Genomic DNA, 40,448 nt, shown 5'->3' on the forward strand with positions numbered 1-40,448 from the left:
GCCCCCACGGCGACCGGGCGGGCCGCGCGAGGCGGCCCGCCCGGTGAGACGGATTCAGCTCGGCTGACCGACGCGGTCGACGATGTCGCGGGCGAGCACGGCCGACGATCCCGCCGAACCGCCCACGCCGAGGAAGGCGTAGCTCTCGGGGTGGAAGACCAGCACGATCTCCCCCGAGCCCCTCGTCGACGGCCAGGCGATCCCGATGCCCGCTCGGCCCGCGCCGTCCTTGGCCTGCTCCACCGCCCGCAGGCCCGGCGTCGTCGCCGCGGCCTCGTAGAGCGCAGCGAGGGTACGGGGCCGCAGGTAGCTGTCGGTCAGGTAGTAGAGCACGTCCTTGCCGGCGGCATTGGCGTCACCCGGCTCGCCGCTGCGGTTCCCGGCCAGGAAGGTCCGCATGGCGGCAGCATCGGTGGGCAGGTCGGCGCGGTAGGCCGGTGCCGGAGTGCACCGTTCAGTCCGGCCCGGAACGATCTCGCCGCCCTTGAGCACCGCCGCCCGTCCGTTCCGGCAGCCGGGGACGATCCATTCCGTGCGGCCGGCGGCGGAGGTCTCGACGATCAGACCGTCCCGGGTGCCGTCCACCGACATCCAGCTCTCCCGCATCCCCCGACCCTCCTGGCTGCGGGAGTAGACGAACTGGCCGGGCCGGGGAGTCACGTCCGGCACGCGCAGCGCGGCGGCTGCCGCGTTCCGCAGGACCTGGCCCGCGTCCGCCCGGGCGGCCGGCACGTCACCGCCGAGCCGATCCGGAGCCAGCACGAGCACCGAGGTGATCGCCGCCGCGACACCCGCCGCCGCCATCCCGCCGAGCACGAGTCGCCAGCTCTTGCGGGTCGTGGGACGGATCGTGGTCGGGGCGGGGGAAGGAGGGGTCATCGCGGCCAGGAGCCGGCCGCGGGCCGAGGCCAGCTGTTCGGTGGTAGCCGGCGGGGTCTCCTGGCCGATCTGCCGGAGCAGTCGCAGGTCATCCATTGCTCAATGCCTCCTCGATCGTGAGGGTGGAATCGCCGCCCAGCGCATCGCGGAGCAGCTTGCGGGCGCGGTTGAGTCGTGACCGCACCGTGCCGACCGGGATCGCCAGCGCGGCGGCCGTCTCGTCGTAGGTCAACTCCTCCCAGGCGATCAGGAGCAGCACGTCGCGATCGCCGGTGGAGAGTTCGGCCAGGGCGCCGAACAACGTTCGGCGCAGCGACTGCGCGGTGACGACGGTGGCGACCCGATCGGCATGCGACGCCTCGCTCATCGCGGGGACGTACGCCTGCCGTAGCCGGTACTCGCGTTCCTCCTCGCGCCGGTGCTGGCTCACCGTGTTGGTGGCGATGCCGTACAGCCACGGCCGGGCGTCCGGATGGGCGGTGTCGAACCGCTCCCGACGGCGGAACGCCGCCAGGAACGTCTCGGCGGCCAGGTCGTCCGCCATCCCGGCGCCGACCCGTCTCGCCAGATAGCGATGGATGCACGGCGCGTGCCGGTCGAAGATCACCGCGAAGCTCTCGGGGTCCCGGACGGACCGCTCGATGACTGCCGCATCCGTCAGCGTGCCGACGTCGGCAGCCCTCACCCGTCTCAAACGATTCATGCACAACCCTTCCGCCCAGCGGGAACCATCACCTGTTGTCCGCAGGCCGCGGAAAAAGGGTTCACGGGCCGGCACGGTGCCCAGTGTCTCCGGCGGGCCAGGGCGGCCGCGCTCGACGCCTGACCGCTGCTGCACACAACGGAAAGGCCACCTCCCGAGGCTGGGAGGTGGCCTTGCGAACGTGTGCGGCGATGCGGGATCTGGTCCCGGCGGCTCGCCGCCCGAGCCTCAGAGCGCCACGATCGCCGCCGTCTCCGCCGGCAGCTCGATGCCGTCGCGCATCACCGTGACGCCGGTCCCGGTGGCCAGCAGCACGCTGCGCACCACCCCCGGCAGGTTGATCCGCTGCGGCTTGCCGGCGAGGTTCGCCACCACCAGGTGCTCCCCGCGGCGCATCAGCAGGAACTGGTCGCCGTGGCGTACCTCGACCCGGTCCAGCCGGGGGTCGGACAGGTCGGGCCGGCTCTTGCGCAGCGCGATGAGCCGGCGGTGGAACTCGTACATCTCGCGGTGCTCGGGCTTGTCCAGCTCGGCCCAGTCGAGCCGGGAGCGCAGGAAGGTCTGCGGGTCCTGCGGGTCGGGCACGTCACCCGGCGGCCAGCCGTGCGCGGCGAACTCGCGCCGTCGCCCGGTGGCGACGGCGGTGGCCAGCTCGGGCTCGGGGTGGCTGGTGAAGAACTGCCAGGGGGTGCTGGCCGCCCACTCCTCCCCCATGAACAGCATCGGGGTGAACGGTGCGGTCATCAGCAGCACCGCCCCGACGCGCAGCAGCGCCGGGGAGAGGCTGGCCGAGATCCGGTCGCCGGTGGCCCGGTTGCCGATCTGGTCGTGGTTCTGCAGGTACGCCACGAAGCGGTGCCCCGGGGTCCGCTGCCGGTCCACCGGCCGCCCGTGGCTGCGGCTGCGGAAGCTGGACCAGGTGCCGGCGTGGAAGAACGCGCCGGTCAGCACCTCGGTCAGGCACTCCAGCGAGCCGAAGTCGCCGTAGTAGCCCTGCCGTTCCCCGGTGAGCAGGGTGTGCAGGGCGTGGTGGGCGTCGTCGTTCCACTGGGCGTGCAGGCCGAAGCCACCGGCCTCGCGCGGCGTGATCAGCTTCGGGTCGTTGAGGTCGGACTCGGCGATCAGCGACAACGGCCGGCCCAGGTGCGTCGAGAGCGTCTCCACCTCGGCGGCGACCTGCTCCAGGAAGTGGGTGGCCCGGGAGTCGGGCATGGCGTGCACGGCGTCCAGCCGCAGCCCGTCGACGTGGTAGTCGCGCAGCCACATCAGCACGCTGTCGACGATGTAGCGGCGTACCCCGTCGGAGTGCGGGCCGTCGAGGTTGACGGTCCGGCCCCAGGTGTTGCTCTGCTCGGTGAGGTACGGCGCGAACATCGGCGCGTAGGCCCCGGAGGGCCCGAAATGGTTGTAGACGACGTCGAGGATCACCCCCAGGCCCTTGGCGTGGGCGGCGTCGACCAGCCGTTTCAGCCCGTCAGGGCCGCCGTAGGGCTGGTGCGGGGCGTACCAGCAGACGCCGTCGTAGCCCCAGTTGTACTCGCCGTTGAAGGCGTTCACCGGCAGCAGCTCGATCATGTCGACGCCGAGGCCGACCAGGTGGTCCAGCCGGCCGATCGCCGCGTCGAAGGTGCCCTCGGGGGTGAACGTGCCGACGTGCAGCTCGTACAGCACGCTGCCGGGCAGCTGCCGGCCGGTCCAGCCCTGGTCGGTCCAGCGGTAGGCGGCGTGGTCGTAGAGCCGGCTGGGCCCGTGCACCCCGGCGGGCTGCCAGGCGGAGCGGGGGTCGGGCAGGGCCCGCTCGTCGTCGTCGAGCAGGAACGCGTAGTCGGTGCCCGGCCCGGCGTCGGGGACCTCGACGCGCCACCAGCCGTCCGGGCCGGCGCGCATGTCGTGGTCGGCCACGCCGGGCAGGCGCAGCCGGACCCGGGCGGCCTCGGGCGCCCACACCGTGAACTCGGTCATGCGGCAGCCTCCACGGAGTCGGTGGGAGCCAGCAGGGCGACGGGATAGGTGCTCAGCAGATCATCCAGGAGCAGCTCAGACCCACTGTAGACCCGGCCGGTGAACACGTCGGCAACACTGTTGCCGGAAATCGAGAGGGTGGTCCCCCGCCAGCCGCCGGAGCGGGCCAGCGTCAGCGGGAGGCGGGTGGCGACGGCGATCGCCCCGCCCCGGTCGAAGGAGATCGCGTGCGCACCGGCCCGGCCGTGGGCCGGCACCGGCCGGTAGGTCGTGAACAGCTCCGGGTGCTCGCGGCGCAGCCGCAGCGTCCGGGAGACCACCAGCAGCTTCGCCGCGCCGTCGGCGTCGACCGCCGGTCGCCAGCCGCCGTCGAGCCGGGCCAGCAGGTCGCGGCGTACGGCGAAGTCGACCGGGCGGCGGTTGTCCGGGTCGACCAGGCTGTTCTCCCACAGCTCGGTGCCCTGGTAGGTGTCCGGCACGCCGGGCATGGCGAGCTGCACCAGCTTCTGCCCGAGCGAGTTGGACCAGCCGGCCGGGGTGATCTCCGCGGCGAAGGCGGTGAGTTCGGCGTGCAGCGCCGGGTCGTCGTACATCCGGTCGACCAGGGCGTGCAGGTCGCGCTCGAAGGTGAGGTCCGGGTCGGCCCAGCTGGTGGAGACCGACGCCTCCCGGGCGGCCTTCTCCACGTACGCGTGCAGCCGCTCGCGCTCGACGGGCCAGGCGCCGACGGCGGTCTGCCAGAGCAGGTGGGCGAAGGCCGGGTCGGCCAGCGGCGCGCGGGCCATCCAGTCCTCGACCCGCTCGGCCCAGTGCTCGGGCAGCTCGGACAGGACGGCGAGGCGGGCCCGGACGTCCTCGCCGCGCTTGGTGTCGTGGGTGGAGAGCGTGGTCATGCTCGCCGGCCAGCGCACCTGCCGGGCGGCGGCGAAGCGGTGGAACTCCGCCGGCGACACGCCGAAGTGGGCGGGTGACCCGCCGACCTCGTTGAGCGCGATGAACCGGCTCCACCGGTAGTAGGCGGTGTCCTCCACCCCCTTGGCCATCACGGCGCCGGAGAGCTGCGGGAACCGCTTCGCCAGCTCGTGCTCCGGGTTGCGCAGGTGGGCGGTGACCGCGTCCAGGGTGGCGGCCAGGTCGGGGCGACGGCGACCGGCCTCGGCGCGGGCGGCGGCGAGGTGCCGGGCCCCCTCGGGCGGGTAGCCCCGGTAGACCGGGAAGCAGGCGGCCAGCTCGGCGAGGGACTCCCGGGTGGCCTGCCGGTCCAGTTCCGGGGCGAGGGCGGCCAGCCGGGTCAGCTCGGCGGCGAGCAGCCGGGTGGCGGCGGCCAGCTTGGTCGCGTGGGTCAGGTCCTGCCAGGAGGTGTGGTGGCCGGTCAGCCGGGCGTCCAGGGCGGTGAAGTCGGCCTCGGCGGACGGGTCGACGAAGAGCCCGCAGACCGCCGGGAGGGCGTCGTAGCCGGTGGTGCCCTCGACGGGCCAGTCGGGCAGCTCCTCGCCGTACTCGAGGATCTTCTCCACCACCAGCCAGGCGTCGGGGGCGGCGGCGCGCAGCCGGGCCAGGTAGCCGGCCGGGTCGCGCAGCCCGTCGGGGTGGTCGACCCGGATGCCGTCCAGCTCGCCGGCCGCCGCCCACCGCAGGATCTCCGCGTGGGTGGCGTCGAAGACCGCCGGGTCCTCCACCCGCAGCCCGGCCAGGTCCGAGACGGCGAAGAACCGGCGGTACGTCAGCTCGCTGTCCCCGCGCCGCCAGGAGACCAGCTCGTAGTGCTGCCGGTCGTGCACCTCGCGCGGCCCGCCCTCGCCGGTGCCGTCGGCGATCGGGAAGCGGTGCTCGTGGTAGCGCAGCTCCCCGTCGACGATCTTGAGGTCGTCGAGGGCGTCGGGGGTGTCGGCGAGCACCGGCAGCAGCAGCCGGCCCCGGTCCCAGTCGATGTCGAACCAGTCCGCGTACGCCGAGGATCGGCCCCGGCGCAGCACGTCCCACCAGGCGGGGTTGGCCGCCGGCTGGGCCACCCCGGCGTGGTTGGGCACGATGTCCACGACCAGGCCGAGCCCGGCCGCGCGCAGCGCCCGGACCAGCCGCTGCCGGCCGGCCTCGCCGCCGAGTTCCGGGTTGACCGCCCGGTGGTCGACCACGTCGTAGCCGTGCGCGGAGCCGGGGGTGGCGGCGAGCAGCGGCGCGCTGTAGAGGTGGGTGACGCCGAGGTCGGCGAGGTAGCCGGCCAGGCCGGCCGTGGCGTCCAGGTCGAAGCCGGGCCGCACCTGGACGCGGTAGGTCGACCCGACCCGCGTCGTCGGTGCCGCCGTCGGGTCGGGCCGAGGGGTGTCGGGCATGGTCAGACCGTCCTCTCCAGGACCACCAGGGAGCGGTCCGGTACGCAGATCGCGCCGCCCGCCTCGACCGTCGTGGTCTTCTCCGGTTCCGGTTCCGCGGTGCTGATCACCAACTCCCAGCGCTGCCCGAACTCCTCGCCGGGCAGCGTGAAGTCCAGCGGGGCGTCGTGGGCGTTGAAGCAGAGCAGGAAGGAGCTGTCCTGGTGGCGTTGGCCGTACTGGCCGCGCTCGGGGATGCCGTCGCCGTTGACGAAGAGCGCGACCGAGCGGCCGAAGTCGTTGCCCCAGTCCTCGCCGGTCATCTCCCGGCCGTCCGGGGTGTACCAGGCCAGGTCGGGCAGGCCGGAGCCGGCGGCCCGGCCGCCGACCGGCAGGCCGGTGAAGAACCGGCGGCGGCGGAACACCTGATGCCGGGCCCGGAAGTCGGTGAGCCGCTGCACGAAGGCCAGCAGCTCGTCGTCGGCCCGCTCCCAGTCGATCCAGGCCAGTTCGCTGTCCTGGCAGTAGGCGTTGTTGTTGCCGCGCTGGGTGCGGCCCAGCTCGTCGCCGTGGCCGATCATCGGCACGCCCTGGGAGAGGACCAGGGTGGCGAGGAAGTTGCGCCGCTGCCGGGCGCGCAGGGCCAGCACGGCCGGGTCGTCGGTCTCGCCCTCCACGCCGCAGTTCCACGACCGGTTGTGGCTCTCGCCGTCGCGGTTGGACTCGCCGTTGGCCTCGTTGTGCTTGTCGTTGTAGGAGACCAGGTCGTTGAGGGTGAACCCGTCGTGGCAGGTGACGAAGTTGATGCTGTGGAAGGGGCGCCGCCCGTCGTCCTGGTAGAGATCGGCGGAGCCGGAGATGCGGGAGGCGAACTCGGCCAGCGTGGCCGGCTCGCCGCGCCAGAAGTCCCGCACGGTGTCGCGGTACTTGCCGTTCCACTCGGTCCACTGCGGCGGGAAGTTGCCGACCTGGTAGCCGCCGGGGCCGACGTCCCACGGCTCGGCGATCAGCTTGACCTGGCTGACCACCGGGTCCTGCTGGACCACCTCGAAGAAGGTGGAGAGGCGGTCGACCTCGTAGAACTCGCGGGCCAGGGTGGCGGCCAGGTCGAAGCGGAAGCCGTCGACGTGCATCTCGGTGACCCAGTAGCGCAGCGAGTCCATGATCAGCTGGAGCGAGTGCGGGCTGCGTACGTTGAGGCTGTTGCCGGTGCCGGTGTAGTCGACGAAGTACCGGCGGTCCTCCTCGCTGAGGCGGTAGTAGCTGGCGTTGTCGACGCCCTTGAAGCTCAGCGTCGGGCCCAGGTGGTTGCCCTCGGCGGTGTGGTTGTAGACCACGTCGAGGATCACCTCGATGCCGGCGGCGTGCAGCGCCTTGACCATGCCCCGGAACTCCTGCACCTGCTGCCCGAGCCGGCCGAGCGCCGAGTAGCCGTGGTGCGGGGCGAAGAAGCCGATGGTGTTGTAGCCCCAGTAGTTGCGCAGCCCCAGGTCGGTCAGGCGGTGGTCGTGCACGAACTCGTGCACCGGCATCAGCTCGACGGCGGTGATCCCGAGCCGCTTGAAGTAGTCGATCATGACGGGCGAGGCGATGGCCGCGTACGTGCCGCGCAGCTCGTCCGGGATCCCGGGGTGGCGCATGGTCAGCCCGCGCACGTGCGCCTCGTAGATCACCGAGTGGTGGTACGGGGTGCGCGGCGGCCGGTCGTTGCCCCAGTCGAAGTACGGGTTCACCACCACCGACTTGGGCATGAACGGCGCCGAGTCGGTGGTGGACATCCGGTCCGGGTCGCCCAGCTCGTAGTCGTAGACCGCCGGGTCCCAGGTGACCTCGCCGTCCACGGCCTTGGCGTACGGGTCGAGCAGCAGCTTGTGCGGGTTGCAGCGCGCCCCATTCGCCGGGTCGTACGGCCCGTGCACCCGGTAGCCGTACCGCTGCCCCGGCTCGACGCCGGGCAGGTACGCGTGCCAGACGTAGGCGTCCACCTCGCGCAGCTCGACCCGCCGCTCGGCACCGGTGTCCCACTCGTCGAAGAGGCAGAGTTCGATCTTCTCGGCGACCTCGGAGAAGATCGCGAAGTTGGTGCCCATTCCGTCGTAGGTGGCCCCGAGGGGATAGCGCTCGCCCGGCCAGACCTGCATGTCGCTCCTTCGGCACATGATCGTGAGCGCACCGTGCGGGCGGGCCGCCGGTGCGCACGCCGCTAATGCCCCACATCCCCGCCGGCCAATCCACCCGATCGGCGGGTATCCGATATCCACCCACCTGATGCCGAGACAGACCTTTGGGTGTCCTCCGTCACGATAGGCCTCTTCGAGATGCGCCGGACCGCGTCATGGCCTTTCCTTGATGCGGACGCGCCCGCGCGGGTGCCTCCGCTCGGCCCTCGGCCACCCCACCACCTCCTTTCCGCCGCCACCGTTGCCGGCGCGACCCTCCATGCATGGACGGAGATTGATGTGACCACCCCGCGGGTCGGCGAGCAGCTCGTGACCGCACCGGACCGGACCTGCCGGCCCACCCCCACCTCGCGCCCGCAGGTCCCGCAGCAGGGCACCGGCACCGGGGTGGCCCCCCGTACCCGCCGCATCCTGATGCTCTCCTGGGAGTACCCGCCCGTGCTGGTCGGGGGCCTGGGCCGGCACGTGCACGCGCTGTCGGTGGCGCTGGCCGCCGCCGGGCACGAGGTCACCGTCGTCACCCGGCACGCCGAGGGCGCACCCCTGGAGGAGTACGCCGACGGCGTGCGCGTGCTGCGCGCCGCCGAGGACCCGGTCACCTTCCCCCTGGCCACCGGCTCCCTGCTGGCCTGGACCATGGCCTTCAACCACACCCTGACCCGCGCCGCCCTGCGCGCCGCCGAGTCCGGCGCCTACGACGTCATCCACGCCCACGACTGGCTCGTCGCGCACACCGCGATCACCCTCGCCGAGCACCTCGACCTGCCCCTGGTCACCACCATCCACGCCACCGAGGCCGGGCGGCACCAGGGCTGGCTGCCGGAGGAGATGAACCGCACCATCCACGGCGTCGAGCACTGGCTGGCCGGCGAGTCCGGCCGGGTGATCGTCTGCTCCGGGTACATGCGCGACGAGGTGGGCGCGCTGTTCGGGGTGCCCGCCGGCCGGGTGGACGTGGTGCCCAACGGCGTCGAGCCGCACCGCTGGCAGGTGCCGGTGGCCGCCGTGGCCTCGGCCCGGGCCCGGTTCGCCGCGGACGGCCCGCTGGTCACCTTCGCCGGTCGGCTGGTCTACGAGAAGGGCGTGCAGCACCTGCTCGCCGGGCTGCCCCGGCTGCGCGAGCGGCACCCCGGGCTGCGGGCCGTGATCGTCGGCGACGGCCCGTACAAGGCCGCGCTGGAGGCCGAGGTGCACCGGCTCGGGCTGGGCGCGACCGTCAGCATGCCGGGCTTCCTCGGCGGCACCGACCTGCCGGCCGTGATGGCCGCCTCGGACTGCTTCGCCGTGCCGAGCATCTACGAGCCGTTCGGCATGGTGGCCCTGGAGGGCGCCGCGGCCGGCGCGCCGCTCGCCGTCGCCCGGACCGGCGGCCTGGCCGAGATCGTGGAGCCGGGCGTCACCGGGATGACCTTCGCCCCGCAGGACCCGGACGGGCTCACCGAGGCCGTCGACGCCCTGCTGTCCGACCGCGAGCGGGCCCGCCTGCTCGCCCGCCGGGCCCGCGCCATGGTCCAGGAGCAGTACGGCTGGACGGCCATCGCCCACCGCACCGCGACGGCGTACGCCACCGCGATCGCCGGCGACGCCGCGTTCACCACCGAGCGCGCCGAGCTGCGGATGACGCTGGGCCGGGCGTCCGCGCCGATCCCGCAGGGAAACCTGCTGGCCGCCGCCGGCCTGCGCTGACCCGTACCCGGGAAGGGCCGTCGACCCCGCCCGGGGCCGGCGGCCCTCGTCGTGCCCCCGGCCACGATCGCCGAGCACGGCGAAGGCCGCCGACCCGCAGGGGTCGGCGGCCTTCGGTGGTGCGGGTGGGTCAGCGCTCGGCGATCGCGGTGAAGTCCCGCTCGGGAGCACCGGTGTAGATCTGCCGCGGACGGCCGATCTTGGTCTCCGGGTCGTTGAGCATCTCGCGCCACTGGGCGATCCAGCCGGGGAGCCGGCCCAGCGCGAAGAGCACCGTGAACATCTTCGTCGGGAAGCCCATGGCCTTGTAGATCAGGCCGGTGTAGAAGTCCACGTTCGGGTAGAGCCTGCGGGAGACGAAGAAGTCGTCGGCGAGGGCGATCTCCTCCAGCTCCATCGCGATGTCCAGCATCGGGTCCGGCTTGGCCATCCGGCCCAGCACGTCCTGGGCGGCCTTCTTCACGATGGCGGCGCGCGGGTCGTAGTTCTTGTAGACCCGGTGACCGAAGCCCATCAGCTTCACGCCGTCCTGCTTGTCCTTCACCTTGCGGACGAAGGAGCGGACGTCACCGCCGTCGGCCTTGATCTTCTCCAGCATCTCCAGCACGGCCTGGTTGGCGCCGCCGTGCAGCGGACCGAACAGGGCGTTCACGCCGGCCGAGACCGAGGCGAAGAGGTTGGCGTTGCTGGAGCCGACCAGCCGCACCGTGGAGGTCGAGCAGTTCTGCTCGTGGTCGGCGTGCAGCACGAAGAGCATGTCCAGCACCTTCGACATCACCGGGTCGACCTCGTACGGCTCCGCCGGCACGCCGAAGGTCATCCGCAGGAAGTTGTCGACGTAGCCCAGCGAGTTGTCCGGGTACAGCAGCGGCTGCCCGATGGACTTCTTGTAGGCGTACGAGGCGATGGTGGGGACCTTCGCCATCAGCCGGATCGTGGACATCTCGACGTGCTCGGCGTCGAACGGGTCCAGGCTGTCCTGGTAGAAGGTCGAGATGGCGCTGACGGCCGAGGAGAGCACCGCCATCGGGTGCGCGTCGCGCGGGAAGCCGTCGAAGAACCGACGCATCTCCTCGTGCAGCAGCGAGTGCCGACGGATCCGGTCGCTGAACTCGGTGAGCTGCTGCTGGGTGGGCAGCTCGCCGTAGATCAGCAAGTAGGAGACCTCCAGGAAGGAGGACTTCTCGGCCAGCTGCTCGATCGGGTAGCCGCGGTACCGCAGGATGCCGGCGTCGCCGTCGATGTAGGTGATCGCGGACGAGCAGGACGCGGTGTTGACGAACCCGGGATCGTAGGTGGTCATCCCGGTTTCCTTCAGCAGCTTGCTCACCCCGATGCCCGCGGGGCCTTCGACCGCGTCGTGCACCGGCATCGAAAGCTGCCCACCGGGGTGATCGAGCTTGACTTCCGTCATGTGGTTCCTCGCTTTAGCCGGCGAATCTTCGTTGAATTGCCTTCGCTTTTACCGTAATCACGCTCCCCGGGATACCGCCCGCCGTGGTTCGGTGGTGAGGTATGCGTCACCCGATTCCCGGCCCGTCGGCTGGGAAACCCTGGTGAGCGGGGGCGGCCCCGACGATGACGGACATCGGGGACGAAGGGTTCTACGACAGGTTCAGCCGGCGCAGGGCGCCGTCGGAGCCGACCCGGTAGAGGTCGAGCCGGTTGGCCCCGGCGCGGAACAGGTGGTCGTCCGGAAGGAGAGCGGCGAAGCGCCGGCCCCCCTGGTCCGGAGGCACCACCGGGACGACCGCACCGACGCGGCCGTTGACCGCCACCGCCAGCAGGGTGCCGTCGGGCACCGCCCGGGGCACGGTCCCCCAGACCAGCGCCGGCAGCTCCCCGGCGGCCGGGTCGACGCGCTCGAACGCCGCCCGGTTCGCCACGGTGGCCGTCCCGCCGACCGGCCGGTCGCCGACCTCGGTGCCGACCAGCGGGTGCGGCGCAGGGTCCGGCGGACGGCCGGGCACCCCGCCACGCAGCGTCAGCGGCTGCCCCGGCCGGTCGTAGAAGCGCTTCTCCGCGCCCGCCCGCGGGGCCTGCCGGGCGGAGCGCCCGTCGACCTGCCAGGGAATCCTGACGTGCACCGCGTCGGCGATGGTGGGCAGCAGGTCGACGTGCTCCCAGTTGCGGTCGTCGACCCGGCCGGCGCGCTGCCCGGGGGCACGGACGAACATCGGCACCCAGGCCACCTCGCCGGCCGCGTTGTCGATCGCGTCCAGGCCCCGGCCCTGCCAGTCCCGGGTGAAGCTCACCCCGTGGTCGGCGGTGAGCAGGATCAGCGCCTTGTCCCACAGGCCGGTGGCGCGCAGGGTACGCAGGGTCTCGCCGACCAGCCGGTCGGTGTAGCGCAGCTGGGCCAGGTGCCGGGCGCGGGCCAGCTCGACCCAACCGGCACCGTCGTTGGGCAGGTCGTCCGGGGCGGCGTAGCGCGCCCCCGAGGGCAGAAAGGCCCAGGGCGCGTGCGGCATCAGCAGGTGCAGGAAGTGCAGGGTCGGCCGGGCCGACGGGCGCAGGCCGGCCAGGAAGCTGGTGAACCGGGCCGGCTGGTTGTCGTCCAGGTTGTCGAAGCGGAACCTCGGGTCGGCCGGGACCGGCTCGGCGGCGTCGAGGCCGGCCTCGGCGCGGGTCCGCTCCCGGTACGACTCCTCCGGGTCGATCCGGCTGTCCACCGGCGCGGCGACCTGCCGCAGCAGCTTGCCGCTCTCCCGGACCAGCACGCCGAGCCCCTGCTCGGGGGTGGCCGGCTGGTCGCAGCGGCTGGGCGGGCAGAGCCGGGTGATGCTCTCCTGGGCCCGGACGTCGTACAGGCCGCCGAGGGCGGTGAAGAGGTTGTCCGGGTACTGCGAGTAGTGCGGGGCGAAGGGCTGGGCCGGGTAGCGGCCGGTGAGCATCGCCGGCAGCGCGTACGGCGTCCAGCCGCTGACCCCGGTGGCGTTGCGGTACCAGGTGGACCCGGCGGCCAGCTCGGCGAAGTGCGGGTAGGCGGTGCCGTCGATCTTCCCGTCCGGGCCGAGCAGCGAGACCAGCGGCAGCTCGTCGAGGACGATCATGACCACCGGTGGATGCTCCCCCGGCCCGACGACGCCCGCCGCACCGCCGTGCCCGCGGGGCAGCACCACCGCAGAGGCGGGCGAGGCGAAGAGGAAGAGCGCGACGAAGACGGGCGGCCCGATCGCGGCGACCCGCAGCACCCGGCCCGGCCCGCGCCAGCGCGCGTGCGCCGCCGCCCCGGCGGCGCCGAGCAGCACGGCGACGAGCACCAGCGGTACGCCCCGCAGCGGGGTGCCGTGCCGGCCCACCTGCACCGCCAAGGCGGCCAGCAGCAGCCCGACGGTCCCGGTGTGCGCCGCCCGCCGCACCCGCGGACCGGCCAGCCCGGTGGCCAGCCCGAGCAGCGCGACGGCGAGCGTGGGCAGCACCGCGATCAGGGCCACCAGCAGCAGCACCTCGCGCGGGGCGGCGCGGTGGAACAGGAAGAAGTCGGGGCTGCGTCCGAGCACGTCGAGCAGCGGCTGGGTGACCACCAGGCCGAGCAGGGCGGTCACCTCGAGCAGCCGGCCCAGCTCGGCGCGCCGCCCGTCGCCGGCCGGTGGGGACGTCGGTGGCCCGCCGGGATCGCGCCGTCCGATCGGCGGCGCGAGGACCGGATCAGCCACCCACGACCGCCTGGTAGAGGGTGCGGGTGCCGCAGGGCAGTTCCTGCTGCCGCTCGATGCGGCAGCGCGCGGCCAGCAGCCGCGCGAACTCGTCGCGCCGGTAGTCGGGGAAGAGCCCGTCCGGCTTGTTGGCGAGCAGCCGGCGGGCCATCGGGTCCTCGGGGTGGACGAACTCCGCCACCAGCCGGCCGCCCGGCCGGGCGTACGCGACGAGCTGGTCGAGCAGATCGCCCAGCGGCACGTTGCGGCCGAGGGCCAGGTGGTGCACGACGGCCAGGGCGAGCACCACGTCGGCGCGGGCGCGCCGGGCGAAAGCGGCCCGCTCCACGCCGCGCCAGCCGCCCCCGGGCGAAGGGTCGGCCAGGTCCATCACCAGGGGCAGGATCCGGCGTTCACCCTCGGCCCGCAGGGCCCGGTAGAGGGCGTCCACCACGGCCGGGTCCTGCTCCACCGCGACCACCTGCGCGGCGTGCCGGGCGGCGATCCGGGCGTACCGGCCGTCGTTGGCGCCGAGGTCGAGCACGAGCCGCGGGGTACCGGCGGTCCGCACCGCGGCCTCGACGAAGCGCTCCTTCTCCTCCCGGTCGCGCGGGGTGTAGCTGCAGGTGCGCTGGTAGTCCACCCAGTGGCTGCCCTCGTCGCGGCGGTCCAGCCGACGGATCAGCCGGTCGATTCCGCGTACGGTCGCCAGCGCCAGGTCCCGGGAGTAGCCGGCCGCCCGCAGCTGCGCCCGGACCTCGGTGGTGCTGGCGCGGGCGTTGCGGCCCTGCATCGCCCCGTGCAGGTGTACGTGGGTCGGCACGCCGGGCAGCAGCCGGCGGGTGCCGCGGAACAGCCGGCGCATCGCATCCGGCTCGATGCCGTCGACCCGGGCCCGCAGCCAGGGCTGGAAGTCTAGGCCGAGGTGGGCCTGGAGCAGCAGCGGGTAGAGCAGGGTCTGGCAGAACTGCCGGTAGCCGGCCCACGGCTCCCCCTCGGCGAGCGGCGCGAAGGAGCCCACGTCGATGAAGACCGGGGCGGCGCCGCGCCACTGGAGGTTGTAGGCCGATCCGTCCTTGGTGGTGAACCCGGCCGACAGCGCCCGGCGCAGGATCTCCAGGTGCAGCAGCGCCGCGTCGCGCAGCATCGCGAACGACCACTCGTACGGGTGGGAGACGAACGGGATCCGCTCGTGGCGCAGCACCGCCGTCCAGCCGGGCAGCCGGGCCGGGTCGACCTGCTCCGTGCCGCAGACCTTGCCCTCGGCGAGCAGTTCGGCGAAGAAGGCGCTGCCGGACAGGGCCCGCCAGTCGCGGGCCCCCTCGGGGCCGAGGCCACGCAGCACCTCGTCGCCGGCGTGGAAGACCCGGTTGGCCGGGTCGCGGAAGGAGCCGGGCTCGACCCGGATCCCGGTGTCGGGGGCCGCCATCGGGGTCCGATCCCGCTCAGCCGCGGTCGGTGGGCTGCCGGCGGAACCGGTCGACCAACCGGCGCCAGTAGAGCTTCGCGGCGACGGCCGCTCCCGCGACCCCGCCGACCACCGCCTGCACGATCAGGCTGCCGGACCCCGCGTCCAGGTAGGCCAGGTGAATCACCGACCGCTCCCTTCCCTCGCCGTCGTGTGGGCCGGCACTGCAGGCACGCCGAGATGCGGCTTTTATGCCGTTAAGGCCGGACTTGTTCCCTGGTCACGGTACGCCGCCGGAGGCGGCCGTGCGGGCCACACCGGGCACTGCGACCTGTCCGTTCCGTTCAAGACCACGACGCCGCTGCGGGCCTAGCGTGTCGCCATGGCACTTCACCTGGATCTGGTCGGCATGGCCGTCGCCGACATGGCCCGCAGTCTCGACTTCTACCGGCGGCTGGGACTGGCGATCCCGCCCGAGGCCGACGCCGAGGACCACGTGGAGGTCACCCTCCCCGGGGGCCTGCGGCTGGCCTGGGACGCGGTGACGATGGTCCGCACCTTCCACCCGGGATGGACGCCGCCGACCGGCAGCCCCCGGGTCAACCTCGCCTTCCGCTGCGCCGGCCCGGCCGAGGTGGACCGCTACTGGGCGGAGCTGACCGGCGCCGGCTTCCACGGCGAACTGCCGCCCTGGGACGCCTTCTGGGGCCAGCGGTACGCCGTGCTGCACGACCCGGACGGCAACGGCGTCGACTTGTACGCCCCGCTGGCCGGTTGACTCGCCGCCGGGTCAGCTCCGCAGCAGGGTCGCCGGGGGCACGCCGGCCAGCTCGCGTACGTCGCGGGTGAGGTGCGCCTGGTCGGCGTACCCGCTGCGGACGGCCACCTCGGCCAGCCCGGCGCCGGTGCGGGCGAGCGCCAGGGCCCGGCGCATCCGCAGGATGCGGGCGAGGGTCTTCGGGCCGTACCCGAAGAGGGCCCGGCTGCGGCGGTGCAGGGCGCGCGGGCCGAGGCCGACCTCGGCGGCGGTCGCGGTGACGGTGGCGCCCGCCGCGAGCCGGGCGGCGACCCGTGCGCCGAGCGGGTCGGGACCGCCGGCGGTGGCCAGCCGTTCGGCGGCGACCGCCTCCAGCGCGGCGGCGGTCGGCCGGTCCCCGAGCCGCTCGGCGATCCCGGTGGCCGCGCGACCCCAGAGCGCGTCCAGCGGCACCCGCCGGTCCCGCAGCTCGTCGGCGGGAACACCGAAGACGGCCGGGCCGGTGCCGGGCGGCAGCCGCACTCCCAGCCACCGCTCCCCCGGTGTGCCGACGCTCAGGTGCGCGGTGCGGTCCGGCCCCGCCACCAGCAGGCCCGATCGGCTGGACCAGAGCAGGTCGAGGCAGCCGTCCGGCAGCACCCGGGCGGCCGTGCCCTCGCTGACGGCGGACCACAGCACAGCGCCGGGCAGGCCGGCCGGACGTTCGCGGTACATCACCCCCCACCCTGCCAGGTCGGGCTAGCCTGCGCGGATGCGGTGGACGGTGCTGGACGCGGCGCTGGACTCCTCCGGCCGGAGCCGGGGCGAGGAGCGCGGCCCACGCGCGCTGCGGGCCGCCGGCCTGCTGGCCGCGCTGGACGCCGACGACGGCGGGGTCCTCGACGCCCGGATCGACGACGCCGCGCGGGACCCGGCTACCGGGCTGATCGGCGCGGAGCAGGTCCGCCGGGCCGCCCGGGCGATCGCCTCCGGGGTGGCGGCGGTCCGCGCCGCCGGACGCCGGCCGCTGGTCCTCGGCGGCGACTGCACCCTCCTGCTCGGCGTGTTCCTGGCCCTGCCGCCCGGCAGCGGCCTGTGGTTCCTGGACGGTCACCCGGACTTCTCCGACGGATTCGGCTCGGCGACCGGAGAGGGCGCGGACATGGAGCTGTCCCTGCTCACCGGCCACGGCCCGGACCTCTTCGACCGGGTGGCGCCGCTGGTGGCGCCGGAGCTGGTCCGGCTGGTCGGCCACCGCCCGCCCGGTGACGAGGAGGCCCGCCGGGAGGCCGAGCGGGTGGACCCGCGGATCCCGCAGGTCCCGGCGGTGGAGCTGCGGCGGCGGGGCGCCGGCCGGGTCGGCCGTGAGCTGGCCGCGGAGGGCACCGGACCGGCCTGGCTGCACCTGGACGTCGACGTGCTCGACCCGGCGGTGCTGCCGGCGGTGACCTATCCCGAACCGGGCGGCCTCGACTGGGCCGAGCTGCTCACGCTGATCGGGCCGCTGGCCCGGTCCGGACGCCTGCTCGGGGCGAGCGTCGCCGACCTCGACGCCGACGCGGACCCCGACGGGCGGTACGCGCGCCGCCTCGTCGAGGTCCTCGCCGCCGCCCTCACCCACTGACCTCCGGCCGGCGATGGTGCATGGCCAGGCGGAGCAGCAGGAAGCGCAGGGCGGTCGCGGCCAGGTTGGCGGCGACCAGCACCGCCAGCTCCACCGGGCGGGAGGGGGCGGTGATCGCGTGCAGGGCCGCCAGGGACCCGCTGGTCAGGGCCAGGCCGAGGCCGAAGGCCAGCAGCCCCTGCAGGTGGTGCCGGCCGGCGTGCCGGCGCCCGGTGATGCCGAAGGTGAGCCGCCGGTTCGCCGCGGTGTTGGCCACCGCCGTCACCAGCAGCGCCAGCAGGTTGGCCCACTGCGCGCCGAGCATCCCCCGGGTCGCCACGAACAGCAGCAGGTACGCCAGCGTGCTGGCCACCCCGACGGCGGCGAACCGGGCCAGCTGCCGGGGCAGGCCGACCGGCACCCGGGCCGGCGGGGCGCTCAACGGCGCCCGGCCGAGCTGCGCACGCAGCTGCCGCACCGGCAACGCCCCGGTCAGCAACGCCCGGCCCAGCCGGCCGATGCCGCGCAGGTCGGCCAGGGCGGTGGCGACGATGTCCACCCGGCTGTCCGGGTCGTCCACCCAGTCCACCGGCACCTCGTGGATGCGCAGCCCGGCCCGCTGGGCCAGCACCAGCAGTTCGGTGTCGAAGAACCAGCCGGTGTCCTGCACCAGCGGCAGCAGCTCCCGCGCCACGTCGGCGCGGATCGCCTTGAAGCCGCACTGCGCGTCCGAGAACCGGGCCGCGAGGGTCCCCCGCAGCAGCAGGTTGTACGCCCGGGAGATCACCTCCCGCTTGGCGCCCCGCACCACCCGGGAGGTGCGCGCCAGCCGGGTGCCGATGGCCAGGTCGGAGTGGCCGGAGATGAGCGGCGCGACCAGCGGCAGCAGCGCCGCCAGGTCGGTGGAGAGGTCCACGTCCAGGTAGGCCAGCACCGGGGCGTCCGACGCCGACCAGCTGTCCCGCAGCGCCCGGCCGCGGCCCTTGGCCGCCAGGTGCCGCACCTCGACGCCGGGCAGCTCCGCGGCGAGCGCCTCGGCGACCTCGAGGGTCGCGTCGACGCTGGCGTTGTCCGCCACGGTGATCCGGAACGGGTACGGGAAGTGCGCGCTCAGGTGCGCGTGCAGCCGCCGCACGCAGGGGCCCAGGTCGGCCTCCTCGTTGTGCACGGGGACCACCACGTTCAGCACCGCGGCCGGCACCGCGACCCGGGTATCGACGGCCGGCCGGTGGCCGGTGGCGTGCGTCATCCTCGTCCCCGCTTCCCGCTGGTCAGGTCGTAGACGGCGACCCCGTCCACGGTCTTCGACGCGAAGGTCCCGGCGACCCAGGCGGTGATCTCCTGCGAGGCCGAGCTGCCGCCGTTGGCCCGGAACCCGCCGCCCCCGACGAACCAGTGGATCCGGCCGTCGGCGACGTACGCCTGGAACTGCGCCAGCGTCGGGGACGGGTCGCTGCCGTTGAAGCCGCCGACCGCCATCACCGGCTTCCCGGTGGCGAGCTGGTAGCCGGAGGCGTTGTTCGAGCCGACGGTGGCCGCCACCCAGGTGTAGTTGTCGGCGTCGCTCTCCAGCAGCGCCCGCAGTTCGGCGCTCGGCTCGCGGGCGTCGAGCAGCCCGCCCATCGCGCCGCCCCGGCCGGTGCCACCCGCGCTCTGCCCCGGCAAAGCGCCCCGAAAGCCGGGGAACGGTCCGTTCTGCCCGCCGGGGAGCTGACCACCACCGGGTAGCTGGCCGCCCGGGAAGCCCGGCACCTGGCCGTTCTGTCCGCCGGGGAGGCCGGGCAGGCCGGGGAACTCGGCGCCGCCCGGCATCCGGCCGCCCGGGAAGCCACCCCGTCCGGGACCGAACCCGCCCGGCACCGCCGGGCCGGCGCTCGGGATCGCGCCGGTGTGCGGGGTGGCCGCCGTGTGCAGGGCGTACGCGGCCGGTCCGGCGAGCGCGGTGACCGCGCCGAGGGCGAGCGTCACCGGTACGACCCGCCGGGGCAGCCGGTCCGCCAGCATCATCAGCGCCGCCGCGGCGAGGCCGCCGACCAGCACCACGGTACGGAGCCAGGGATACCAGTCCGGGCTGCGACCCAGCAGCCGCCACGACCACCAGGCGGTCACGCCGAGGGTCGCCGCCAGCGCCGCGGTGGCCAGCAGCCTCCGGTGGCCCGCCCACCGACCGGACGCCGCCACGGCACCCGTGTCGTGCGCCGCGATCGACTCGGGCCCGGCGCTGCGCTGCCGCCAGAGTTCTACGACGCCGATGCCGACCAGGGCGCCGACCGCCGGGGCCAGGGCGACGGTGTAGTACGCGTGGAAGATTCCGGACATGAAGCTGAAGATCAACCCGGTCACCAGCAGCCACCCGCCCCACAGCAGCAGACCGGCCCGACGCCGGTCGGTGCGGGCCGCCCGGCCGGCCAGCACCAGCCCGGCCACCAGCAGGATCAGCGCGGCCGGCAGCAGCCAGGAGATCTGGCCGCCGACCTCGGTGTCGAACATCCGCAGCCAGCCGGTCCGGCCGGAGAACGGGCCACCGCCCCGGCCGCCGACGCTGCCCTCCTCGTTGCCGGTGAGCCGTCCCAGGCCGTTGTAGCCCAGGGTCAGCTCCAGGATGCTGTTGCCCTGCGAGCCGCCGACGTAGGGGCGGGACCGGGCCGGGACCAGCTCAACGACGGCCACCCACCACCCGGCGGCGACGGCCAGGGCCAGCCCGGCCAGCAGCAGCTGCCGGATCCGCCGCCCCAGCCCGGTCGGCGCGGCCACCAGGTAGACCCCGGCGAAGACCGGGACCACCAGGAACGCCTGGAGCATCTTGGTCAGGAAGCCGAAGCCGACCAGCGCGCCGGCCAGGACGATCCACCGAGTGCCGGCCGTCTCCACCGCCCGCACCGTGGCGTACGCGCCGAGCACCAGCAGCAGGACCAGCAGCGCGTCGGGGTTGTTGAACCGGAACATCAGGGTGGCCACCGGAGTGAGCGCGAGGACCGCGCCCGCGACCAGGCCGGCCGCCGGGCCGTACCAGCGCCGGACGGTGGCGTACAGCGCGCCGACCGTGGCGACGCCGAGCAGCGCCTGCGGCACCAGGATCGACCAGCTGCTCAGCCCGAAGAGCCGTACCGAGAGCGCCATCAGCCAGAGCGACGCCGGGGTCTTGTCCACCGTGATCGAGTTGGCCGCGTCGGAGGAGCCGTAGAAGAACGCCTTCCAGCTCTCCGAGCCGGCCTGCACGGCCGCCGAGTAGAAGGAGTTCGCCCAGCCGGAGGCGCCCAGGCCCCACAGGTAGAGCACCCCGGTGGCGAGCAGCAGCACGGCCAGGGCCGGTCGCGCCCAGCTCGGGTCCCGGCCCGGCGGCGGCGCTTCCGCCGCCACGGGTAGGAGGTCCGGCGCGGGTGCCGCCGGCGCGGTCAGCAGGCTCTCGGTTCTGTCCATGCGGCCAGCCTGGCGACGCCGGTTGGACCGCCCCCGTGACCGGGCTATGCGTCGGCTGTGGAACCGGGCAGCAGGACCCGGAAGACGGTACGGCCCGGCCGGCTCTGCACCTCGACGGTGCCGTGGTGCGCCTCCACCACCGCCGCCACGATCGCCAGGCCGAGGCCGGTGCTGCCGTGCTCGCGGGAGCGGGAGCTGTCGCCCCGGGCGAAGCGTTCGAAGACCTCGCCCTGCAACTCGGGCGCAATGCCCGGCCCGTCGTCGGCGACGCTGATCTCCACGCCCTGCGGGGCGCGGGCCAGCCGGGTGGTCACCGTGGTGCCGGGCGGGGTGTGCACCCGGGCGTTGGCCAGCAGGTTCGCCACCACCTGGTGCAGCCGGACGGCGTCGCCCGGCACGTCGAGCACCTCGTCGGGCAGGTCGAGCTGCCAGCGGTGCTCCGGACCGGCGACGTGCGCGTCGCTGACCGCGTCGACGACCAGCGCGCTCAGGTCGACCGGCTCGGCCACCAGCGGCCGGCCGGAGTCCAGCCGGGCCAGCAGCAGCAGGTCGTCGACGAGGCCGGTCATCCGGGTGCTGGCCGATTCCACCCGGCGCAGCGCGTGCGCGACGTCCGGCGGCACCCGGTCCCGGCCGCGCCGGGCCACCTCGGCGTAGCCGCGGATCGCGGCCAGCGGCGTACGCAGCTCGTGGCTGGCGTCGGCGACGAACTGGCGTACCCGGGTCTCGCTGGCCTGCCGCGCGGCCAGCGCGGCGGCGACGTGCCCCAGCATCCGGTTCAGCGCCGCCCCCACCTGCCCGACCTCGGTACGCGGGTCGGTGTCCCCCTCGGGCACCCGCACCGACAACGCCACCTCGCCACGGTCCAGCGGCAGCTCGGCGACCCGGGCGGCGGTGGCGGCGACCCGGTTCAGCGGGCGCAGCGTGGCCCGCACGATCAGCGCGCCCAGGGCCCCGGCGACCAGCAGTCCGGCGGCGGCGACGCCCGCCTGGGCGGCGATCATCCACCAGACGGTCTCCTGCACCCTGGCCAGCGGGATCGCGAAGACCAGTGCGTCGCCGTCGGGCACCTGCCGGGCCGCCGCCCGGTATTCGCCCCGGTCGCCGAGGTCGACGGTGCGTGGCTGCCCGTCGCGGGCGAGCCGGACCAGCGGAGCCACCTCGGCGGCGGTGAGGACCTCGGTGGGGCCGGAGGTGGTGCGGATGCGGGCCGAGGTGTCCCCGGTCGCCGCGACCCGCACGCCGATCGAGCCGGGCGGGAAGCCGGGCGGCGGTTCCGGCTGGGGCTGCCAGCCACGCGGGTCCGACCGCGGCCAGGCGCTGGGCTCCCGAGCCCAGGGCAGGCGTCCGTCGGGGCGGCGGCCGTCCATCGCGAGCTGGTTGTCCACCTGGACCACGAGGAAGTGCCGCAGCGCGACCGTGGTCAGCCCGCCGATGGCGAGGCTGACCAGGGCGAGCAGCGCCACCACGGCGGCGACCAGCCGGGTCCGCAGGGACCGCCCGGCCAGCCACCGGCGCAGCGGGCCGCCCCGGTCACTGCGCCGGCTTGAGGACATAGCCCGCGCCGCGCAGCGTGTGGATCATCGGGGCCCGACCGGCGTCGATCTTCTTCCGCAGGTACGAGATGTAGAGCTCCACGACGTTGGCCTGCCCGCCGAAGTCGTAGTTCCAGACCCGGTCCAGGATCTGCGCCTTGCTCAGCACCCGGCGCGGGTTACGCATCAGGTAGCGCAGCAGCTCGAACTCGGTGGCGGTGAGGGTGATCAGGGTGTCGCCACGGCGGACCTCGTGGCTGTCCTCGTCGAGGCTGAGGTCGCCGACGGTGAGCACCGCGTCCTCGCGGGCGGCCACGGCGAACCCGGAGCGGCGCAGCAGGGCGCGCAGCCGGGCGATCACCTCCTCCAGGCTGAACGGCTTGGTGACGTAGTCGTCGCCGCCGACGGTCAGCCCGGCGATCCGTTCCTCGACGGCGTCCCGGGCGGTCAGGAAGAGCACCGGTACGGTCGGGGTCTGCTCGCGCAGCCGACGCAGCACCTGGAAGCCGTCCAGGTCGGGCAGCATCACGTCGAGGACCACGGCGTCCGGCTGGAACTGCCGGGCGGCGCTGAGCGCGGACATCCCGTTGCCGGCGCTGCGCACCTGCCAGCCCTCGTAGCGCAGGGCCATCGACAGCAGGTCGGTCAGGGTCGGCTCGTCGTCGACCACCAGGACCCGGACCGGCTCGCCGTCGGGGCGACGGAGTTCGATCCGCTGCTGCGCTGCCTGCCCGTCCATCACCATGCCCTCATCGTCGGCGGCCTGCCTGGCGCTGCCCTGTGCGCATCCTGTGCGCCGGCTGTGCCCGCCACGGCGGGTGACCTCGACGGTACCGCCGGTGAGCGGCTACTCGCTCGCCCCGATCGGATAGGTGCGCACGAAGCGCATCGTCCACACCCCGCTGCCGTCAGGCCGGTCCCGCGCGTAGAGGTGGTCCGGGCCGCCGCCGCCCGGCGCCGGGCCGGCGTCCGGGTGCCGCATGATCCAACGCTCCGGCGGCTCGCCCCCGGTCTCGGCGGGCACCTCCCGGACCACGTCGTGGGCCGGCCCGCCGACGAAACGCACGGTCACCGCACCCATCCGTCTCCCCCTCCGTCGTGCCGCCCGCACCGCTGCGCCGGACGCCCCTGGCTGGCAAGCTACCGCACCGGCGGGCGGCCCCGAGCCCGCTCCGGGCCGACCGCCCCCGGGTTTGCCCTGCTGGGAGCGCGGGTACCGGCTCGGGAACGGCGCACCCGGACCGGGACACGCCGCACGACAGGGAACAGGAGCGGGTCGATGAGGACGCTGGCCGGGCGGTACCAGCTCGCACAGCGCATCGGCCTGGGCGGCATGTCCGAGGTGTGGCGGGCGCACGATCTGGTGCTGGACCGCCCGGTCGCGGTGAAGCTGATGTCTCCCGGGCAGCAGGGCGAGCAGACCTCGGTCGAGCGGATCCGGGCCGAGGCGCGCAACGCCGCCCGGCTGGTCCATCCCAATGTGGCCAGCGTGCACGACTTCGGCACCTCGACCACGCTGCCCGGGCGTGAGGCGCCGTACATCGTGATGGAGCTGGCCGAGGGCGAGACGCTGGCGACCCATCTGCGCGCCGGGCCGCTGGACTGGCGGATCGCGGTGCGGGTCTGCGCGGAGGTGGCGGCCGCGCTGGCCGCCGCGCACGCACACGGGATCGTGCACCGCGACGTGAAACCGGCGAACGTCATGCTCACCCCGTCCGGGGTGAAGGTCCTCGACTTCGGCATCGCCACCCCGGCCGGCCAGCCCGACGAGAACCCGGACGGCATGGTGATGGGTACCCCGGCGTACCTGGCCCCGGAGCAGCTCGACCGGCAGCCGGCCACCCCGGCGGCCGACATGTACGCCCTCGGCGTGCTCCTCTACTACTGCCTCACCGGGCGCCTGCCGTACGCCGCCGGGACCACCGCCACCCAGTTGGTGGGCGCCCGCCGGCGGGTGGCGGCGGAGCCGCTGCCCCCGGTCGCGGGGCTGCCGCCGGAGGTGGCCGAGCTGTGCCGCCAGTGCCTCGACGACGACCCGACCCGCCGGCCGACCAGCCTGATGGCCGCGCTGCTGCTGGCCGAGGCGGTGGACGCCCGGGTGTACGTGCCGATGCTGGCGTCGGTGCCCCGGCCCCGCTCCGCGCCGGTCTCCGAGTGGACCGAGCGCGCCGCGACCGAGGCGACCGAGGCGGTCTTCCTCGACGACCGGTCCCGCGCCCGTTCCGGCTGACCGGCGTTTCACCCGTACGAGGCCGGGAACGCGCCGGTGACTGACGGGAGGAACGCGATGCCGGATCCGAGTTCCTGGCCGAACGAGGCCACGGCGACCGCCTCGGGCGGTCATGTACGCACCAACGACGGTGACTGGTCGACGCCCCTGGCGTCCCCGCTCGCGCCGCACTGCACGGGCCTGACGCCGGAGCAGCTGCTGGCCGCCGCGTTCGCGTCCTGCCTGCACCACGCGGCGGTGGAGGCGGCGGGCGAGATCACCGACGAGGCGCACACCGTGCAGGTGACCGCGGAGGCGAAGCTGGGCCGCGACGACGACGGCCGCTACCGGGCCGACGTGCACGCCTCCATCTCGTCGGCGGGGCTGAGCCGCGAGCAGCTGGCCGACCTGGTCGAGTACGCCGACCGGATCTGGCCCTTCTCCAGCAGCGACGCCAGCCGGCACCGGTTGACCGTCGCCCCGGCCGACGGGCGTCGCTGACTCACCAGCGGAAGGCGGCGGTCACCGCCCGGTGGTCGGAGTCGGGTGTGCGCAGCACGTCGGCGGCGGTGGGGGTGAGGCCGCGGTAGAGCACGTGGTCGGGCCGGGTGACCGGCACCGCCGAGGGCCAGGTGAAGCCGAACCCCCGCCCCGCGTCGGCCTGGACGTCGCCGAGCAGGCGGGTCAGCGGGGCGAAGACCCGGTCGGTGGTGGCGGTGTTCAGGTCCCCGAGCACCAGCAGCCGGTCGGCGCGGTCGGACCGGATCACCCGGGCGAGGGTGCGCACGGTCTCGTCCCGGGTGGCGGTGTCTCCGGCCCGGGCCGAGCCGAGGTGCACCACGTAGACCGTCAGGTCCCCGCCGGGGGTGGCGACGACCGCCCGCAGTCCGCGGGTCCAGCCGAGCCCGGTGTCCACCCCGGTGGAGTCCCGGATGGGGTACCGGCTCCACAGCGCGACGGTGGAGATCGAGGCATGGTGCGGGTAGCGCGGGCGCAGGGCGGCGGCGAGCCGGTCGGCGTCGTCGACCTCCTGGAGCCCGATCAGCTCGACGCCGGCCTCGGCGAGCGGGGCCACCGTGGCGGCCGGGTCGGGATTGCCCGCGCGCAGGTTCTGGCTGGCCACCCGGAGGCCGGCCGGACCACCGCCGGCCGCCGGTGGCCACCACGCTCCGGCGTAGAGCAGCGCCCAGACGGCCGCGGGCAGGCCGACGGCCACCAGCGCCCGTCGGGAGCGGCGCAGCAGCGCGGCCAGGGCCAGCACCGGCACCCCGAGGCCCAGCAGCGGGGTGGCGCTGTCGAGCAGGCTGCCGAGGCCGTGCACGTTCGGCACCGCGCGGTGGCCGGCCAGGACGACCGCCAGCAGCACGGAGAGCAGCACCAGGACGAGTCCACGTCGGTCGCGGGGACGGTGCGCGGCACCGCCGACGGGGTCGTCGATCATGCTGTTGGTCACCGTCCGCATCGTACCGAGCCGGCGCGCCGGGCACCCGAACATCGCGGGCACCGGCGGCGACCTGGGCGTCCGCCGCGCGGTGGGCGGGCGGGTCGCCCGTAGGGGCGGTGACCGTTGGCCCGAACGGAGGAGGGCCGCCGACGGCCCGCAGGCGATCGCGACCCGCCGGATTTCTCCGGCTGTTTCCGACATGCGGGATAAAGAGGACTGACGAGGTCGGCACCATTGGTGGCCCGGCGACGGAAATGCCCGGGCGGATCATGGCAAATTGTGGCGCATGCCACCAATGACCTCGGTGGCAAGCGGCCGCCGACTATCTAGCCTCGGCGGGTGCCTCCCCACACCCCCGCTCCGCAGCAGACGCCCGAGACCCCGCCGGTCGCCCGTTCGGCCCATGCCACATCGGACGAACGGAGGGTCGGCCGGCATCGCGCTCCGGAGCCGCCCCGGCGCGGTGCGCGGGCCGCGCTGGCCTCGACCCCCGCTCGGGTGGCCCTCGCCGGGACCGTGACCTGCTGCCTCGGGCTGCTGGCGTTCGCCGGGACGCACGACACCGGCCGGCGCGGGGCGCCGGTCAGCGAGGTGCTGGCCGACCGGGCCGAGGCCGCCGACCGCGCCTCCCGCTCGCTGGACCGCGCCGGCTCGCCCGTCGCCGTCCCCGTCACGCAGATCCCCACGGCCGGCCCGGCTCCGTCGGCCACCCGGCAGCCCCGGCCGAAGCCGAAGAAGCCGGCCAGGCCGGCGCGCCCGCGGCCGGTCGCCGGACTCACCCAGGCACAGATGGACAACGCGAAGGTGATCGTCGACGTCGGAGTCGGGATGAAGGTGCCCCGACGCGGCCTGATCGTCGCCATCGCCACCGCGATGCAGGAGAGCAACCTGTACAACCTGGCCAGCGACGTGCTGCCCGAGTCGTACGACCATCCCCACCAGGGCAGCGGCTCCGACCACGACTCGGTGGGGCTGTTCCAGCAGCGCCCGAGCAGCGGCTGGGGCACCGTGGCCCAGCTGATGCGCCCCGCCTACGCGGCCCGGGCGTTCTACGCCGCGCTGCTCGAGGTACCCGGCTGGCAGGAGCTCAGCGTGACCGCCGCGGCCCAGGCCGTGCAGATCTCGGCGTTCCCCGACGCGTACGCCCCGCACGAGCAGCGGGCCACCACGGTGGTGGCGGCGCTGACCTGAGCCGCCGCGCTCAGGCCACCCGGGTGCCCGGCTCGGGCCGCTGCACCGACACCCCGGTCGCGCCGTCCCGCGTCGCCGGCACCCCACCCGTGGACGCGGCGGCGGTGGGCGTGTCGGCAGGCACCGCCTCCCCGGCCGCCCCGGCCAGGATCTGGTCCACCCGGGCCTCGCGGCGCCGCCGCTCCTGCAGCACCGCCTCGAAGTCGCGGCGGGCCTGCATCGCCTCGGCGTACACCCGCTCGCGGAGCTGCCGGGCCTCCTCGCGCGCGGCGTCCAGCTCGCTGCGCGCCTGGGCCAGGATCTCGGCGGCCTCCCGTTCGACCGCCGAGGCGGCGCGCCGGGCGGCCGCCGCCTCGTCGTCGGTGGGCGTTCCCTGGCGGTCCACCAGACCGCGCAGCAGGGTCGCCTCCTGCCGGATCTGGTCCCACTCCCGTCCCGCGCCGGCCGCGACCTCCGCCCGCGCCGCGAGCCGGGTCAACCGGACTCCCAGCTCATCCAGGCAGGAATCGACCTGCCGCTGGTCGTAGCCGGTCTCAACGACGGAGAACCTCATACTGTCGCCCCCCAGGCAGCTGGTACGTCTTTCCCCGGTTCGATCCTCGCGGGTGCCGGTCGGCGGCGAGGATGTTCGGGAAAAATGTTCAGCAACTGAGCGCGACCCGGAGGCCGGGGCAGCCGGACGGTCAGGAGCGCTTGGGGAGCACGACCACCCGGCCGAAGAACTCGTCGATGCGGCGGACCACGTCGTTGAAGTCGTCCAGGTCGATCGGCTTGGTCACATACGCGTTGGCCTGGAGGGTGTAGCTGCCGACGATGTCGGTGTCCGCGTTCGAGGTGGTGAGCACCACGATCGGGATGGTCCGCAGGTCCTCGTCCTGCTTGACCTCGCCGAGCACCTGCCGGCCGTCCATCCGGGGCATGTTCAGGTCGAGCAGGATCACATCCGGACGGCGGGCCTCGGTGTGCCGCCCCTCCTGGCGGAGGAACTCCATCGCCTCCTGGCCGTCGCTGACCACGTCGATGACCTTCTCGATCTCGGAGTCCTCCAGGGCCTCCTCGATCATCAGCACGTCACCCGGGTCGTCGTCCACGACGAGGATACGGACGGGGTTCGCGGCACCTTGGCCCATGGGGTGTACCTGTCTCATGTCGGGCGATGGGGACCGCACGGTCACCCGCTGGCGGGGAATCTAGCCGATCAGAGGGCGTCCTGTGACGCCGGGTCCGCCATGTCCGGTTGGTACTTCAGGACCTCCGCCAGGCCGGTGACCTGGAGCACCCGGTCGACCCGGCCGGTGGCTCCGGTCAGCCGCAGCCACCCTCCGTGCGCGGCGGCCCGGTTGTCGCCCCGGACGAACGCCGCGATGCCGGTGGAGTCGCAGAAGGTCAGGTCGGTCAGGTCCAGCAGCAGGTGCCGGGCCCCGTCGGCGGCCAACCGGTCGAGCGTGTCGTTGAGCTCACCGGCGGTGCTCATGTCCAGCTCACCGACGAGCCGCAGGCACACCCCGCCACCATCGCGCGGGCTCTGCGTGACGGTGAACATCAACGTCATCCCTCTCGCTCGCACCGCAGGCCGACCCTTGCAGTGGAGCAAGTATACGCAGGGTGCCGGAACGCGGCGGAACGGCCGCGGTCAGGGCCGGGCGGCGCCACGCCCCGGGAGGCCGGCCTCGCCGAGCGCCAGGAACCGGGCCGCGCGGGGGAAGTCACGCAGCTGCTCGTGGTAGTGGCCGAGGGTCAGCCCGACCGCGGCGGCCGGCACCCCGCGGCTGGTCAGGATCTCCACCAGCCACCCGACGAAGTCGGTGAAGAGCGAGCTGTCGTCGACGTACAGCGCCGCCGCCAGGAAGTCGACGATGTACCCGAGGTCGCTGACGGTGGAGTCGAGCTGCGCCGGCGTGTAGTGCCCGACCGACGGCACCCGCTCGCGCAGGTCGGCCAGGGCCGAGTCGATCAGCTCGCCGCGCCGCTTCACCAGGCTGGCGTACTCGTCGTCGGCCAGGTGCGGCAGGTGTGCCGGGGGGACCCGGCGCAGCGCCCGCTCGTCGGCGACCAGGTCGGCGGCGCTCGGCGCGTCCGGCGCCCAGGCCACCCCCAGGGTGCGCGCCCACCGGCCGTCCTCGCCGAAGCCGCGACCGCCCACCACCACCGGTACGTCCGACCGGCGGCACGCCTCGATCATGCGGTGCGCGTGCGGCAGCCGCATCGGCAGCGCGCAGGCCAGGGCGACCGCGTGCGCGTCGTACCGGTGCAGGTACGACACCAGGTGCGCGGCCGGCACGCTCGCCCCGAGGAAGGTCACCTGCCAGCCCCGCAGCCGCAGCACCTCCGCGACCAGCCGGGGCGGCAGGGCGTGCCACTCGCCGTCCATGCAGGCCACCACCACCCGTCCCCGGGTGGGGCGCGGGTCGGCGTACGCCGCGACGGCGGCCACCACCCGCTCGCTGATGTGCGTCGCGGCGTGCTCCTGGGCGACGCTCCACTCGTTGCGCGCCCACCGCTCCCCCACCTCGGACTGCGCGGGCGCGACGAGGTCGAGCAGAACCCGCTCCGCCGGCACGCCGTCCTCGAGCAGCCGGACAGCGACGTCCGTGGCGGCGTACTCGTCCGCCTCCTCCAGCGCCTGGAGGAACTCGTGGTACGCCTGCGCCGGGTCGGCCTCGGTGGTGGTCGGGGCGGTCACGATCGGTTCTCCCTCTCCTCGCCGGGCGGCTCCACCGCGGGTACGGCGTGCAGGTGCCGCGGCGGACGCCCGCCGGGGCCGGTGGCGCGCAGTGCCAGCACCGCGATGTCGTCGTGGTCGCCCTGGGCCAGCCAGTCGCAGGTCACCTGTTCGACCCGCTCCGCGAGCGCCGGCGCGGGCACCCGGTGGCAGTCGGTCACCGCCGTCACCAGCCGCTCCTGGCCGAACTGCTCGTCGCCGCGCCGGCCACCGCGCGCCTCGGTCACCCCGTCGCTGTAGAGCAGGCAGGTTTCGCCCGGGTCGAGTCGCACGGTCACCTCGCCGATGCGCGGGTCCGGCACGACCCCGATCAGCATGCCGCTCAGCGGCACCGTCTCGACGTCGCCGGAGGCGCGCAGCACCAGTGGCGGCAGGTGACCGCCACCGGCCATGGTCAGGGTCAGGCCGCCGTCGCGCTGCGGGCGGACCACGCCGAGCACCATGGTGGCGAAGCGTCCCTGGCCGTGCGCCTGGGTGGTCTCCAGCAGCGCGTCGTTGAGCAGTTTCAGCAGCCGGCCGGGGTGCGACTCGACCCGGTGCAGCGCCTGCAGGCACTGGCGGAGCTGGCCGGTGAAGACGGCCGCCTCCACGCCCTTGCCGGAGACGTCGCCGAGGAAGAAGACGGAGCCGCCGTCGGGCAGCCGGTGCGAGCCGTAGAAGTCACCGCCGATGCGCAGGCTCGCCTGCGCCGGCCGGTACGCCGTGCCCCACTGCACGCCCGCGACGGTCACCGGCTCGACCGGCAGGAGGCTGGCCTGGAGCGTGTCGGCGACCTCGGCCTGGTCGCGGTAGAGCACGGCCGTGGTCAACGCGGCCCCGGCCCGGGCGGCGAAGGCCCGCAGCAGTTCCAGGTCGTCCTCGTCGTACCAGCGGGTGGCGCGGCGGGCGACCAGCAGCACACCGGCGGGAGCGTCCCGGCCGGGCAGCGGCACCACCCGGGCGGCCACCTCGCGGGCCTCCAGACCCGGCAGCCAGCCGGCTTCCACCGCCTGCTCGACCAGCCAGTCGACGGCGTGCGGCTCGGCGCCGCAGAGCCCCTCGGCGATCGCGGCCGGCAGGGCGGTGGCGGACAACATGCCGCTGTCCACGGCCGCCGCCTCGTCCTCGGAACGCGTCGCGCGCCACCAGCGGGCCCGACCGGCTCGGGGCGCGAGCACCAGGACGGCGACCTCGGCCAGCGTGGGCACGGCGAGCCGCACCACCGCGGCGGCGGCCCGGTCGGGGTGCAGCGGGTTGCCGAGCTTCTCGCCGACGACCGCCAGGAACGCCGAGCGGGCCCGCTCGGCGAGCAGCGCGTCGGCGCGGCTGACGCTGTCGGTCACGTCCTCGACGTAGTGGCAGCTGCGGGCGCCGGAGAGCGGCACCTGGCGGACCCGCAGCCGGCGTCCACGGTGACCGAACTCGCCCGCGTCGCCGGTGGCGAGCGCGGCCACACCGGTGGCGGCCAGCGTCAGGCCGGGCACCACCTCGGGGAGCAGGCGCTCCGCGACGGGACTGAGGTGCCGCACCACGCCGTCGGCGTCGCAGACGATCAGGCCCTCACGGAAGTGCTCGACCACCTCCGACCAATCGGGCTCGAGGCGGCCACGGTCGGGCGACAGCGGCGCCAGCGCGGACCCGGGCCGGTCGGCAGCGTCGGACGAACGGGCCGCAGGCCGGGCGGCACTCGGCGTGGAGATCCGTCCGTCGCCCGGGTCCGAGCCCCTGACGTCGGCAGCAGTCACCAGCTGAGCCCCACTCCTCATGTCGACACCCGCGGTCAGCGAAAAGGTGTGTATGTTCCAATCTCTCTCTCCGCCCCACCCTACGCCGGTGTGCGGGTACCGCCACCCCACGGCCGGGTCCGACCCCTATTCACACCAGCGGGCGGAGCCCGACCGGTGTTGTTACGATCCCGGAAAGTCCTGCCTGACCGGCAGCCCTGCGGAAAGGCGTGATCGCGTGGCCCACGACGGGAAGCCCCAGGCCACCCCGCTGAGCATGGCCGTCGACCGGTCCGACCCGGCGGCGCCCGTGATCTCGGTCGGCGGCGACCTCGCGTTCACCACCTCCGGGCCGCTGCGCGCCGAGATCGACCAGCTCCTCGCCGAGCGCCCCGCGCTCCTCGTGCTGGACTTCGCCGGCCTGCTCTTCATCGACAGCACCGGGCTGTCCGTGATCGTCCACGCCTGGCGCGAGGGGCAGCAGGGTGGCACCGCCATCCGGCTGCGCTCCACGCCCCGCTTCCTGGACACCATCCTCGACATGACCGGCGTGACCGGCCTGCTGGCCCGGCCGCTGCCCGCCGCCCGGACCGAGCTCCCACCGGCGGACCTGTCCGGCCGGGCCGCCCCCGCCTGAGCCCCCGGCCGTCTTCCGCTCGCGGGTGGCTGGGAACATGGAGACATGGCATCCCAGCTGTTGACCATCGAGGTGACCCGGCTCGACGCCGGGTGCGCCCGGCTGCGGCTGACCGGTGACCTGGACTTCGACAGCGCGCCGGAGCTGGTCGCCGCGGCCGCGCAGGCCCGCGCCGAGGGTCACCGTGAGCTCGTGATCGACCTCACCGGCGTCGGTCTGTGCGATTCCTCCGGGCTCAGCGCGTTCGTGGTGATCGGTCGCGGCGACGCCGGGCCGCTCCGGCTGACCGGTGTCAACCCGCAACTGCAGCAGCTGCTGGACCGCACCGGGCTCGCCGAGCTGCTGGCGGTGGAGCACCCGCCGGCCGGTGCCGACGAGGTGCGCGAGGCCGGCTGAGGGAGCCGCCCCGGGCGGGGTGGCCCCCGACCCTGGGACCAGGGGTCGGGGGCCGGGAGGAGTGTCTAGGTGGCGACGGCCGGTTGCAGCCGTGGCCCGTCTTCGCGCAGCTCGGCCGGCGACGGCGGCTCGGCGTCCTCCGGCGGACCGGAATCGGGCGTCTGAAACAGGTACCGGACGAAGTCCCCACCGGCCTCGTTGACGTCCGATCCGGGCCACTGGCCGGCGCAGTCCACGCCCACCACCTCACGGCCGGAACCGTCGGTCTCCTCGAGCAGCGCCCACAGGCTCACCGGGTAGCAGCGGGTCGCGTCAGGGCCGACCTGCCACCGGGAGTACCAGCCGGGCCGGGCGGGGACGATCTCGACGATCCTCTTCATGACGACCTTCCCTTCCGCGTTCCTCGGAAGACCTCCGGTCCGCTCCGATCGTGGGGCCCGGGCGGGTGAGCGCCCCTCACCCCCGGCGAGTGAACCCGCCGACCGGGTTCGGACCGTTACCTTCCGCCGGGCGGCGGGAACGCGACGGCGGATGAGGTGAACCCCGACAGGAGCGAGGTGCGAGCATGCGCAAGCAGATGGAGGGCGACAACAAGCGCCGTCGGGCCCTGGCACGGCAGGCCCGCGATCAGGGCCGGCTGCCGAGCGAGACCGGCAGCAGCCTGAGCGCGTCGAAGCAGCTCACCAGCCTGGACCGGGGTCGACGGGCCGGTCCTATGCCGGCCGGTGTGCACAAGCCGGACACCACCCGGGGCGGCCCGGCGCCGCCGGTGCCGACGGTGCCGGCGGTGGCGACCCGGCCGCTGCCCGATTCGGACCAGGGCACGCCGCGCGCGGAACGGATGGCCTACCGCGAGCTGGTCGACGACGTGGGCCGGCGGGCCGGGGTCGACTTCTCCACCGCGAAGGTCGCCGCCGAGGCCACGGTGCTGGCGCTGGCGTGGGCGCTGGACGAGGCCGAGCGGGAACGGCTGCTCGCGGCGGTGCCGGTGAAGTTGCACGACGTGGTGCCGGTGGACGGCATCGAGCGGCACCAGGACCTGCCGGGCTTCCTGGCCGAGGTGGGCCGGATCAGCCGCCTCACCCCGGAGCAGGCCCGTTACCAGGCACAGGCGACCCTGGCCGCGCTGGCCGACCACGACGGTGACCTGATCGAGTCGCTGGACGTGCCGGACGGGCTGCGTGCCCTGCTCACGCCGCCGGCGCCGGGCGGTGGTCTGGTCGGCCCGCGCAGCGCCACCGCCCCGCTGACCGAGGCGGAGCTGCGCGCGGCCCTGGACGACCTGCCCTACTGGTCCAGTGACCGCCGATCGCTGGTGCGGACCATCGAGCTGCCCGCCGACAACCTGGACCGGGTGCTCGACCGGCTCGACCTGCTCCGGGTGGAGACCGGCCGCGGACCGCAGATCGGCCGCCCCGACCCGGACAACGCGGTGCTGACCGTCCGGAGCCGCTCGGTCGACGCGGTCACCGCCGCCGACGTCGACCTGGCGCACCGGGTCGACGACGCGATCGAGGAGGTCGGCGCGGGCATTGCCGGCGGCTGACCCGCCCCGGGGCCGGGTCGGAGGGCGATGCGCCCTCCGACCCGGTCGGTCGGCCGGGCCGGGTCCCGATCAGCTGGCCCCACCCGTTCACCCGGGCCAGGTCACGGCTAGCGTGCCGGCATGGACAGCGAGGCGGACGACCGGCTGGAGCTGGTCGTCGACCCGGCCCGCCGGACCGGGCGCACGCTGCTCGCCGGGGGCGTCGCCCAGTCGTACGTCGACGTGGCCGACCCCCGGCACCTGCACTTCGAGTACGTCCGCCGGATGGCGGCCCTGGTCGACCTGGCCGCGCCGCCGGCCCTGCCGCTGGCCGTGCTGCACCTGGGCGGTGGTGCGCTGACCCTGCCCCGGTACGTGGCGGCCACCCGCCCGGGCTCGGCACAGCGGGTCGTCGAGCGTGACCCCGCCGTGGTGCGGCTGGTCACCGGGGAGCTGCCGCCGGTACCGGAGGTGGTGCTGGAGGTGGCCGACGCGCGCGACGCGGTCACCGGGTCGGCGGCCGACGGGTACGACCTGGTGCTGGCCGACATCTACCGGGCGGCGCGGATGCCGGGGCACGTCGCCGGTGTCGAGTTCGTGGCAGAGGTCGCCCGGACGTTGCGTCCGGACGGCATCTACCTGGTCAACGTCACGGACCTGCCACCGCTGGTCTTCACCCGGGTGCAGGTGGCGACGCTGCGCGCGGTCTTCGCCGACGTCTGCCTGGTGGCCGACCGGCGGATGCTGCGCGGACGCCGGTACGGCAACGTGGTGCTGGCCGCCGCGCACCGCCCCGGCCGCCTCCCGGTGCGCCGGCTCGCCGCCCGGGTGGCGGCCGACCCGGTGCCCGGCGGGGTGCTGCACGGGCCGGACCTCGACGCGTTCGCCGGCGGGGCCCGCCCGGCCACCGACGCCGGCCTCGGCATCGCCTGACGTCCCGGCCGGGCTCCGGTCGGTGGGCGAGGCCGACCGGCGGGGACGCCGCTTGGGGTCACCGGCGCACCGGCACCTCCGGCGACGAACTCTCCAGCGGTACGGCGTTCGCCGGCACCAGTCCGAGCTGGGCCGCCGACCGGGGCAGCGCGGCGTCGAGCAGCCAGTCCGCCCCCACCCGGGTCCGGTTGCCGGGCATCGCCAGCAGGTGGTAGCCGCGGGTCACCGCCTTGGCCGGCAGCCCCGCCAGCGGCACCTTCAGCGGGTTCGCGGCGGCGTCCTTGCCGCCCAGGTCGACCACCCAGCCCAGGTCGTAATGCCGGTACGGCTTGCGCTTGCCGTGCCCGTACGAGGCGGCGATGTTCTGCGCGGCGAGCTTGCCCTGCCGCTGGGCGTGCTGCGCGGTCATCGTGCAGATCTCCCCGGGGCGGGTCAGGTCCGGCACGGCGGCGGCGTCGCCGCAGGCGTACACCTCGGGGAAGCCGGGGACGTTGAGGTACTCGTCGGTCACGAGCCGGCCCTTCTCGGTGCGCAGTCCCAGCTCGGCGACGAACGGGTCGGGGCGTACGCCGACGCACCAGACCAGCGTGCAGGTCGGCACGTACTCGCCGTCGGTGAGCTGCACCCCGTCGGCGGTGGCCTCGGCGACCGAGGTGCCCAGTCGCACGTCGACGTCGCGGCGGCGCAGCACCTTGTCGGCGGTCTCGGACATCCGCCGGTCGAGTTCGGGCAGCACCCGGGACGCCACGTCGAGCAGCAGCCAGCGGGGCCGGACGTTGAGCCGGGGGCGCTGGCGGCGCAACGCGTCGGTGAAGAGCTGCCCGTGGGCGGCCACCTCGGTGCCGGTGTAGCCGGCGCCGACCACGACGAAGGTCGACCGGGCCCGCTGCTCGGCCGGGTCCTCGGCCTGCTCCGCCAGCTCGAGCTGGCGGATCACGTGGTCGTGCAGGTAGACCGCCTCGGGCAGGCCGCGGAAGCCGTGCGCGTACTCGGTCACCCCGGGGATCGGCAGCAGCTTGTTGACGCTGCCCACGGCGAGCACCAGCCGGTCGTACGCGATCTTGCCCTGGTCCCCCTCGGGCTGGGTGAAGCCGACCCAGCGGTTCTGCAGGTCGACCCGGTCGGCCTCGCCGACGACGACCCGTACCCCGTCGAGGGTGCCGCTGAGCGGCACCGAGATCCGCCTCGGCTCCACGACCCCGGCCGCCACCTCGGGCAGCAGCGGCAGGTAGAGGAAGTAGTCGGTGGAGTTGAGCACCACGATCTCGGCCCGGTTGCGGGCGATCCGGTTCAACGTCTTCGCCGCGTGGTAACCGGCGAACCCGGCCCCCACGATCACCACACGAGGTTTCGTCATGCCCGCTGCCGTTCCCGTCGCCCCGCCCGACAAACGTGCCGACCAGGACCCCGACCGGGACGCCGGCGCAGCCCGGTCAGGCGTCGCTGAGCCGCACGTACCCGGTGCGCCCCACCGCCTCGATCTTCCAGCACTGGCCGAAGGCGCGAACCCGATCGCTGGTCATCCGTCCGATCTCCGGGGGGATGTCCGGGTCCACCTCCAGCCGCCCGTCGACCGGCTCGAGGCCCAGCATCGCCCGGACCAGCGCCAGCGGGGTGCCGGCCGCCCACGCCTGCGGGCTGCACGCCGTCGGGTACGGCACGGCGAAGAGCAGCCGCTGGCGGTCGAACCCGCTCAGCGCCTCGGGCAGCCGGTAGTCGAACTGCTCGGCGGCCTCGATCAGGGCCAGGCAGATCCGGTTGGCCTCCGCGCGGTAGCCGTACCGGACGAGGCCGAGCGCGGCCAGGGAGTTGTCGTGCGGCCAGACCGTGCCGAGGTGGTAGCCGAGCGCGTTGTAGAGCCGCTCCTCCCGGGACAGGGTGCGGATGCCCCAGCCGGAGAACATGTCGTCGGACATCAGCTGGCGGACCACGGCCTCCGCCCGGTGCGGCGGGACGATGCCGCTCCACAGCAGGTGACCCATGTTCGAGGTCTTCGAGTCGATCCGGTTCTTGTCGCCGTCCAGGCCGACCGCGTAGTAGCCGCCCCGCTCGGGGACCCAGAAGTCGCGGTTGAACCGCTCGTACAGGTCCGCCGCCTCGGCGCGCAGCCGAGCGGCCAGGTCCGGGTCGGCCAGCGGGCCGTCGGCCAGCTCCGCGAGCCGCACCTTGGCGTCGTACGTGTAGCCCTGCACGTCGCTGGTCGCCACCGGCAGCACGGGGATGCGCCCGTCGGCGAAGCAGACGCCGTCGGGCGAGTCCCGCCAGCACTGGTTGCCCAACCCCTCCGGCGAGCGGGTGCCGTACTCGACGTAGCCGTCGCCGTCGCGGTCGCCGTACTCGTCGATCCAGCGCAGCGCGGCCAGCGCGTTGTCGCGCAGCAGCCGGACGGTCTCGTCGTCGCGCGACCACCGCCAGTACTCGGAGAGCAGAATGAGCCACAGCTGGGTGGCGTCGGCGGTGCCGTAGTAGGGCCCGTACGGCTTCGCGCCGGTGCGGGTCAGCTCGCCGCTGCGCACCTCGTGCAGGATCTTGCCGGGTTCCTCGTCGGTGAAGTCGTCGCATTCGTTTCCCTGCAGCCGGGCCAGCCCGAGCAGCGCCCCCTTGGCCAGGGCCGGCCCGGCGACCAGGGTCTGGTACGCGGTGATCAGGGTGTCCCGGCCGAACACGGCGAGGAACCACGGCAGCCCCGCGCCGGGCAGCATAATCCGCTGTCCCTTCACCTCCAGGTCGAGCCGGAGCGCCGTCACGTCGTCCCGGGAGCGCCGCATGGTGCGTTCCAACGCCGGGCTGTCGCTGCTCAGCATCGCTCGCTCTGACGTCCACCGGCGCAGCGGATCGTCCGCCCGCCGGTGGAAGACGTCGCCGATGTCACCCCGGACCGGCTCCACCACGCCGAGGCCGGGCGGCAGGGGCACCTGCAGGTCCACCTTCCAGCCCCCGCGCGGTTGCAGCGTGAACTCCCACTCCAGCGCGTCGCCGTCGACCCGGTCGGCCGGCACGGAACTGCAGACCCGGGTCTGCGCCGCGAACCCGTCCCCGGCGTAGGAGAAGCAGAGCTCGGCCGGCTGGTGGTCACGGGTGATCCGGGCGGAACGGTCCCGGACCAGGGACTTCACCTCGAACAGGTCGGCGAAGTCGGCGCCCACCGCCAGCTGCAGCCGCACGTGTACCGGTTCCGGCCGGAAGGACACCATCTCCACCCGCTCGCGGAAACCGTCGCCGACGAAGCGCAGGCGCCGGATGCCCAGGCTGTCGGGCGGCAGCCCGGGCAGGTCGGGGTTGGTCAGCACGTGCTGGGCGGAGTAGTGGTCGATCGTCTCCGCGCGCAGCTCCAGCAACCGGCTGCCGTTGACGGTGAGCACCCATTCGCTGAGCAGGCGGGTGTCCAGGTGGACCAGTCCCCCGATACTGCCCGCCGGCACGTCCCCGCACGCGTCGGAGTACATGAAGGTCGGGCCGCTGAGCACGGCGAGCGAATTCGGACCGAGTTCCGGCGGCATGGCCCGCTGGTCGCCGGGTTCCCGGGCGGTGGCGCGCAGGCCGGGGGTGGGATCGGCCGGGGTGGGTCGCACGGCAGCCATGCCCCCACCGTAGGAACGCCGGCCCGGCGGGGCATCACCCCCATCGGATGAATCGAGGAATCTACAAGGCTGGATATGGACATGGGGCGACGACGGTGACGAGGATGCCGTCATGGGAGCACACGAGAGCACCGGCGACCGGCCCACGAGGTCCACCCGCCGCACCTTCCTGTCCGCCTCCGCCGTCGCGACCGCCGCCACCGTCGCCGTACCGCTGACCGCCGGGCCGGCCGCGGCGCAGGCCGCGCGGCCGGCCGGGCCCGGCCACCCCGCCCGGCCCCAAGCCCCGGACCGCGAGCTGCGCGCCCTGCTGCGGGCGGTGGACCGCGACCGGATCGAGGCCACCGTCCGCCGGCTCGCCGCCTTCGGCACCCGGCACACCCTGTCCCGCCAGGACGATCCGAACCGCGGCATCGGCGCCGCCCGGGACTGGATCTTCGCGCAGCTCTCCGGGTACGCCGCCGCCTCCGGCGGCCGGATGACCGTGGAGCTGCAGTCCTTCGTGCAGGAGCCGGCCCCGCGCATCCCGGTCGCCACCCGGATCACCAACGTCGTCGCCACCCTGCGCGGCGAGCAGAACCCGAACCGGGTGTACGTGGTCACCGGCCACTACGACTCCCGGGCCACCGACGTGATGGACGCGGTCAGCGACGCGCCCGGCGCGGACGACGACGCCTCCGGCGTGGCCGTGCTGATGGAGCTGGCCCGGGTGATGGCCACCCGGCGCAGCGAGGCGACCCTCGTCTTCGCCGCCGTGGCCGGCGAGGAGCAGGGCCTGTACGGCTCGGCGTACCTGGCGAAGCAGCTCAAGGCCGCCGGGGCCGACGTGCAGGGGATGTTCAGCAACGACATCGTCGGGTCCAGCACCGCCGACGACGGCACCCGCGACCCGCGGGCGGTCCGGCTCTTCGCCGAAGGGGTGCCGACCGCGGAGACCCCGGCGGAGGCGAGCACCCGGCAGTCGGTCGGCGGCGAGAACGACTCCCCGTCGCGCCAGCTTGCCCGTTTCGTCAGCGACGTCGCGGAGAACGCCGCCACCGGCATGCGGGTGCGGGTGATCTACCGGCGGGACCGCTACCTGCGCGGCAGCGACCACATCTCGTTCCTGCGGGAGGGCTGGCCGGCCGGGCGGTTCACCGAGCCCCACGAGGACTTCGCCCACCAGCACCAGGACGTCCGGGTGGTCGACGGGGTGCAGTATGGCGACCTGCCGGAGTTCTGCGACTTCCGCTACATCACCCGGGTGGCCCTGGTCAACGGCGCGGCCCTCTGGTCGCTCGCCCAGGCGCCGGGCACCCCGAAGGGCGTCGCCGTGGTCACCACCAACCTCACCAACGACACCACACTGCGCTGGCAGCGCGGCGACGAGGCGGACCTGGCCGGGTACGAGGTGGTGTGGCGAGAGACCACCGCCGCCGAGTGGCAGCGGGTGATCCCGGTCGGGAACGTCACCGAGGTGACCATCGACCTGTCCAAGGACAACGTCTTCTTCGGCGTACGGGCGGTGGACACCGAGGGCCACCGCAGTCCCGTGGCCTTCCCCCGGCCGGGGAGCTGACCCGTGCCGTCCGGTGCCCGCCGGCCCCGGCGGGCTCCGGGGTCACCGGTCACCGGTCAGGCCGGGCGGTGATCGCCCAGCGCTCGTGGTCGCGCCAGGCCCCGTCGACGAAGAGGTAGTCCGGCGAGTACCCCTCCAGCCGGAAGCCGAGCTTGCGTGCCACCCGCCGGGACGGCTCGTTGCCGGGCTGGATGTTCGCCTCCACCCGGTGCAGGCCGAGCGTGTCGAAGGCGTGCGCCAGCACCAGCCCGATCCCGGCCGAGGCGTGCCCGGTGCCGCGGTAGGGCAGGAAGGCGGCGTAGCCCATGAACCCGCCGCGCAGCGGACCCATGATGATGCCGCTGATGTTGACGTAGCCGGCGATGTCCCCGCTCGGCCGGTCGCAGACGAGGAAGCTCTGCTGGTCGCGGCGGCGCGCCTTGGCCAGGTACGCGGCGAACTTCTCGCTCGTGTCGGGGGCGGTCAGCCAGGGGTGGTGCAGGTCGCG

36 protein-coding genes are annotated in these 40,448 nt (G+C 74.4%); 11 read left to right on the forward strand and 25 right to left on the reverse strand.

Going from position 1 to position 40,448, the window contains the following annotated elements:
- Positions 1-54 precede the first annotated feature (54 nt).
- The 5 genes from ACSNN7_RS17360 to glgX form a co-directional block, all read right to left on the reverse strand.
- A complete protein-coding gene (locus tag ACSNN7_RS17360; RefSeq protein WP_436681853.1) occupies positions 55-975 on the reverse strand; it encodes a CU044_5270 family protein in 921 nt (306 codons plus the stop codon).
- Complete coding sequence (locus ACSNN7_RS17365; RefSeq protein WP_436681885.1) at positions 968-1,582, reverse strand: RNA polymerase sigma factor; 615 nt, start codon at positions 1,580-1,582, stop codon at positions 968-970. Before ACSNN7_RS17365 ends, ACSNN7_RS17360 begins: the two co-directional genes overlap by 8 nt.
- Before the next feature lie 228 nt (positions 1,583-1,810).
- Positions 1,811-3,544: a malto-oligosyltrehalose trehalohydrolase gene (gene treZ / locus ACSNN7_RS17370; protein ID WP_436681855.1), complete on the reverse strand. Its 1,734-nt coding sequence runs from the start codon at positions 3,542-3,544 to the stop codon at positions 1,811-1,813.
- Positions 3,541-5,877, reverse strand: coding sequence for a malto-oligosyltrehalose synthase (gene treY / locus ACSNN7_RS17375; RefSeq protein WP_436681856.1), 2,337 nt, complete (start codon positions 5,875-5,877; stop codon positions 3,541-3,543). The genes treZ and treY overlap by 4 nt, the downstream gene beginning before the upstream one ends.
- Positions 5,878-5,879: 2 nt before the next feature.
- Positions 5,880-7,997, reverse strand: a complete 2,118-nt coding sequence (gene glgX / locus ACSNN7_RS17380; protein ID WP_436681857.1) for a glycogen debranching protein GlgX — start codon at positions 7,995-7,997, stop codon at positions 5,880-5,882.
- Between the two features lie 318 nt (positions 7,998-8,315).
- On the opposite strand from glgX, the gene ACSNN7_RS17385 reads away from it, so the two are divergent.
- Positions 8,316-9,722, forward strand: coding sequence for a glycosyltransferase family 4 protein (locus ACSNN7_RS17385; RefSeq protein ID WP_436681858.1), 1,407 nt, complete (start codon positions 8,316-8,318; stop codon positions 9,720-9,722).
- A gap of 130 nt (positions 9,723-9,852) precedes the next feature.
- Here the strand turns inward: ACSNN7_RS17385 and ACSNN7_RS17390 are convergent, their stop codons facing one another.
- From ACSNN7_RS17390 to ACSNN7_RS17405, 4 genes are all read right to left on the reverse strand, one after another.
- Positions 9,853-11,136 (reverse strand): citrate synthase, encoded by a 1,284-nt coding sequence (locus tag ACSNN7_RS17390; RefSeq protein WP_436681859.1) that lies wholly within the window; start codon positions 11,134-11,136, stop codon positions 9,853-9,855.
- Between the two features lie 190 nt (positions 11,137-11,326).
- Positions 11,327-13,354, reverse strand: coding sequence for a sulfatase-like hydrolase/transferase (locus ACSNN7_RS17395; RefSeq protein WP_436681886.1), 2,028 nt, complete (start codon positions 13,352-13,354; stop codon positions 11,327-11,329).
- A 19-nt stretch (positions 13,355-13,373) separates the two neighbouring features.
- Positions 13,374-14,789, reverse strand: coding sequence for a class I SAM-dependent methyltransferase (locus ACSNN7_RS17400; RefSeq protein WP_436681860.1), 1,416 nt, complete (start codon positions 14,787-14,789; stop codon positions 13,374-13,376).
- A 16-nt stretch (positions 14,790-14,805) separates the two neighbouring features.
- On the reverse strand, positions 14,806-14,955 hold the full coding sequence (locus tag ACSNN7_RS17405) for a hypothetical protein (RefSeq protein ID WP_170285311.1): 150 nt from the start codon (positions 14,953-14,955) through the stop codon (positions 14,806-14,808).
- Positions 14,956-15,150: 195 nt separating this feature from the next.
- Between ACSNN7_RS17405 and ACSNN7_RS17410 the strand changes: the two genes are divergently transcribed.
- Positions 15,151-15,546, forward strand: a complete 396-nt coding sequence (locus tag ACSNN7_RS17410; protein ID WP_436681861.1) for a VOC family protein — start codon at positions 15,151-15,153, stop codon at positions 15,544-15,546.
- A gap of 12 nt (positions 15,547-15,558) precedes the next feature.
- On the opposite strand, the gene ACSNN7_RS17415 is transcribed toward ACSNN7_RS17410, so the two are convergent.
- Positions 15,559-16,239 carry a helix-turn-helix domain-containing protein gene (locus ACSNN7_RS17415; RefSeq protein ID WP_436681862.1) on the reverse strand — a complete coding sequence of 227 codons (681 nt, stop codon included), beginning with the start codon at positions 16,237-16,239 and terminating at the stop codon, positions 15,559-15,561.
- Between the two features lie 37 nt (positions 16,240-16,276).
- Here ACSNN7_RS17415 and ACSNN7_RS17420 point away from each other — a divergent pair, with 37 nt between their 5' ends.
- Positions 16,277-17,128, forward strand: coding sequence for an arginase family protein (locus tag ACSNN7_RS17420; protein WP_436681863.1), 852 nt, complete (start codon positions 16,277-16,279; stop codon positions 17,126-17,128).
- On the opposite strand, the gene ACSNN7_RS17425 is transcribed toward ACSNN7_RS17420, so the two are convergent.
- The 5 genes from ACSNN7_RS17425 to ACSNN7_RS17445 form a co-directional block, all read right to left on the reverse strand.
- Positions 17,118-18,356, reverse strand: a complete 1,239-nt coding sequence (locus tag ACSNN7_RS17425) for a glycosyltransferase (protein ID WP_436681864.1) — start codon at positions 18,354-18,356, stop codon at positions 17,118-17,120. The two genes, ACSNN7_RS17420 and ACSNN7_RS17425, sit on opposite strands and share 11 nt — an antisense overlap.
- On the reverse strand, positions 18,353-20,527 hold the full coding sequence (locus ACSNN7_RS17430; RefSeq protein WP_436681865.1) for an ArnT family glycosyltransferase: 2,175 nt from the start codon (positions 20,525-20,527) through the stop codon (positions 18,353-18,355). Before ACSNN7_RS17430 ends, ACSNN7_RS17425 begins: the two co-directional genes overlap by 4 nt.
- A 44-nt stretch (positions 20,528-20,571) precedes the next feature.
- The gene (locus ACSNN7_RS17435; RefSeq protein WP_436681866.1) at positions 20,572-22,083 is read right to left on the reverse strand and encodes a sensor histidine kinase; all 1,512 of its coding nucleotides are present in this window, start codon (positions 22,081-22,083) and stop codon (positions 20,572-20,574) included.
- Positions 22,061-22,801 (reverse strand): response regulator transcription factor, encoded by a 741-nt coding sequence (locus ACSNN7_RS17440; protein ID WP_436681887.1) that lies wholly within the window; start codon positions 22,799-22,801, stop codon positions 22,061-22,063. Before ACSNN7_RS17440 ends, ACSNN7_RS17435 begins: the two co-directional genes overlap by 23 nt.
- A 108-nt stretch (positions 22,802-22,909) precedes the next feature.
- Positions 22,910-23,143 carry a hypothetical protein gene (locus tag ACSNN7_RS17445; RefSeq protein WP_436681867.1) on the reverse strand — a complete coding sequence of 78 codons (234 nt, stop codon included), beginning with the start codon at positions 23,141-23,143 and terminating at the stop codon, positions 22,910-22,912.
- A 198-nt stretch (positions 23,144-23,341) separates the two neighbouring features.
- Between ACSNN7_RS17445 and ACSNN7_RS17450 the strand changes: the two genes are divergently transcribed.
- Together ACSNN7_RS17450 and ACSNN7_RS17455 are read left to right on the forward strand one after the other, a co-directional pair.
- Positions 23,342-24,292, forward strand: coding sequence for a serine/threonine-protein kinase (locus ACSNN7_RS17450; RefSeq protein ID WP_436681868.1), 951 nt, complete (start codon positions 23,342-23,344; stop codon positions 24,290-24,292).
- Positions 24,293-24,349: 57 nt separating this feature from the next.
- Complete coding sequence (locus tag ACSNN7_RS17455; RefSeq protein ID WP_436681869.1) at positions 24,350-24,772, forward strand: OsmC family protein; 423 nt, start codon at positions 24,350-24,352, stop codon at positions 24,770-24,772.
- 1 nt (position 24,773) lies between these two features.
- Here ACSNN7_RS17455 and ACSNN7_RS17460 read toward each other — a convergent pair whose 3' ends face one another.
- Entirely contained in the window at positions 24,774-25,724 is a 951-nt protein-coding gene (locus ACSNN7_RS17460; protein ID WP_436681870.1) for an endonuclease/exonuclease/phosphatase family protein, read from the reverse strand.
- 330 nt (positions 25,725-26,054) lie between these two features.
- Between ACSNN7_RS17460 and ACSNN7_RS17465 the strand changes: the two genes are divergently transcribed.
- A complete protein-coding gene (locus ACSNN7_RS17465) occupies positions 26,055-26,906 on the forward strand; it encodes a hypothetical protein (protein ID WP_436681871.1) in 852 nt (283 codons plus the stop codon).
- Between the two features lie 10 nt (positions 26,907-26,916).
- Here ACSNN7_RS17465 and ACSNN7_RS17470 read toward each other — a convergent pair whose 3' ends face one another.
- The 5 genes from ACSNN7_RS17470 to ACSNN7_RS17490 form a co-directional block, all read right to left on the reverse strand.
- Positions 26,917-27,459 (reverse strand): ATPase, encoded by a 543-nt coding sequence (locus ACSNN7_RS17470; protein WP_436681872.1) that lies wholly within the window; start codon positions 27,457-27,459, stop codon positions 26,917-26,919.
- A 130-nt stretch (positions 27,460-27,589) separates the two neighbouring features.
- The gene (locus ACSNN7_RS17475; RefSeq protein WP_436681873.1) at positions 27,590-28,036 is read right to left on the reverse strand and encodes a response regulator; all 447 of its coding nucleotides are present in this window, start codon (positions 28,034-28,036) and stop codon (positions 27,590-27,592) included.
- Positions 28,037-28,104: 68 nt separating this feature from the next.
- On the reverse strand, positions 28,105-28,449 hold the full coding sequence (locus ACSNN7_RS17480) for an STAS domain-containing protein (protein ID WP_436681874.1): 345 nt from the start codon (positions 28,447-28,449) through the stop codon (positions 28,105-28,107).
- A gap of 90 nt (positions 28,450-28,539) precedes the next feature.
- Positions 28,540-29,589: a cobalamin B12-binding domain-containing protein gene (locus ACSNN7_RS17485; RefSeq protein WP_436681875.1), complete on the reverse strand. Its 1,050-nt coding sequence runs from the start codon at positions 29,587-29,589 to the stop codon at positions 28,540-28,542.
- Positions 29,586-31,352 (reverse strand): SpoIIE family protein phosphatase, encoded by a 1,767-nt coding sequence (locus ACSNN7_RS17490; protein ID WP_436681888.1) that lies wholly within the window; start codon positions 31,350-31,352, stop codon positions 29,586-29,588. Before ACSNN7_RS17490 ends, ACSNN7_RS17485 begins: the two co-directional genes overlap by 4 nt.
- Before the next feature lie 217 nt (positions 31,353-31,569).
- Between ACSNN7_RS17490 and ACSNN7_RS17495 the strand changes: the two genes are divergently transcribed.
- Together ACSNN7_RS17495 and ACSNN7_RS17500 are read left to right on the forward strand one after the other, a co-directional pair.
- Positions 31,570-31,968 (forward strand): STAS domain-containing protein, encoded by a 399-nt coding sequence (locus ACSNN7_RS17495; protein WP_436681876.1) that lies wholly within the window; start codon positions 31,570-31,572, stop codon positions 31,966-31,968.
- Between the two features lie 45 nt (positions 31,969-32,013).
- Positions 32,014-32,364, forward strand: coding sequence for an STAS domain-containing protein (locus ACSNN7_RS17500; RefSeq protein ID WP_436681877.1), 351 nt, complete (start codon positions 32,014-32,016; stop codon positions 32,362-32,364).
- Positions 32,365-32,429: 65 nt separating this feature from the next.
- Here the strand turns inward: ACSNN7_RS17500 and ACSNN7_RS17505 are convergent, their stop codons facing one another.
- Positions 32,430-32,744 (reverse strand): hypothetical protein, encoded by a 315-nt coding sequence (locus ACSNN7_RS17505; protein WP_436681878.1) that lies wholly within the window; start codon positions 32,742-32,744, stop codon positions 32,430-32,432.
- A 185-nt stretch (positions 32,745-32,929) separates the two neighbouring features.
- On the opposite strand from ACSNN7_RS17505, the gene ACSNN7_RS17510 reads away from it, so the two are divergent.
- Entirely contained in the window at positions 32,930-33,910 is a 981-nt protein-coding gene (locus ACSNN7_RS17510; RefSeq protein WP_436681879.1) for a DUF2267 domain-containing protein, read from the forward strand.
- 120 nt (positions 33,911-34,030) lie between these two features.
- Complete coding sequence (locus ACSNN7_RS17515; RefSeq protein ID WP_436681880.1) at positions 34,031-34,822, forward strand: spermidine synthase; 792 nt, start codon at positions 34,031-34,033, stop codon at positions 34,820-34,822.
- A gap of 58 nt (positions 34,823-34,880) precedes the next feature.
- Here the strand turns inward: ACSNN7_RS17515 and ACSNN7_RS17520 are convergent, their stop codons facing one another.
- Positions 34,881-36,179, reverse strand: a complete 1,299-nt coding sequence (locus tag ACSNN7_RS17520; protein WP_436681881.1) for an NAD(P)/FAD-dependent oxidoreductase — start codon at positions 36,177-36,179, stop codon at positions 34,881-34,883.
- A 76-nt stretch (positions 36,180-36,255) separates the two neighbouring features.
- Positions 36,256-38,403: an amylo-alpha-1,6-glucosidase gene (locus ACSNN7_RS17525; RefSeq protein WP_436681882.1), complete on the reverse strand. Its 2,148-nt coding sequence runs from the start codon at positions 38,401-38,403 to the stop codon at positions 36,256-36,258.
- A gap of 112 nt (positions 38,404-38,515) precedes the next feature.
- On the opposite strand from ACSNN7_RS17525, the gene ACSNN7_RS17530 reads away from it, so the two are divergent.
- The gene (locus ACSNN7_RS17530) at positions 38,516-39,961 is read left to right on the forward strand and encodes a M20/M25/M40 family metallo-hydrolase (RefSeq protein WP_436681883.1); all 1,446 of its coding nucleotides are present in this window, start codon (positions 38,516-38,518) and stop codon (positions 39,959-39,961) included.
- A 49-nt stretch (positions 39,962-40,010) separates the two neighbouring features.
- Here the strand turns inward: ACSNN7_RS17530 and ACSNN7_RS17535 are convergent.
- On the reverse strand, positions 40,011-40,448 hold a 438-nt coding region (locus ACSNN7_RS17535; protein ID WP_436681884.1), incomplete at its 5' end, for a GNAT family N-acetyltransferase.

The sequence above is a fragment of the Micromonospora sp. URMC 105 genome (genome assembly GCF_051386295.1).
Taxonomy (GTDB): Bacteria; Actinomycetota; Actinomycetes; order Mycobacteriales; family Micromonosporaceae; genus Micromonospora.

Excerpts from the sequence above, each read along its gene's own strand:
- ACSNN7_RS17365 (WP_436681885.1), bottom strand. The coding sequence starts at position 1,582 with ATGAATCGTTTGAGACGGGTGAGGGCTGCCGACGTCGGCACGCTGACG.
- treZ (WP_436681855.1), bottom strand. The coding sequence starts at position 3,544 with ATGACCGAGTTCACGGTGTGGGCGCCCGAGGCCGCCCGGGTCCGGCTG.
- ACSNN7_RS17510 (WP_436681879.1), top strand. The coding sequence starts at position 32,930 with ATGCGCAAGCAGATGGAGGGCGACAACAAGCGCCGTCGGGCCCTGGCA.
- ACSNN7_RS17420 (WP_436681863.1), top strand. The coding sequence starts at position 16,277 with ATGCGGTGGACGGTGCTGGACGCGGCGCTGGACTCCTCCGGCCGGAGC.
- ACSNN7_RS17410 (WP_436681861.1), top strand. The coding sequence starts at position 15,151 with ATGGCACTTCACCTGGATCTGGTCGGCATGGCCGTCGCCGACATGGCC.
- ACSNN7_RS17525 (WP_436681882.1), bottom strand. The coding sequence starts at position 38,403 with ATGGCTGCCGTGCGACCCACCCCGGCCGATCCCACCCCCGGCCTGCGC.
- ACSNN7_RS17500 (WP_436681877.1), top strand. The coding sequence starts at position 32,014 with ATGGCATCCCAGCTGTTGACCATCGAGGTGACCCGGCTCGACGCCGGG.
- ACSNN7_RS17475 (WP_436681873.1), bottom strand. The coding sequence starts at position 28,036 with ATGGGCCAAGGTGCCGCGAACCCCGTCCGTATCCTCGTCGTGGACGAC.
- ACSNN7_RS17360 (WP_436681853.1), bottom strand. The coding sequence starts at position 975 with ATGGATGACCTGCGACTGCTCCGGCAGATCGGCCAGGAGACCCCGCCG.
- ACSNN7_RS17415 (WP_436681862.1), bottom strand. The coding sequence starts at position 16,239 with ATGTACCGCGAACGTCCGGCCGGCCTGCCCGGCGCTGTGCTGTGGTCC.
- ACSNN7_RS17505 (WP_436681878.1), bottom strand. The coding sequence starts at position 32,744 with ATGAAGAGGATCGTCGAGATCGTCCCCGCCCGGCCCGGCTGGTACTCC.
- ACSNN7_RS17435 (WP_436681866.1), bottom strand. The coding sequence starts at position 22,083 with ATGTCCTCAAGCCGGCGCAGTGACCGGGGCGGCCCGCTGCGCCGGTGG.
- ACSNN7_RS17445 (WP_436681867.1), bottom strand. The coding sequence starts at position 23,143 with ATGGGTGCGGTGACCGTGCGTTTCGTCGGCGGGCCGGCCCACGACGTG.
- glgX (WP_436681857.1), bottom strand. The coding sequence starts at position 7,997 with ATGCAGGTCTGGCCGGGCGAGCGCTATCCCCTCGGGGCCACCTACGAC.
- ACSNN7_RS17390 (WP_436681859.1), bottom strand. The coding sequence starts at position 11,136 with ATGACGGAAGTCAAGCTCGATCACCCCGGTGGGCAGCTTTCGATGCCG.
- ACSNN7_RS17425 (WP_436681864.1), bottom strand. The coding sequence starts at position 18,356 with ATGACGCACGCCACCGGCCACCGGCCGGCCGTCGATACCCGGGTCGCG.
- ACSNN7_RS17515 (WP_436681880.1), top strand. The coding sequence starts at position 34,031 with ATGGACAGCGAGGCGGACGACCGGCTGGAGCTGGTCGTCGACCCGGCC.
- treY (WP_436681856.1), bottom strand. The coding sequence starts at position 5,877 with ATGCCCGACACCCCTCGGCCCGACCCGACGGCGGCACCGACGACGCGG.
- ACSNN7_RS17520 (WP_436681881.1), bottom strand. The coding sequence starts at position 36,179 with ATGACGAAACCTCGTGTGGTGATCGTGGGGGCCGGGTTCGCCGGTTAC.
- ACSNN7_RS17455 (WP_436681869.1), top strand. The coding sequence starts at position 24,350 with ATGCCGGATCCGAGTTCCTGGCCGAACGAGGCCACGGCGACCGCCTCG.
- ACSNN7_RS17470 (WP_436681872.1), bottom strand. The coding sequence starts at position 27,459 with ATGAGGTTCTCCGTCGTTGAGACCGGCTACGACCAGCGGCAGGTCGAT.
- ACSNN7_RS17440 (WP_436681887.1), bottom strand. The coding sequence starts at position 22,801 with ATGGACGGGCAGGCAGCGCAGCAGCGGATCGAACTCCGTCGCCCCGAC.
- ACSNN7_RS17400 (WP_436681860.1), bottom strand. The coding sequence starts at position 14,789 with ATGGCGGCCCCCGACACCGGGATCCGGGTCGAGCCCGGCTCCTTCCGC.
- ACSNN7_RS17430 (WP_436681865.1), bottom strand. The coding sequence starts at position 20,527 with ATGGACAGAACCGAGAGCCTGCTGACCGCGCCGGCGGCACCCGCGCCG.
- ACSNN7_RS17450 (WP_436681868.1), top strand. The coding sequence starts at position 23,342 with ATGAGGACGCTGGCCGGGCGGTACCAGCTCGCACAGCGCATCGGCCTG.
- ACSNN7_RS17530 (WP_436681883.1), top strand. The coding sequence starts at position 38,516 with ATGGGAGCACACGAGAGCACCGGCGACCGGCCCACGAGGTCCACCCGC.
- ACSNN7_RS17480 (WP_436681874.1), bottom strand. The coding sequence starts at position 28,449 with ATGTTCACCGTCACGCAGAGCCCGCGCGATGGTGGCGGGGTGTGCCTG.